General features: G+C 55.7%; 42 protein-coding genes, 1 tRNA gene and 2 pseudogenes. 21 read left to right on the forward strand and 24 right to left on the reverse strand.

Annotation, left to right across the window (positions count from 1 at the left end):
• The 3 genes and pseudogenes from NP590_RS20670 to NP590_RS13235 all read right to left on the reverse strand — a co-directional run.
• Positions 1 to 2,154: pseudogene (locus tag NP590_RS20670) on the reverse strand (hypothetical protein); the annotation flags it as partial.
• A 318-nt stretch (positions 2,155 to 2,472) separates the two neighbouring features.
• Positions 2,473 to 3,591 (reverse strand): annotated as a pseudogene (locus tag NP590_RS20675) (DUF6531 domain-containing protein); the annotation flags it as partial.
• A 17-nt stretch (positions 3,592 to 3,608) separates the two neighbouring features.
• Positions 3,609 to 3,854 carry a hypothetical protein gene (locus NP590_RS13235; RefSeq protein ID WP_256602956.1) on the reverse strand — a complete coding sequence of 82 codons (246 nt, stop codon included), beginning with the start codon at positions 3,852 to 3,854 and terminating at the stop codon, positions 3,609 to 3,611.
• Between the two features lie 266 nt (positions 3,855 to 4,120).
• Between NP590_RS13235 and pilM the strand changes: the two genes are divergently transcribed.
• The 13 genes from pilM to NP590_RS13300 all read left to right on the forward strand — a co-directional run bounded on the left by pilM (position 4,121) and on the right by NP590_RS13300 (position 16,356).
• Complete coding sequence (gene pilM, locus NP590_RS13240) at positions 4,121 to 5,086, forward strand: pilus assembly protein PilM (RefSeq protein WP_256602957.1); 966 nt, start codon at positions 4,121 to 4,123, stop codon at positions 5,084 to 5,086.
• Positions 5,083 to 5,703 carry a PilN domain-containing protein gene (locus tag NP590_RS13245; protein ID WP_256602958.1) on the forward strand — a complete coding sequence of 207 codons (621 nt, stop codon included), beginning with the start codon at positions 5,083 to 5,085 and terminating at the stop codon, positions 5,701 to 5,703. Before pilM ends, NP590_RS13245 begins: the two co-directional genes overlap by 4 nt.
• Positions 5,693 to 6,334: a type II secretion system protein M gene (locus NP590_RS13250; RefSeq protein ID WP_256602959.1), complete on the forward strand. Its 642-nt coding sequence runs from the start codon at positions 5,693 to 5,695 to the stop codon at positions 6,332 to 6,334. Before NP590_RS13245 ends, NP590_RS13250 begins: the two co-directional genes overlap by 11 nt.
• Positions 6,327 to 6,653 carry a hypothetical protein gene (locus tag NP590_RS13255; protein ID WP_256602960.1) on the forward strand — a complete coding sequence of 109 codons (327 nt, stop codon included), beginning with the start codon at positions 6,327 to 6,329 and terminating at the stop codon, positions 6,651 to 6,653. The genes NP590_RS13250 and NP590_RS13255 overlap by 8 nt, the downstream gene beginning before the upstream one ends.
• The gene (gene mshL, locus NP590_RS13260; RefSeq protein ID WP_256602961.1) at positions 6,650 to 8,353 is read left to right on the forward strand and encodes a pilus (MSHA type) biogenesis protein MshL; all 1,704 of its coding nucleotides are present in this window, start codon (positions 6,650 to 6,652) and stop codon (positions 8,351 to 8,353) included. The genes NP590_RS13255 and mshL overlap by 4 nt, the downstream gene beginning before the upstream one ends.
• Before the next feature lie 267 nt (positions 8,354 to 8,620).
• Positions 8,621 to 9,529 carry an ExeA family protein gene (locus tag NP590_RS13265; RefSeq protein ID WP_256602962.1) on the forward strand — a complete coding sequence of 303 codons (909 nt, stop codon included), beginning with the start codon at positions 8,621 to 8,623 and terminating at the stop codon, positions 9,527 to 9,529.
• The gene (locus NP590_RS13270) at positions 9,526 to 10,605 is read left to right on the forward strand and encodes a tetratricopeptide repeat protein (protein WP_256602963.1); all 1,080 of its coding nucleotides are present in this window, start codon (positions 9,526 to 9,528) and stop codon (positions 10,603 to 10,605) included. Before NP590_RS13265 ends, NP590_RS13270 begins: the two co-directional genes overlap by 4 nt.
• A gap of 5 nt (positions 10,606 to 10,610) precedes the next feature.
• Positions 10,611 to 12,305: a GspE/PulE family protein gene (locus tag NP590_RS13275; protein ID WP_256602965.1), complete on the forward strand. Its 1,695-nt coding sequence runs from the start codon at positions 10,611 to 10,613 to the stop codon at positions 12,303 to 12,305.
• A 1-nt stretch (position 12,306) separates the two neighbouring features.
• The gene (locus NP590_RS13280) at positions 12,307 to 13,530 is read left to right on the forward strand and encodes a type II secretion system F family protein (RefSeq protein ID WP_256602967.1); all 1,224 of its coding nucleotides are present in this window, start codon (positions 12,307 to 12,309) and stop codon (positions 13,528 to 13,530) included.
• A 544-nt stretch (positions 13,531 to 14,074) separates the two neighbouring features.
• Positions 14,075 to 15,388: a tyrosine-type recombinase/integrase gene (locus tag NP590_RS13285; RefSeq protein ID WP_256602968.1), complete on the forward strand. Its 1,314-nt coding sequence runs from the start codon at positions 14,075 to 14,077 to the stop codon at positions 15,386 to 15,388.
• Positions 15,389 to 15,434: 46 nt separating this feature from the next.
• The gene (locus tag NP590_RS13290; protein WP_256602969.1) at positions 15,435 to 15,734 is read left to right on the forward strand and encodes a type II toxin-antitoxin system RelE/ParE family toxin; all 300 of its coding nucleotides are present in this window, start codon (positions 15,435 to 15,437) and stop codon (positions 15,732 to 15,734) included.
• Positions 15,735 to 15,739: 5 nt separating this feature from the next.
• Complete coding sequence (locus tag NP590_RS13295) at positions 15,740 to 16,021, forward strand: addiction module antidote protein (RefSeq protein ID WP_256602970.1); 282 nt, start codon at positions 15,740 to 15,742, stop codon at positions 16,019 to 16,021.
• Positions 16,021 to 16,356, forward strand: coding sequence for a HigA family addiction module antitoxin (locus tag NP590_RS13300; RefSeq protein WP_256602971.1), 336 nt, complete (start codon positions 16,021 to 16,023; stop codon positions 16,354 to 16,356). Before NP590_RS13295 ends, NP590_RS13300 begins: the two co-directional genes overlap by 1 nt.
• A gap of 79 nt (positions 16,357 to 16,435) precedes the next feature.
• Here the strand turns inward: NP590_RS13300 and NP590_RS13305 are convergent.
• Both NP590_RS13305 and NP590_RS13310 read right to left on the reverse strand, forming a co-directional pair.
• Positions 16,436 to 16,512, reverse strand: a tRNA-Met gene (locus NP590_RS13305).
• Between the two features lie 104 nt (positions 16,513 to 16,616).
• Positions 16,617 to 17,789, reverse strand: coding sequence for a phosphoglycerate kinase (locus NP590_RS13310; protein ID WP_256602972.1), 1,173 nt, complete (start codon positions 17,787 to 17,789; stop codon positions 16,617 to 16,619).
• Between the two features lie 258 nt (positions 17,790 to 18,047).
• Between NP590_RS13310 and NP590_RS13315 the strand changes: the two genes are divergently transcribed.
• A complete protein-coding gene (locus tag NP590_RS13315; RefSeq protein WP_256602973.1) occupies positions 18,048 to 19,298 on the forward strand; it encodes a cyclic di-GMP phosphodiesterase in 1,251 nt (416 codons plus the stop codon).
• A 26-nt stretch (positions 19,299 to 19,324) separates the two neighbouring features.
• Here the strand turns inward: NP590_RS13315 and NP590_RS13320 are convergent, their stop codons facing one another.
• From NP590_RS13320 to NP590_RS13335, 4 genes are all read right to left on the reverse strand, one after another.
• Positions 19,325 to 21,217 carry an ATP-binding cassette domain-containing protein gene (locus NP590_RS13320; RefSeq protein ID WP_256602974.1) on the reverse strand — a complete coding sequence of 631 codons (1,893 nt, stop codon included), beginning with the start codon at positions 21,215 to 21,217 and terminating at the stop codon, positions 19,325 to 19,327.
• Positions 21,208 to 22,437 (reverse strand): competence/damage-inducible protein A, encoded by a 1,230-nt coding sequence (locus NP590_RS13325; RefSeq protein WP_256602975.1) that lies wholly within the window; start codon positions 22,435 to 22,437, stop codon positions 21,208 to 21,210. Before NP590_RS13325 ends, NP590_RS13320 begins: the two co-directional genes overlap by 10 nt.
• Positions 22,434 to 23,348: an AEC family transporter gene (locus NP590_RS13330; RefSeq protein ID WP_256602976.1), complete on the reverse strand. Its 915-nt coding sequence runs from the start codon at positions 23,346 to 23,348 to the stop codon at positions 22,434 to 22,436. The genes NP590_RS13325 and NP590_RS13330 overlap by 4 nt, the downstream gene beginning before the upstream one ends.
• Positions 23,349 to 23,467: 119 nt before the next feature.
• On the reverse strand, positions 23,468 to 24,328 hold the full coding sequence (locus NP590_RS13335; RefSeq protein WP_256602977.1) for a GGDEF domain-containing protein: 861 nt from the start codon (positions 24,326 to 24,328) through the stop codon (positions 23,468 to 23,470).
• Between the two features lie 771 nt (positions 24,329 to 25,099).
• Between NP590_RS13335 and NP590_RS13340 the strand changes: the two genes are divergently transcribed.
• Positions 25,100 to 25,762 (forward strand): DUF2490 domain-containing protein, encoded by a 663-nt coding sequence (locus tag NP590_RS13340; RefSeq protein ID WP_256602978.1) that lies wholly within the window; start codon positions 25,100 to 25,102, stop codon positions 25,760 to 25,762.
• Positions 25,763 to 25,813: 51 nt separating this feature from the next.
• Here NP590_RS13340 and NP590_RS13345 read toward each other — a convergent pair whose 3' ends face one another.
• From NP590_RS13345 to NP590_RS13380, 8 genes are all read right to left on the reverse strand, one after another.
• Complete coding sequence (locus NP590_RS13345) at positions 25,814 to 26,701, reverse strand: PP2C family protein-serine/threonine phosphatase (protein ID WP_256603011.1); 888 nt, start codon at positions 26,699 to 26,701, stop codon at positions 25,814 to 25,816.
• A gap of 2 nt (positions 26,702 to 26,703) precedes the next feature.
• Complete coding sequence (locus NP590_RS13350; protein ID WP_256602979.1) at positions 26,704 to 28,107, reverse strand: FHA domain-containing protein; 1,404 nt, start codon at positions 28,105 to 28,107, stop codon at positions 26,704 to 26,706.
• Between the two features lie 3 nt (positions 28,108 to 28,110).
• A complete protein-coding gene (locus NP590_RS13355) occupies positions 28,111 to 28,668 on the reverse strand; it encodes an FHA domain-containing protein (RefSeq protein WP_256602980.1) in 558 nt (185 codons plus the stop codon).
• Positions 28,669 to 28,709: 41 nt separating this feature from the next.
• Positions 28,710 to 30,155: a serine/threonine protein kinase gene (locus NP590_RS13360; RefSeq protein WP_256602981.1), complete on the reverse strand. Its 1,446-nt coding sequence runs from the start codon at positions 30,153 to 30,155 to the stop codon at positions 28,710 to 28,712.
• Positions 30,156 to 30,229: 74 nt separating this feature from the next.
• Positions 30,230 to 31,153 carry an HDOD domain-containing protein gene (locus tag NP590_RS13365; protein WP_256602982.1) on the reverse strand — a complete coding sequence of 308 codons (924 nt, stop codon included), beginning with the start codon at positions 31,151 to 31,153 and terminating at the stop codon, positions 30,230 to 30,232.
• An 8-nt stretch (positions 31,154 to 31,161) separates the two neighbouring features.
• Complete coding sequence (locus NP590_RS13370) at positions 31,162 to 32,475, reverse strand: sigma-54 interaction domain-containing protein (RefSeq protein WP_256602983.1); 1,314 nt, start codon at positions 32,473 to 32,475, stop codon at positions 31,162 to 31,164.
• A gap of 186 nt (positions 32,476 to 32,661) precedes the next feature.
• Entirely contained in the window at positions 32,662 to 35,145 is a 2,484-nt protein-coding gene (locus NP590_RS13375; RefSeq protein ID WP_256602984.1) for an ABC transporter permease, read from the reverse strand.
• Positions 35,142 to 35,831, reverse strand: coding sequence for an ABC transporter ATP-binding protein (locus NP590_RS13380; protein ID WP_256602985.1), 690 nt, complete (start codon positions 35,829 to 35,831; stop codon positions 35,142 to 35,144). Before NP590_RS13380 ends, NP590_RS13375 begins: the two co-directional genes overlap by 4 nt.
• A 1-nt stretch (position 35,832) precedes the next feature.
• Here NP590_RS13380 and NP590_RS13385 point away from each other — a divergent pair, with 1 nt between their 5' ends.
• The 6 genes from NP590_RS13385 to NP590_RS13410 all read left to right on the forward strand — a co-directional run bounded on the left by NP590_RS13385 (position 35,833) and on the right by NP590_RS13410 (position 46,776).
• The gene (locus tag NP590_RS13385; RefSeq protein ID WP_256603012.1) at positions 35,833 to 36,435 is read left to right on the forward strand and encodes an arylesterase; all 603 of its coding nucleotides are present in this window, start codon (positions 35,833 to 35,835) and stop codon (positions 36,433 to 36,435) included.
• Between the two features lie 841 nt (positions 36,436 to 37,276).
• Positions 37,277 to 38,440: a methyl-accepting chemotaxis protein gene (locus tag NP590_RS13390; protein WP_256602986.1), complete on the forward strand. Its 1,164-nt coding sequence runs from the start codon at positions 37,277 to 37,279 to the stop codon at positions 38,438 to 38,440.
• 18 nt (positions 38,441 to 38,458) lie between these two features.
• On the forward strand, positions 38,459 to 39,430 hold the full coding sequence (locus tag NP590_RS13395; protein ID WP_256602987.1) for a nitrate- and nitrite sensing domain-containing protein: 972 nt from the start codon (positions 38,459 to 38,461) through the stop codon (positions 39,428 to 39,430).
• 238 nt (positions 39,431 to 39,668) lie between these two features.
• Positions 39,669 to 45,743, forward strand: a complete 6,075-nt coding sequence (locus NP590_RS13400; protein ID WP_256602988.1) for a PAS domain S-box protein — start codon at positions 39,669 to 39,671, stop codon at positions 45,741 to 45,743.
• 3 nt (positions 45,744 to 45,746) lie between these two features.
• Positions 45,747 to 46,343 (forward strand): response regulator, encoded by a 597-nt coding sequence (locus tag NP590_RS13405; RefSeq protein WP_256602989.1) that lies wholly within the window; start codon positions 45,747 to 45,749, stop codon positions 46,341 to 46,343.
• Positions 46,237 to 46,776, forward strand: a complete 540-nt coding sequence (locus NP590_RS13410) for an HD-GYP domain-containing protein (RefSeq protein WP_256603015.1) — start codon at positions 46,237 to 46,239, stop codon at positions 46,774 to 46,776. Before NP590_RS13405 ends, NP590_RS13410 begins: the two co-directional genes overlap by 107 nt.
• 382 nt (positions 46,777 to 47,158) lie before the next feature.
• On the opposite strand, the gene NP590_RS13415 is transcribed toward NP590_RS13410, so the two are convergent.
• From NP590_RS13415 to NP590_RS13445, 7 genes are all read right to left on the reverse strand, one after another.
• Entirely contained in the window at positions 47,159 to 49,873 is a 2,715-nt protein-coding gene (locus NP590_RS13415; protein WP_256602990.1) for a nitrate reductase, read from the reverse strand.
• 10 nt (positions 49,874 to 49,883) lie between these two features.
• Positions 49,884 to 51,104 carry an NAD(P)/FAD-dependent oxidoreductase gene (locus NP590_RS13420; protein ID WP_371927307.1) on the reverse strand — a complete coding sequence of 407 codons (1,221 nt, stop codon included), beginning with the start codon at positions 51,102 to 51,104 and terminating at the stop codon, positions 49,884 to 49,886.
• Between the two features lie 127 nt (positions 51,105 to 51,231).
• A complete protein-coding gene (cynS, locus tag NP590_RS13425; RefSeq protein WP_256602991.1) occupies positions 51,232 to 51,672 on the reverse strand; it encodes a cyanase in 441 nt (146 codons plus the stop codon).
• A gap of 66 nt (positions 51,673 to 51,738) precedes the next feature.
• The gene (locus NP590_RS13430; RefSeq protein WP_256602992.1) at positions 51,739 to 53,016 is read right to left on the reverse strand and encodes an alginate export family protein; all 1,278 of its coding nucleotides are present in this window, start codon (positions 53,014 to 53,016) and stop codon (positions 51,739 to 51,741) included.
• Between the two features lie 60 nt (positions 53,017 to 53,076).
• Positions 53,077 to 54,837, reverse strand: coding sequence for an ABC transporter ATP-binding protein (locus NP590_RS13435; RefSeq protein WP_256602993.1), 1,761 nt, complete (start codon positions 54,835 to 54,837; stop codon positions 53,077 to 53,079).
• A 9-nt stretch (positions 54,838 to 54,846) separates the two neighbouring features.
• Entirely contained in the window at positions 54,847 to 55,860 is a 1,014-nt protein-coding gene (locus NP590_RS13440) for an ABC transporter permease (protein WP_256602994.1), read from the reverse strand.
• Positions 55,861 to 56,004: 144 nt separating this feature from the next.
• Complete coding sequence (locus NP590_RS13445; protein ID WP_256602995.1) at positions 56,005 to 57,405, reverse strand: CmpA/NrtA family ABC transporter substrate-binding protein; 1,401 nt, start codon at positions 57,403 to 57,405, stop codon at positions 56,005 to 56,007.
• Positions 57,406 to 57,671: the final 266 nt, after the last annotated feature.

The following is a 57,671-nucleotide window of genomic DNA, read 5'->3' on the forward strand; positions in this document are numbered from 1 at the left end:
GACATCGTAGGCGTAGGCCAGATTGAGTTGGTTGCCGACGCTTTGGCCGGCCAAGCGGTAGTCTTGGTCGTAGTTACGATTCAGGGTCAGGCCGTTGCCGTAGGTCAGACCGGTGACAGGGCCGAACGGCTGGCGGACAATATTATCCGCCAGGATGCGGGTGACATCGTAACCGCGGCGGGAAAAGTCGCCGTCGTCCCAGTCGTGTACCGATATACGGTCGACTTGGCCGGTTTGATCGTAGTGGTAGCGATGCTGGCGGTACCAATTAAATTGGACTTTGGTGACTTGATCGTCGGCGTTGTAAAGGTAATTGATCCTGTCGATACTGGTATCGTACCAAGGATGGGCCAATGCGGTTGCCGTTGTGTTGACCACATTGCCGCGCTTATCGTAATAAAAATAGAGCGGCGCGGCATTGCCTCGTCGGCTGGAGGTTAAACGGCCCTTATTGCCTACCAGCCAATCGTAACCGTAGCTAATATCAGCTTCGGTGCCGGGATAGTCGATACCAAGTAAACGATTGAGGGCATCGTATTGGTAAGTGGCGGTGACGCCGCCGGCAGCGATTTTTTGCGCCAGGTTGCCGGCATTGTCGTAGCTGTATTGGCTGATGCCGGTGTTGGGGCTGTCCAGTTGCGTGAGGTCGCCGAGGCCGTTGTAGCTGTAAACGGTGCCGTGGTTGTTGGCGTCGGTGACTTGTACCAGCCTGTCCAGGGCGTCGTAGTCGTAGTCGGTCTGGCCGTTGAGCGCGTCGGTGCCGCGGATCAGGCGGTTCAGACTATCGTATTGCTGTTGGGTGCTGTGGCCGTTGGGGTCAGTGATTTGGGTCAGGTTGCCGTTGGGATCGTATTGGTATTGGGTGGTCTGGTTGTAGGCGCCGATGTCCTGGGCCAAGCGGTTTAAGGCGTCGTAGACCCGGCTATGGGTTTTGACGACATGGCCTTCGGCATCTTTGATGTCTTCCCGGATACGGTTGCCCATGTTATCCAGGGTGTAATGAATGTTGCCGCCCAAGGCATCGGTGATGTCGGTCAGGCGGTGGGCGGCGTCGTAGCTGAAGCGGTAAAACACGCCGCTGGGCCGGGTGACCTTGATCAGGTTGCCGACATTGTCGTAGTCGTAGGTCGTGGCATGGCCGTCGACGGTTTTGCGGGTCAGGCGGCCGCGCGGGTCGTAGGCAAAGCTGACAACCAGGCCGTTGGGATCGACTAGCCTGAGCAGGCGGCCGTTGGCGTCGTAGTCGGTAAAGGTGGTGGTGTGGCCGAGGGCGTTGCTGACGGTATGCAGGTCGCCGGGATGGTGGTTGGCCGTGGTATCGGCGTAGTAGGTGTAGCTGGTGAGGTCGTTGACATCAGTGCGCGGGCCGTCGGCGGTTAATACTTGGCCGAGGGCGTTGTAAGTGTAAGCCCAGGTACGGCTTTGCTGGCTTGCGGTGTCGGTGAGGGTTTTGCTCAGCAGGTTGCCGTTGGCGTCGTAGCCGAAGGTGCTGCGTTGGTTGGCTTGGTCGATTTGGCTGGGCAGCCGGTAGCTGGCATGCCACTGGGTCGCGACTTTGCGCTGGCTGCCGCTCGGCGTGTAGACGGCCAAATCCGCCGGACAGGTCGAACCGGCCGGCAAGCCTTCGACGCGGACGCTTTCCAGGTTGCGGCTCAGGTCGTAGGCGTAGCAGCTGAGGTTGCCGTTGAAGTCGGTGCGGCTGGCGAGGTTGCCGTTGGCGTCGTAGCTGAGGTTGCTGGCGGAGGCCGCGCAGCCGGCGCCGCCGGGTTGGTCAACTCCTGCGCTTTTCTGAACTCCAAGTACAGTTTGAAAGCGATATTTTCGAGTACTGTTGAGAGGATCGGTGATACTAGTGGTCCCATCTGCATTGTAAATCAACGAGGTTTTTTCTACGCCGCCGGCATGTTCTGACGAAATTGCTTTGCCGGATGCGCTGTAGAACCAAGTCGCAAAGCGTTGATTGTTTTCGTCAATGATACCGGTCAATGCATTTGGTTGACTGACGTTCGCAGTGTTGGCCAGTTCGCCGTAAATGTATATCTTGTTGGGATTGTCAGTTGTCAGCGCCGGTGTTTCGTCGGGATAGGTTACGGAAATCAGATTATTCGCCGAGTTGTAGGCATACAAATAGGGATTGCCCGCAGGATCGACCATCTTTGTGATTCGCCCGCGGATGTCATAGGTAAAATCCAAGGAACGTCCAAAATTGCTTTGAACCCGTATCAGTAGGTTGGGCGAAGGGGCAATCGCAACCGCTGTGGCCGAAGTACTGTATGACAATGCTTCCTCCACACCATCCGGGTATTTGACTGACAATAATTTACCCGCGGCATCATAGTGTTCCGTTACGTTCTCTTGGGTGTATTGCCAGCCCGTGACTTGACCGTTACTGTCCGTAATACGGGTCAGAATTCCATTGATATCTGCATCCCCGATGAATTTCCCGTCGGCACCGAGATTGAAATAGTAACGATCTCCGTTGTCTCTAACTACACTCGCGGTACTCAGAACGCTCTCGACAAAAACAATTTTTCGAGCATAGTTATGGCGCCACTGTGCCCCAAGCCCTTCCAACTCGACACTGTTTGCACTGGAGTAATAGCGACTAAAGCGAAGCCTATCCGGAAAACTGGCCGAATAATCATTCTCTTGTTGGAGTTTGATGCCAAGCGCTGAATGAATCGGGTTGGAACCATTGGCTCCCGCTTTGCATATGTCATTGTTCTTGGCCGGGTCCACGCCGCTTAATCGACATACACCATTCGATAATTTCGAGTAACCCTGGGGACATACCACCGACCTGGAGCGTCTTGCCGTGGTCTGACCGATTGAGCCATTCTGCGTCACAACCTTGATTTCCATTACATTGGATGTTTCGATGCCGTTGCTATAAGTAGGCGGCCCTTGCCAACACCCGTTATATGCTGTTTTTTGACCGGGCCCCAACCAGCCATTCGACGAGGCAGCCACACCGCCATAAAAAGCAATCGATTTTGGAATCAAAAGTGATTCGGAATCCCAAGGCATCGGGAGTTTCATCTTAATGCAGCCGGTATTTATATCTACCCATTGCCCTTCCGTCCAGATTTCGCATTCTTTTTTCATGGCAACGACCAGCAGAGAAGGCTCGCATAGTGCATATTTATATGGAGCCGGTTGCGGTGCAATGTCTTTCGCGAGGACGACGCTGAATGCACCGCATAAAAGCAGTATCGAAAAGTGGATGAAGCGCATGGGGTTTAGAAAATAAACAACATCGCGTATATGCATCGCGAAAACTTCAACGTTCAAAGGTTGATACGGTTCGTTGTACACGCTATTGAACGCTCTGATCGTATTCACTGTTCCTTCCTTTATTTTTTGATATCGGACCATATCACTGAGAAGGTCATCTTTCCTTTGCCGGGATGACTCAGTCGTTTCATGATCGTTACTGTGAAAGCCGCGTAGCGTATGTACCGCATACCCTTTTCGATAATTTCCGCCGGACCCAATACCGGTCGCAAACAGCCTTTGTTCAGGCTCATGGCCGGATTGCAAAATACTCCTCGAACGCCGACAAAGCGGCTGGCGGCAAAACAGACGCGCCATTTTATCGAGGGTGAATTCTATAACCAGCGTAACAAGCGTTGCTGATCGACCACTACCGGCTTGACCGCGGTCGCGCGATTGGACGCCTTCATCAAGGCAATCCTCAAAACCCCGCTCAGACTGGCGCTCAAACCCAGGCGCATTGCCAAGGCCGGCACCAAAATCATCGAGGTCAACGCCAAACCCGCCCCCAACAACAAGGCGCCGGTATTAATTTGTTCAGCGGTTGCCGCGTAATTTGCAGTCATTAATTCTTGGGCCATTTATTTACCTCGGGGGCGAATTTTATACACTCAGAATTAAGATCAGAATGGATGCCAAAAACCAATACATTGAAATCATTGAATTATTCCCCCGCCTTCCTTCAATAACCGACAAAAAAAGCGGCATATCACAGCAATACACCAGGTAAATAACATAGTTTAATTATGGCGGGTAAAACCCTGCGCCTCAATCGAATCCAGCCGCGAAATGTGCCGCCGTAATTTTGATATACACTTAACGTTTTATTTTTCGAGAACCTGCTTTCGTGCGCTTACTGCAAAAACTACTGCGTAAACCAAGCGTTGCCCCCGGCATCGTTGCCTTGAGTTTTTTTCCGCACGGTTTTGCGCTTGCGGTGACCCGTTACCCGGATACGAATCGACCGCGTTTGCTGCATTGCGAATTTGTGCCCGTTGCCGAGCAGCAGCGCCAAAGCAAACTGCAAGCGTTGATACGGGACCATCAGCTGGAAGACTACGATTGCCATATACTGCTCTCGCCCGACCAGTACCGCTCGATCAGCCTGGAGGCACCCGTCGTGCCGGCGGAAGAACTCAGGCAGGCTATAAAATGGCGTATTGCCGACATGCTGGAATACCCGGCCGACCAAGCCGGTATCGATTACTATCCGCTGCCCAAATCCAATCGCGCCAACGCACCCGCCATGCTGGAAGCAGTAGCCTGCCGCGCGGAGATGAGCGAATCCCTGATCCTGTTATGCAAGGAAGCCGGCTTGAACGTCAAGGTAATCGATATTCAGGAAACGGCGCTGCGCAATTTAGCCAGCCTGCTGCCGGAAAACCCGCAAGGCGTCGCCGTGCTGCATCTGCACCAAAACAGCGGAATTATCATCATTCAAAAAAACGGCTCGATTTACCTTTCACGTAAATTCGATTACGGCTATAGCCGCTTGACCGAAGGCTTGCTGGTTGACAACCGGGAGCAACTGCAACTGGAACAAAATAATCTGGCGCTGGAGATTCAACGATCACTGGATTACGCGGAACATTTTTACGACATGCCGCCCATCAACAGTCTGGCGGTGGTATTAATGCCCAACGACTCTTACGGCATTATCAATTTTCTCAACATCAACTACGGCATCACCACCCGCGCCATGGATCTTTCCGCCATAATCGAAGGCGACATCCTGCTGAACGACACCACGCAAAACCTCTGCGCGCCCTGCATAGGCGCCAGCTTGCGTCGTTACCTGGAATTACCGAAATGATCCAGCAAGTCAATCTGCTCCGCAAGGACGGCCGGACCGATAAAACATTACTCACAAACCCTTATCTACTGGTCAGCGTATCGGTCTGCGCGATAATGCTGGGGATTTCCGCCTACGATACCTACCAGCTGCAACTGCAAAAACAACAGCACGAACAGTTGGAACAGCAACTTCTGGCGGCAACGACACGCTTAACGGAGCTGCAAGCCCGCTTTCCGCGCCGGACTATCGACAACACGCTGTTGCAAGCCTTGCAGCAAGCCACGCAGCGCCAGCAAAACCTTTCGCAAATTCTGGAGTTATTGACGGACGACCAATCCGATCAGGCGCTGGGTTTTTCCCGCTACCTGAGCGCGCTGGCCGAGCAGGCGCAACCCGACGTCTGGCTGAGCCGCATTCGCTTGGATAGCACCCGCAACAGCCTGGAGTTGGAAGGCGGCAGCTTCAAGCCGGAGCAAATCCCCGCCCTGCTGCAAGGCTTGCAAAAAAGCCCAGCCTTCAACGGCCGCCACTTCGCTCGTCTGCTTATGCAACAAAACCCGGAAAATAGCCCGCAAACCGACTTTAGCGTCAGCTCCAGCCTCAAACCGGAGCAGGAACAAGATCATGTTAAATAACAGCGATAAATTCAGCCAACGTTTCGACTCATTGACACCGAGGGAACAGCGCCTGACAGTCGGCACCTTTTTGCTAGTACTGTGGGCGGGCTGGGACAGTTTTGTTTATCAACCCCAGCAACGGGAAAGCCAGCGTTTGGCGGTGGAAATCCAGCGAATCCAGCAGTTATTGCTCGGCCAGGAAGCCTTGGCCGGCGAAGTGGAAACGGCGGGCAAGCTGGATCCCAACAGTCAAAACCGCGAGAATCTGGCCGCGCTGCAGCAATCCATTGCCCATTTGACCCAACAACTGGATGCCGGTGACAAACGTTTCGTACCCTCGCGGCTGATGGCAACCGCGCTGCGAGACATGTTGAAACAGCACGGTAATTTGCAATTGCTCGAGCTGAAAACCCAGCCGCCCAAGATATTCGGCAACGACGAACAACAAGCCTGGGTTTTTCGGCATACCATGAACCTGACCCTGCAAGGCGATTACTTCAGCACCCTGAACTACCTGAAGGCTCTGGAAAATCTGCCCTGGCGCATTCATTGGGACAGTATCGATTACAGAGTCACGGATTATCCCAGGGCGGAAACCCGCATTCAGGTGTATACCCTTAGTTTTGAAAAGGATTGGCTCGGTGTATAAACTAATTTTACTGCTATCCGGCTTGCTGGCGGCGCTTGCCGTCCGGGCGGAATGGCGCGACCCAACCACCCCAGGCAATTTGCCGGCCGCCGCCCCGCCGGCCAATCCCGCCGGCCCGGCGGCATTTCGGTTATCCGCCATACTGATCACCGATAACGGTAAGCGCGCCATCATCAACGGCCTGACGCTGAAAACCGGCGCCTACCTGGATGACGATACCCAACTGTTAAAAATACTGCCCGGCCATGTACTCATTCGCCAACATGACGCGGTCAAAAAACTCACACTTGTTCCTTCCGTAAAAAAGCCGCTGAAATGACACACACCTACCCACTCTCGGTTTTTCTGACTGCCGGCCTTATGCTGTTATCCGCCTGCGGCACTGCCACATCCCAGCGCACACCGATTACCGATAAAACCTATCCGCCCGCGCCCATGCTGGAAACAGACCCCAATTCCGCCCCACCCGCGGCGGTCACCGATGCACTGATTCCCGCGTTCGATCCTTCGCAATTGAGCGAGGCCCCGGCACCCGCCAGCGGCTTCAATATTTCAGTGCACGAGGTGGAAGCACGGGAGTTCTTCATGAGCCTGGTATTCGACAGCCAGGAAAACATGGTGGTACACCCGGATGTTACGGGACGCATTTCCCTGGAGTTAAAAAACGTCACCGTTCCGCAAGTACTCAGCGCGGTACAAAAAGTCTACGGTTACGATTACAGCAAAACCGACATAGGCTACATCGTTTACCCGGCCAGCCTGCAAACCAAAATCTTTAAGATCGACCGCATCGATTTGTTGCGCGAAGGCGTCTCCAGCACCCGGGTGTCGTCCGGGCAAATCAATACCGGCAACCGGCGTTTAGGTAACTTGAATCAGATGAATACCGGCGCCAATCCGGCTGTTCCGGGCGGTGGAAATTATGCCAATCAAAACAACAACACCTCGGGCAGCTGGATCAATACCACCTCCAAGACCGACTTCTGGGACGAGCTGCAACAATCCCTCGGTGCCATCGTCGATGTAATGCCGACGGCTAACAACAGCGACGAAATGCAAAACCCGCAAACCGGCGGCAAGGTGGTTCTAAACAAGCAAACCGGTATCGTGGTGGTCAGAGCCAATCCCGGCCAAATGCGGGAAGTGGAAAAACTAGTGGCCAGCACCCAGGACCAGTTGGGCCGGCAGGTGGTGATAGAAGCCAAAATACTGGAAATCGAACTGAACGACGAGCATCAAGACGGCGTCAACTGGGCCAGCATGGTGCGCGACGGCACCAATGCCTTTTTGATGGCCAGCAACCCAATCCCCGCCATGGCCGCCAATGCCATTTCCAGCTCGACGCAGGTGTTTACCGTCAGCGGCAACATCGGCGATTTTTACGCTTTCATTTCGCTGATGGAGCGCCAGGGTAAAACCAACATACTGTCCAGCCCGCGCATATCGACCTTGAACAACCAAAAAGCCGTCATCAAAGTGGGTCAGGACGAGTATTTCATCACCGACGTCTCCTCCAACAACATTCTGACCGGCGGCAGCGCCACCAACACCGTCACTCAGGACATCACCTGGACACCGTTCTTCTCCGGCATCGCGCTGGACGTGACGCCGCAGATCGCCGACAACAACAAAGTCACGCTGCACATTCACCCTTCCATCACCAGGGTCAGGGGCGAAGACAAGACATTCACCATCAATGGCCAGGACGGCAGCATTCCGATGGCTTTGAATACCGTCCGCGAATCGGACAGCATCGTGCATGCTGAAAACGGCCAGATCATCGTCATCGGCGGACTGATGCAGGAAGACAGGGAAGAAAACAAAAGCGGCGTGGCGTTTTTCTCCCGCATTCCCTATCTGGGCAACCTGTTCCGCGAAAACAAGGGCAACGGCAGAAAATCCGAATTGGTCATTCTGCTGAAACCCACCATCATCGGTAACAGTCAGGATTGGAACGCGCCGATGGAAGATAGCCGGCAGCGCATGGAGAGCCTGGAGAAAAAACAGCTATGGCGGTAATACAAGGCGCATGATAATTATTCAATCAAAACAGCGTAAAACAAACGTAGGCCGGATAAGCGAAGCGCATCCGGCAATCATGGTGGATGCGCGCGGCTTATCCACCCTAGCCTTCACAATCGCTGAATATTACGGCTCATGAAAGCTTGGCAATCGCCCCCGCAAATGACAGGCAGTCTCGCGGGAACCATGCATGATCGCGACGACGGCATTGCCAATCGCGAGCATGGGTTCGCTTCCGATGTGACTTTCTGAGTATTTTTCACTATGTATCTGCAACATTTCGGCCTCAGTCAGCCGCCATTCAATCTGACCCCGGACACCGAATTTTTTTGCGATTTGCCCAGTCACCGGGAAGCCTTGAACGTACTGCTGATCGCCCTGCAAAGTGGGGAAGGCTTCATCAAAATCACCGGGCCGGTCGGCGCCGGCAAAACCCTGTTGTGCCGCAAACTGCTGAACGAATTGCCGCCACCCTTTGTGACGGCATACCTCCCCAATCCACAGCTCAGCCCGGCCGGTTTGCATCGGGCGATTGCCGACGAACTGGGCATCGGCTATCCGCCGGACTGCGAACAAAGCCACACCTTGGCATTGCTCACTCGCCACTTACTGGAAGCGGCCAACCAGGGCCGGAAAATCGTCCTGATCATAGACGAAGCCCAGGCCATGCCGCTGGAGACTCTGGAAAACCTGCGCCTGCTGACCAATCTGGAAACCGAAAAACAAAAGCTGTTGCAAATCGTGCTGTTCGGCCAGGCCGAACTGGACCAACTGCTAGGGCAAAAATCCATCCGCCAATTGCGCCAGCGCATCACCTTCAGCTACCCCCTCAAGCCGCTCAACCGGCTCCAGGTACGGGATTACGTACTGCACAGGCTGCGCATAGCCGGCAACACCCACACCGATCTGATCTCCGTCCCCGGTATTTTTGCCTTGCATTTTTACAGCCAGGGCATTCCGCGCCTGTTGAACATTTTGACCCATAAAGCCCTGCTGGCCGCTTACGGCAAGGGCCTTAGCCGCATCGGCTGGCCGCAGGTCCGGCTGGCCGCGCGGGATACCGATGCCACCCAGGAACAGACACCCAAGCGACTTTTCAACTACCTGTTGCTCTGCCTGCTGTTGTTGGGCGGCGGTGTTTATTGGTATTTTTCTCCCTCGCTTCCGCTATGAGCTTGATCAATCAAATGTTGCGCGACCTGGAGCAGCGCAAGCATGCCGACCCGGCACATTCGCCGTCGCCGCAAACACTGGAAGTAAAACCCATCCGGCAAGCGCGGCGTAGTAGCTATCGCCCCATGCTCTGGGCGGCGGTTATTTTATCGACCGGCTTCATCTGGTGGCATTGGCGGCCTCAAGCCGTTCCGGCCGACGAACCCGCCGCATCGACCGAGCCAGCACCAACCCGGCCGGCTACGGCCGCCGAACCGGCGCCCTTACCCACCGCACCGCAAGGCGAAACCGCCGTTGCCGAGGCCGGCGATGCGGAAACAACACCCACGCCCGCCGAACCCGTCAGCACCTCGGCTGTTTTAGCTTCCGCGCGGCCGGAACCGGTCGCCCAACAGCTACCCGTGCCAAGCACGACTCAATCGCCCCATGCCACCCAAGCAAATCGGGCCGCCAAACCCAGGCAAACCGCTGCCGTCCCGCCGGTAAAACCCGGTCGTGGCCAGCCCGAACAGCCGTCCCGGCGCGCCGAAAGCTTGTTTCGTCAGGCCGAAAACAGCGCCTCGAATTTGATGCGGATGGAATATTTGCGGGAGGTTTTGCAACTGGAACCGAGGCATTTGGCGGCACGGCAACAGTTGTTGAGCCTGTTGGCGCGGGAAGGCGATACGCCGGCCTTGGAACAATTTCTGCGCGAAAGCCTGACCTTGTTCCCGGACCAGTTGATTTTCATTACCGCACTGGCGCATTTTCAAGTGCGGCAAAAGGATTTTGCCGCCGCCGTCAATACCCTGGAACGCATCGATCATCACAACAGCCACGATACCCGCTATCTTGGCTTGCTGGCTGCCGCGTATCAACAACAGCAACGCTGCGCCCAGGCGCTACCGATTTACCAAAAGCTCAGCCTTTTGCAAGCCGAAAAAGCCGAAAACTGGCTGGGTCTGGGTATTTGCGCCGAGCAACAGCAGCAGCCCGGTGAAGCGATGCGTGCTTATCAACAAGCTCTGAGCAAAAACAGTCTCGGCCCGCGGGTTGTCGACTATATTAAGCAAAGACTCAATGCTCTGACCCGTTGAACCCCATGGAACCGCAAAAGAAAATCCGCATCGGCGACCTGCTGGTACAAAACCGCATCATCAGCCACGAGCAGTTGATGAACGCATTGGCCGAGCAGAAAAAAACCGGCCGCAAGCTGGGTCGCACACTGATCGATCTGAACTACATCAGCGAAACCGATCTGCTGAATTTCCTCTCCCGCCAGTTGCAAATCCCGTTTCTGGACATAGCCCAGTACAAGCGCAAACCCGAGGTTTGCAAGGAACTGCCGGAAAACCTGGCCCGCCGGTTCCGGGTCATGCTGCTGGAAAGCAATCCGCACGATATCTTGCTGGCCATGGCCGACCCCACCGATTTGATGGGTCTGGACGAAATCAGCCGAGTACTGAAAAAACGCATCCGCCAAGCCGTGGTGCGGGAATCCGACTTGATCAGCGCTATCGACCAGGCTTATCGGCGTACCGAAGAAATCAGCAATCTGGCCGAGCAACTGAGCGACGAGTTGTCGGAAAACAACTTCGACTTCAACAATCTGCTGTCCAAGGTGGAAGTCAGCGACGCTCCGGTGGTCAAGTTGCTGCAATCGATATTGGAAGACGCGGTACAAACCAACGCTTCGGACATTCATATCGAACCGGACGAGAAAGTGTTGCGCATCCGCCAGCGTATCGACGGCGTGCTGAACGAGCATGTACTTGACAATATCAACATCGCCCCGGCCCTGGTGGTGCGCTTGAAGCTGATGTGCGGTCTGAACATTTCCGAGAAGCGGCTGCCGCAGGACGGACGCTTTTCGATCCGGGTGAAAAACAAAAATCTGGATATCCGTTTATCCACCCTGCCGATACAGAACGGCGAATCGGTGGTGATGCGTATACTCGATTCCTCCAAGGGTCTGCTGGATCTGGATTTGCTGGGCATGCCGGCGGAATTGTCGACGCGCTTCAAAGCACATATCCGTAATCCGCACGGTCTGATTCTGGTCACCGGGCCGACCGGCAGCGGTAAAACCACTACCCTCTACGCCGCCCTGTCGGCGGTGAACTTTCCGCAAACCAAAATCATCACCGCCGAAGACCCGGTGGAATACAGCCTGCCGCGCATCAATCAGGCCCAGATCAACGAAAAAATCGGCCTCAGCTTTGCCAGCGTGTTGCGCTCGGCCTTGCGGCAAGACCCGGATGTGATTTTGGTCGGCGAGATCCGTGACCGGGAAACCGCCGAAATCGCCGTGCGCGCCTCCATCACCGGCCACCTGGTCTTCTCCACCCTGCACACCAATGGCGCGGTGGAAACCGCCACCCGTCTGCTGGACATGGGCATAGAGGGCTACATTCTGGCCAGTGCTCTGAAAGTGATTGTGGCGCAACGTCTGGTACGTAAAATCTGCGACCGTTGCGCCGAAAGCGTCGCCATCAAGGAAGACCAAATCATCTGGCTAGAACAGAGTTTCGGCTTGAGCGCATCCGAAATTGATTTTAAAAAAGGTATCGGTTGCCAGCATTGCAATCACCTCGGCTATCGCGGCCGCATAGGCGTCTACGAATTACTGGAAATGCGCCATGAAACCCTGGATGCCTTGCGGCGCAACGACTCCGCGAGCTTCATTTCCGCCGCCCGCGCCACCCCCGGCTTCAAAACCTTTACCGAACAAGCCTTGGAACTGGTCAAACAAGGCACGACCACGCTGCACGAAATAATGCGCATCTCGGAAGTCTAAAATGCCCCTGTTCACCTACAAAGCCCGCAACGCCGACGGCAAACTGATCGGCGGGTCGCTGGAAGCGGAAACTACTAAAATGGTGGCGCAAAATTTGATCGGCCGCGGCTTGACGCCCATCAGCATAGCGGCCGCGACGCGCCAGGACGGCAGTCTGCAACAGTTTCTGCACTGGCGCGCGGTCCAACAGTTGGGCATCAACGATCTGATCCTGTTCAGCCGGCAAATGTACAGCCTGACCAAGGCCGGCGTACCGATGGCGCGGGCCATCAACAGTCTGGCGGAAAGTTGCCGAAACATTGCCATGAAGCAAGCTCTGTTCGGCATTAGCCGCAAACTCGAGTCCGGCCAACAACTGTCTCAGGCCATGAGTCAATACCGGGAGATTTTCCCGGTTCTACTGATCAGCATCGTCAATGTCGGGGAAACCACCGGCGGCCTGGAGCAGGCTTTTCAACAAATCAGCCACTATCTGGAACGGGAAAAGGAAACCCAATCCCGCATCAAGTCGGCGCTACGTTACCCTAGCATGGTACTCGTCGCCATCAGCGTCGCCATGGTCATTGTCAACATTTACGTGATTCCGGCCTTCAAGGGCGTATTCGATAAAATGGGCGCCCAACTGCCCTGGCAAACCCGCTTGCTGATGTCGATATCCGATTTCAGCGTTTCCTATTGGCCGACTATGCTGGGCGGCCTGCTGGTTTTGGCCCTGTTGATAGGGAAATATCTGGAAACCGCCGACGGACGCCGGCAGTGGCATAAAGCCCTGTTAAAAATACCCGTGGTGGGCAGCATCCTGGAACGCGCCACCATGGAACGCTTCTCGCGTTCCTTTGCCATGATACTCGATGCCGGAGTACCGCTGATTCAAGGCATTTCCATCGTCGCCCAGGCCGTCGGCAACGACTTCATCGGTTCTCGCTTGCACAAAATGCAGGTAGGCATAGAAAGAGGCGACAGCATCAGCCGCATGGCCCGCAGCATAGGCCTGTTCCCGCCGCTGGTGATTCAAATGATTTTGGTGGGCGAGGAGTCCGGCAACATCGCCGAAATGTTGCGGGAAGTGGCGGATTTTTACGAAGGCGAGATCGATGTGGAATTGAAAAACCTCTCCAGCGCCATCGAGCCCTTTCTGATCGTCGTCATCGGCATCATGGTACTGGGCTTGGCCCTGGGGATTTTTCTGCCCATGTGGGATTTATCGACCAATATGCAGCGTTAAAACAGATTGCCAACCCAATACGTGCAGACGGCAGTGCTGTTTTATCGGGGCTTGGGCGCTGCACAATAAACGAAACTTACGGCAATCCGGATGGATGACCGTTAAATCCCCTCGGTTATCCGCACCGAGCGAAAACAAGTTTCCGGCTTGGCATGAACCGGTGCTTGAAAGCCGAATAAATACCGGCAAAGTGCCTACACAAAACCCACTGGCAACAAAAAAGGCCTAGGTCGTTAAACCTAAGCCTTTGATTTGTCAGGTAGCGGGAGCAGGATTTGAACCTAGGACCTTCGGGTTACTAGCCCGAACAAAATTGCATTTATCGGCGTTGATTTGGATTTACGAAATCCTGTAAATAATTGCTTTTTCAGTGGTTATTTTGTAACAGTCAATTATTAGTGTTGATTGATGTTTACTGATATACCTATAACCTGCTTACTATTGGCTTACTGGCTTTTTTTGATAAGCACCTTCGGGCGTTTATTTTTAAACAAGAGAGTCAAGGCAAAATTTTTGCTTACTGATCAGCAAGTGGATGCGATAAATGCGCATTAAATTTACATTAGGCCGTATCGAGTCTTTTAAATGTGGCGAGGGAAAGCAATCTGATTTCATGTGGGACACTGAAATGCCGGGGCTTGGTGTTAAAGCTTCTGCTGGTGGATCGAAGCAATATGTTTTGCAAAGCCGTCTTGCTGACGGGAAACCGCTACGCTTAACAATTGGCAAGTGCTCGGCTTGGAGAATTGATGATGCCAGAGCCGAGGCACGACGATTGCAAGGGCTGATAGACCAAGGGCTTGATCCGAGGCAGCAAAAGGCAAATACGGCCGCCACGGAAGCGGCGGAGCGGGAGAAAGCCAAAACCGAAGCCATGCGCAACAGCATCACCGTCCAATCGGTTTGGAATGAATACCTAGCCCACAATCAAGGCTACTGGGGTGATCGTCATTACCGCGACCATTTGAACCTGTCACAAGCCGGCGGTCTGCAAAAAATACGGGGCAAAGGCTTAACTGTGCAAGGTGTTCTCTTTCCCTTGTTGCAAATGCGCATGGTAGACATAAGCGCCAGCGTGTTGGCCGACTGGCAAAAGCAGGAAGCCGCCACCCGTGCCAACAACGCCCGTCAAGGTTATGAGCTGTTCCGCGCGTTCTGGCGCTGGTGCGGTCAGCATAATGAATACAAAGCTCTGATCGATATTGCCATCGTCGAGAACCAAGACCTTAGAAAAAAAGTACCGACTCGCAAAGCCAAAAAGCTTGACGTGTTACAACGTAGCCAGATAGCCGACTGGTTTAAGAGGGTGCAAGGCTTGAGCAATCCCGTTATTGCCGCTTACCTGCAAGGCTTGCTATTGACTGGCGCGCGGCGTGAAGAGCTGGCCGAACTGAAATGGTCGGACATTGATTTCAAACTGGGCGCCATGTGGATTAAGGATAAAGTCGATGCCGAAGGCCGGATGATTCCATTGACACCCTATCTAACCAGCCTAATCAAGGCATTGCCGCGCCGGAATGAATGGGTTTTCAGTAGCCCCACGGCAGCCGATGGCAAGCTGGCAGAGCCGCGCATTGCCCATAACCGGGCATTGGATGCCGTCGGGCTCGATCATGTCACTCTGCACGGTTTACGGCGCACATTCGCATCATTGGCCGAATGGGTAGAAATGCCGGTCGGTGTTGTCGCTCAAATTATGGGCCACGCACCGAACGCCACAGCAGAGAAGCATTACAAATCCCGCCCGTTAGAGCTTTTGGCTATCTGGCACGGTAAATATGAGGCCTGGATATTGGAACAGGCCGGTATCGAATTTGCGCAATCTGAGCAAGCGCAAGGCTTGCGCGTCGTCAAATAGTTACCATAACCACTTGACAAGTGTTTCCTTTGGGATACAGTAAAGCATGAAATACGCATTGCAAAGCACCCAAACCTTTACGCGCTGGCTGTCCAGCCTGAAAGACCCAACGACCCGAAACAAGGTACTGAGCAGGCTCGACCGGGTAAGCAATGGCAATTTTGGCGACTGCAAAGCGATTGATGCCGGGCTGTTTGAATTGCGATTCGTATTCGGCGCCGGACTGCGTATTTACTACACGCTCAGAACCGGGCAAGTTGTTTTGCTACTGGCTGGCGGCGACAAGTCCAGCCAACAGCGCGACATTGAAACCGCGCGTGCCATTTTGAAAAACTTGGGAGACTAAACACAATGCAAACCGAAACCATCGCACCTTTCGACGTGGCCGAATACCTGGAAACAGGTGAAGACATTAAGCTGTTTCTGAAAGAAGCCGCCGAAACCGGAAACACCAAGGATTTTATCCACGCACTCAATACGGCAGCCAGAGCCAAGGGTATGACCGAAATAGCCAAGCAGATCGGCGTCACCCGCGCCAGCTTGTACAAGTCACTGGCCGACGACGGCAATCCACGCTTTGAAACTATCGCCAAGATTGTTGATGCCCTTGGTTGCAAGCTGATTGTATCCTGATGGCTATGCTTGCCCCGCTGCATCCTGGCGGTATTTTGAAAAATGACGTATTACCCGACTTGGGATTAGGTGTTACAGAGGCTGCTGCTCAATTGGGTGTATCTCGGGAAACGTTGTCGCGCGTTCTCAACGGACGGAGGGCGATCAGCGCCGATATGGCCATTCGTCTTGAAACTTGGATTGACGGCCCGACAGCAGAAACTTGGTTGCGATTGCAGGCGAAATATGACATCTGGGTTAAAAGAAAAGAATTCAAACTGTCGAACCGCAATTGCAGTATGGCGGGTTTGGGTTGGAGGCTTTGTGGGGCTTTCTGTTTTAGTGGCGTTGATTAGTATTGCTTTAATTTGCTTACCGGAAACCCACTGGCAACAAAAAAGGCCTAGGTCGTTAAACCTAAGCCTTTGATTTGTCTGGTAGCGGGGGCAGGATTTGAACCTACGACCTTCGGGTTATGAGCCCGACGAGCTACCAAGCTGCTCCACCCCGCGATTGATTTGGTTATTATACATCTATAATTTATTATGTCAAATCATTAGTTTAAAGATAGCGTTTTTTCCGCCGCAAGGCATTCCCCGGCTGGACGGATTGGGTATCAGGCCCGCGCGGTCAATACCGCCACCGCCGGCAGTTCCTTGCCTTCCAAAAACTCTAGGAAGGCACCGCCGCCAGTCGAAGTGTAAGACACTTTGTCGGCAATGCCGTACTTGTCGATGGCCGCCAAGGTATCGCCGCCGCCGGCAATCGAAAACGCCGGACTTTCGGCAATCGCCAACGACAAGGTTTTGGTACCCTCGCCGAATTGATCGATTTCAAACACGCCGACAGGACCGTTCCAAACAATAGTGCCGGCCTTGGCGACAATTTCCGCATATTGTTTGGCGGTTTCGGGCCCGATATCCAAAATCAGGTCGTCTTCGGCTACGTCAGCCACGTTTTTGACTGTTGCCTCGGCGGTATCTGAAAACTCCTTAGCGCATACCACGTCGACGGGGACCGGAATTTCGGCGCCACGCTGCTTGGCGGCGGCCATCAAGCGCTTGGCTTCGTCGATCAAATCCGCTTCATACAGCGATTTTCCCACCCCATAACCGGCAGCGGCAATAAAGGTGTTGGCAATACCGCCGCCCACAATCAATTGATCGACTTTTGTGGATAAGGACTCCAACACGGTCAGTTTGGTGGACACTTTCGAACCGCCGACGATGGCTACCAAAGGCTTTTGCGGAGTTTCCAAGGCCTTGCCCAGGGCATCCAGTTCCGCCGCCAACAATGGCCCCGCGCAAGCCACGGCCGCGTGTTCGGCAACCGCATGGGTGGAAGCCTCCGCTCTATGCGCCGTGCCGAAAGCGTCCATGACGAAAATATCGCATAGCGCCGCCATTTTTTGCCCCAGTTCGGCGCTGTTTTTCTTTTCGCCCTTGTTAAAGCGCACGTTTTCGCACAACACCACTTCACCGCGCTTTACGTCCACACCTTCCAGCCAATCCTTGACCAGACGCACGGGTTGACCCAGCAATTTGGAAAATCGCTCCGCCACGGGTTGCAAACTGGACGCTTCGTCATACTCGCCTTCCGTCGGGCGGCCCAGATGCGACATCAAAATGACAGCCGCACCGCCCGCCAATGCCGCTTCAACGGTAGGCACACTGGCTTGAATGCGTAAATCGCTGGTCACTTTACCGTCCTTTACCGGCACGTTTAAATCCTGCCGGATCAATACCCGTTTGCCGGCCAAATCCAGATCCACCATTCTTTTTATGGTCATACATACTCCCGATTGTGAAATAAACCCGTATTATAAAGCCTAATCTTTAGACCAAGCTTATTAAAGAAGCTGACGAAAGGCCACACACCCTTCGTAAAGGTTTCTATACTATGACAGCCGCCGGCATTGTCCCCGACAGTCGATATTTTCCGAAACCCGAGATAAACCACTCCATCAAACATAAAAAATGTTGTTAAAAAACGTTGACCCTTCGGAAAAAAGAAAAACAAGCGGGACAGCGACGTAATCCAATACAGCGTGCCGGAACGGGTTTATACGCCGGTCAACATGCGGGCCGTCGGCATGTATGTGATTGAACTGGACCGCCCCTGGCTGGACAGCCCATTTTTATTCCAAGGCTTTGAAATCAAAAACCAGGACGACATTGCGCAACTAAAGGACTGCTGCGATTACGTTTACATAGACACCACCAAAGACCGCAAGCGCCGCCCGCACAAAATAGATAAAAACCCTCCGCCCATTATCGATACCAATATCGATTTCGGCGCCCCGCCGCCCAAACTGAGCCAGTTCGAGAAGGAGATTGCCCACGCCGAGACCATACACAAACAGGTCGGCGAACTGGTATCCGACTTCATGGAACGCATCGCCAGGGGAGAAGGGGTAGACACCCAGGCCGCCAAGGCCGCGGTGGCGGAATGCGTGAACAGTATTCTGCATTCGCCAGATGCGTTTTTATGGCTCAACCAGCTGAAAAACAAGGACGAATATACCGCCCAACACAGTTTGAACGTCTGCGTGCTGTCCATCGTGTTGGGCAGGCATATCAATTTTTCCATGGCCAATCTGAATAACGTCGGCTTGTGCGGCATGATGCACGATATGGGCAAAATGCTGGTGCCGCTGAATATTCTGAACAAACCCGGCAAACTGGAACCGGACGAAATGGAAATCATGCGCTCGCACACCAGCCTTGGATACGAGCTATTGAAGTCCAGCCGCGACATGTATCCCGGCGCCATCGATTCCGCGCATGCGCATCACGAGACCTTGGACGGCAAGGGTTACCCGAACAAAATCAACCACAGAAAACTTTCCCTGTTTACCCGCATCGTCACGATAGCCGACATGTATGACGCCATGACCAGCGACCGGGTTTACCAAAAAGGCCGAACCCACCTGGAAGCCACCAGCATCATGTCCGATCTGTGCGGCAGTCAGCTGGACGGCAAGTTGGTGGTCAAGTTCATAGAAGCCCTGGGCGTTTACCCGCCCGGTTGCGTGGTAGCAATGACCAACGGTTCCATTGCCATCGTGGTCGAGGTCAACGAATTCGTTAGGCTGCGACCTAAAATCATTCTCCTGCTGGATGCGGATCTACAACCCATGGAAGAAAAAGTCATCAATCTGGCTGACATGGAACTGGATGACAGAGCCAATCTGTTGACGATTAAGGGTATTGTTAAAGCCCAGGATTACAACATCGATATCGGCGCGTATTACCAACGCGGCATCCTGCAAAAAGGTTTTGCACACGGCAAATCCTAGCGCCTCAGCCACTATCTTCCTAGCCGTCAACCTTGCAAGGCATCCAATTCATCCCAGCGGGCGTAGGCTTGCGCCAACTCCGCTTCCGCCATTTTCAATTGCTCCAGCGTGGCCGACACCACCTCCGGGCTCTGTTTATAAAACTCGCCGCCGCCGATTTTAGCGGCCAATTCGGCTTGCAGGGCTTCCAGTTGCTCTATCCGCTCCGGCAATTGTTCCAGTTCGCGCTGATCCTTGAAGCTGAGTTTTTTGCCGGCGGCGGGTTTTGGCTTGTCTTTTTTGACGACTTGTTCGGCGGCCTTGGCTGCTTCGGCTTCGGTCTTTTTTGCGCGCTCGGACAACGCAAACCAATCGGCATAGCCGCCTATATATTCGCCCACCTGGCCCTCGCCCTCGAACACCAACACGCTGGTAACCACGTTATCCAGAAACTCCCGGTCATGGCTGACCAGCAATAAGGTACCCTGGTACTCCACCAACTTTTCTTCCAGGATTTCCAGGGTTTCCAGATCCAGGTCGTTAGTCGGTTCGTCCATCACGATCAGATTGGCCGGCTTGGTAAACAAACGCGCCAGCAACAAGCGGTTTTTCTCGCCGCCGGACAAACTTCTGACCGGCGAACGGGCGCGGGCCGGCGCAAATAAAAAGTCCGCCAGATAACTCATCACGTGGCGTTTGCCGCCCGGTAAATCGATGAACTCGCCGCCGTCCAGCACGCTATCGGCCACCGACATTTCGGGATCGAGCTGTTCCCGCAACTGGTCGAAATAGGCGATTTGCAGATTGGTTCCCAACTCTACCGTGCCGTTGGTCGGCTGCAATTGCCCCAGCAACAGTTTCAGCAAGGTGGATTTGCCGGCCCCGTTGTTGCCGAGCAGGCCTATTTTGTCGCCGCGTTCGATACGGATAGAGAAGTCCCGAATGATGGGTTTGTCGCCATAATTGAAATTTACATCGACCGCTTCCACCACTTTTTTGCCGGAGGTCTCGCCCTTGTTCAGATTCAATTTGGTGGTACCCTGGGTATTGCGGCGCTCGGCGCGCTCCGAGCGCAATTTTTTCAAGGCCCTGACCCGGCCTTCGTTGCGGGTACGCCTAGCCTTGATGCCCTGCCGTATCCAGACTTCTTCCTTGGCCAGTTTTTTGTCGAATTCGGCATTTTGATTGGCTTCGTCTTCCAGCGCGGCAGCCTTGCGTTGCAGGTAATCCTGATAATTGCCGGCCCAGGACGTCAACTGCCCTCGGTCCAGATCGATGATGCGGGTAGCCAGTTTTTGCAGAAAGGCCCGGTCATGGGTGACGAACAGCACCGCGCCCTGAAACGCCATTAATTGTTCTTCCAGCCAGGCGATGCTTTCAAAATCCAGATGGTTGGTCGGTTCGTCCAGCAACAGCACTTCCGGATCGATCACCAAGGCCCGCGCCAAGGCCACCCGTCGCTTCCAGCCGCCGGACAGGCTGCCGACCTTGACGTCGGCCGGCAACTGCAGCTTGCTCAATACCGCTTCCACCCGGCTTTGAAATTCCCAGCCGTTGTCGGCTTCCAGTTTGTGCTGCACGTCGCCCAAGGCCTGCAGGGACTGCTCGCTGCCGTCCATGTGGGTTAGCAGTTCGTGATAACGGGCGATCAAGCGGCCCAATTCGCCCAAGCCGCCGGCCACGGCTTCGTAAATGGTGTGGTCCGCATCCAAATTGGGCTGTTGTTCCAGCCAGGCCAGCCGTAGTTCGGGCTGGCGCCAGATTTCGCCGTGATCGGCGTGAATATCGCCGGCGATGATTTTCATCAGGGTGGATTTGCCCTCGCCGTTGCGGCCCAGCAGACCGACCCGCTCGCCCGCATCGAGTTGAAAAGCGGCATTGTCGAGCAGTGCGTGGGTGCCGAAGGCGATGGAAACGTTGGTTAAGCGAATTAAAGGCATGGGTTTTGTAAAGTGCGTCGAAGTAAGTCCAGGCTCAAAAGCGCCGCCTGATTTTGTTTGATTTGCGCGCCGCCGCTGACGGTATGTTGACGGTGAAACACACCGGCGCGGCTTAGCAGGCAATTATAAAGGCTTATGCTCTTGTCCTTGTGCCGATAATCGTCTTGCGTCCCCTGAAACAGCTGAACCAGGGCAAAATCGGCGCTATGCAACTCTAATAAGCGCTTGGCGAGACGTTCGGCGGCTTTGGCCAAATCGCCCTCGCTATCCGGTTCAACAGCCAGTTGCCTGAACGCGCCGGCGGTATCCCTGGCGATAAACGCAGCCGCCAGCCAATCTCGCCCGTGGCATTTGGCCGCCAGCAAACCGCCGCTGGCGCTTTCCAATTCCGCCAGCCGATAATTCTTATTGCGCATGCCGCGCTCAATCACCGTCAGCAAATCGCCGCCCCGCCCGTCGTCCAGGCCATCGATGGCGAACACATAATCGCCGATCAGGCTTGCCGCCGTTTGCACGCAGTCGCGCATTTCGGACCGCGGGAAGTCGGCCGGAAACAACAACTTGGTCTGCACTTCATCCGGCGCGGCGCGAAATCCCAGTTGCACGCCGCCGGGCAAAGATAATGTTGCCAGGGCTTGCTGGATGGCCGACTCGCCGATACCGATGCTGCGCAAGCTTACCAAGCGGGCGGGCCGCAGGGTAAAGCGGGATAGCAACTGTTCGCGCACTGCGGAATACATGGCTTTCATCTCCGAAGGCACGCCGGGCAGGAACACGAACCAGCAGCGTTGAATCCGCAGGGCAAACCCTGGCGCGGTCCCGACGGGATTATCTATCCGCAGCGCCCGCGCGGGGAAATAAGCTTGTTTGCGGTTGATATCCGGCATCGGCCGCCGCCGGTTTGAAAAATAGGCCTCTATCTGCCGCAGGGCAATCCCGTCGAGTTGCAGGGCCTGACCGCTGGCGATGGCGACAGCCTCGCTGGTCAGGTCGTCGCAGGTAGGGCCCAAACCGCCGGTGCAAATGCAACAGTCGGCCCGTCCGGCAATTTCCCCGATCAGTTCCACCAAATCGTCCAGCCGGTCACCCACCGCCGTATGCCGCTTGACGGTAAATCCCAGTTCATTCAACTGTTGCGACAACCAGGCGGCATTGCTGTCCACGGTTTGACCGCTGACCACTTCCTCGCCCTGGGAGAAAATTTCGGCAAGCGGATTCATAACACCCCAAACCAGAACGGCAGACTCAGCAGACTCAGTAGCGTGGTGATGGTGACCGCCGTGGCATACAAGGCGCTGTCCAATCCATAGCGATCGCAAAACACCACCCCCAACACCATGCTGGGCATGGCCAAATCCAGCACGGCGGCCGACTTAAAAGGCGCCTGCAGTTGCACCGCATCGGCGATATGCCAAGCCATCCAGGGCAATAGCGCCAATCTCAAACCAACCACGGGCAAGATGTAAGGCAAATTGCGCCAATGTATGGCCCTCCAGCTCAAGGCCAAGCCCAACGAAAAGATCATCAAGGGCGCCACGGCCGCCGACATTTTTTGCAACAAACCCATCAACCAATCGGGAGCCACCAGTTGGTTGAGATTCAACACCACCGCCAACAAGGCGGCCCAGAATGGCGGTGTATTGAAAAAACCCAGCAAGGAACCGGTTTTGTCCTCCCGGGCGTCGCCGTAGTGGCGGGCCACCGCAATACCCAACGTAAACACCAGCGGCGCGGTGGCAAACAAATCGATCTGTATCACCACCGAACGCGACCAACTGCCGTAAGCCTGTTCCAACACCGGCAAGCCCAGATAGGTGACATTGGGAAACGCCGTCGCCAAAATCACGGCCCCGGTTTGCGGCCGTTTAAACTTGAGCAGCCGGGCAATCGACCAACTCAACACCAGGCCCGCAACAATGGTGGCACAACCCAAGGCGCTGAATTGGATGGACTGCCAGCCGATATCGGCCCGCCACAGTACGTCCAATATCATGGCGGGCAAAAAGACGTAATACACCACGCTGGTCAAGGCCAGCCGGGTTTGATCCGCCGACAGGCCCCGCAACGAAAACAAGCGCCATCCAGCTCCGCACAACATCATTAGGGTCATTTGTATCAGGGTGTCGTTCATGCGGGCGCTAAAGATGATTATATTTCGGCAATTATACGTGTTGCTCCGCGTTGCGGAGGCAACGGAGCGGGGAATATTCCCGGAGACTTGAACCAAGGCTGTCCGCTCAAGCGCGCCTGTCAGGCCACAACATAGCGGATGGCGTTTTTAGTGGATCTTTTCACCGCGTACATGGCGCTGTCCGCCAAGGCGACCAATTCGGCGATAGTGACCGGCTTGTCCGCCAGATAGGTCACCACGCCGATGCTAAAGGTGACTCGGGTTTCAAAACGACCAATTGCGGCCAATAAATTTTCCCGCATGCGCCGCGTAATGGTTTTGGCTTCCTCCCGCGACGTTTGCGCCAGCAAAATGGCAAACTCGTCACCGCCCAGACGGCCGAAAATATCGCCCTGGCGTAAGTTGGCTTTTATGGTGTCGGCAACCGCCACCAGCAATTGATCGCCGAGTTGGTGGCCTTGGTTGTCGTTAACTTCCTTGAAATTATCCAGATCGATAAAAACCAGGCAAAGCGGGGATTTGGAGCGAAAAGACCTGGCCAATTCGGCCGTGCCGAATTCATAAAAAAACCGCCCCCGCGCGGCAGCCGTCAACGAGTCTTGACTGGCCAGGCGATCCAGTTCGTTCAACAATTGCCGCAATTTCACCCCCAGCCAGGCGAAAACCAGATAGACGATCATTCTGGAGAAAAACTCCATCACAATCGGCGGCGTGAACGATGTCACGAACAATTGCGAGAGAACCGGGATGACGGCGAGCGCTGACAGCATGGCAAAAAAGTAAGCCCAGAAACTCCGCAGAAAAAATGCGGCCAACCCAATCGGCAACAGGAAAAAAAACTCGAAAGGCATGAGCGGACCGGTTAGGTAATCCGCCCAGGCAATCAAACATTCCAGGCAAAAAACCAATCCCAGCAATATCCTGGAATCGACCCCGTCCAGCCATTTCAGAACTTTATAACCCGTGAATTTAATTTGCATGGGGTAAGTACCGGCACCACCGGAAAAGAATCATTTGCTGAAAATGCCGGGCCAAGCACCGATAATCGAACTGCATGACAGTCATCCGGCAAAACCACCCATCGCCCCTCCCTCCAATACCCTTACCGTTTCGATACAAATCCGGCATTTAGTGCTGTAAACCCTGGAAACGCTAAAAACGGCTGCATGCCCGACTAACACCGCGTAGGGTTCAGCGGCAATACGCTAGGCGATCAGCGCATGATACCACTAGAGCTATCGCGGACATGACTCCTCGCACCGGCTCCAAATGCCAGCAATGCCAGGGCCGCCATCGGCGAGTTCTATCTCAAACTTCAGCCGCAACCACATCAGGCAGCCAAGGCAAATCATTGGGTAAATAAACCAATTGCGGTGGTGCATAAACCCCTTAGTCCCAAAACAACGCTCGGCCCAAGCTAGCCGAAACATCGCCGAGTTGTAGCCTATATCCATTGACTGAAAATTCCAAAACGCGCCGCGCCCCGAACGAAACCAGTGCGAAAGGGACTTGAAATGCCCAAGCCGCCTGACACGGATTAGCTAAATTCAAGCGGTAAGCATACCAGAACACTATTGGCGCAAAATCATGGCGCGTTTTTAGCTAATCCACGGAAACCGAGTCGTCGGTGGTTTGCCGCCGTCCGCAAATCAGGCAAGTTTGGCCTGCCCCCCCTATCCGTTTGAGCTTATGTTATGCAATATCCGCGCTCACAAAAATATTTAGCCAAGACATCAGCCATTATCTTGGCCATGTCGGTCTCTCGAGCGGTTCACGCCGGCGAATTGGCCGAAGACAGCGGCGCCTGGGTTCAAGCCATAGCCGAGAGCAGTTTAAAATTCATCGACCCATCGCTGGAAAAGGGCCGCATCTGGCTGGAAGGTCAAAGCCGTTTCGATAATGACTTAGGGCATTGGAATCAAGGCATGGCGCGCACGGCGGTCGGCTATTCGCTTAGCGACCGCGCCAGCATTTGGGCCGGTTATACCTGGCTGCCGACACAAAACATCGATAAACCTTATGTTTCGCAACAGGATGTCTGGCCGGGATTTCGCTATATCTTGCCGACCGAGATAGGCACGTTCACTTTCAGAACCCTGTGGGAAAGCAACTTTGTCTCCGGCGACCAAGTCAGGGAAAGGCCGCGGCGAATGATCAGATTCATGCACCCGTTCGATTTTGAACCCCAATTGAGCTTCATAGCTTGGGATGAAGCCTTCTATCGGATCAACTCCACGCGTTGGGGCGGCAAATCCGGCTTCGACCAAAACCGCGCATTTGCCGGTATCGGTTGGTCGTTCAATAAAAACATCAGGACCGAACTCGGTTACATGAACCAATATCTGGACGACGCAAATCACCTGAATGCCACCATGCGCCACTTGGGCATGGCTTCGGTCTTCGTTAATTTTTAGCCGTGCGTATTGCGGAATTTTTGCTCGAACTCAGAACACCGCGACCCGGCTTTAAAGGCCTGGAGCGGCAAGCAAAGACCAGCACTGGTGAATAGCCAACATCAGCCAGCCGGCGTGGCTGAAAATGATCCAGCGGTTTTTCAGCCTGCCGACCAATGACCGGCTTGCATCGACTTCGTTAAGCCGATATCCCAGCACCACCGCCGTCAGGTTGTCTTGACCAAACTGTTGTTTTTTTAACACGGCATCACACAGGCACTGGGCGGCCCGCATCGGCATATTGTCCAGGCAGGCCGCGATTTCAGCGGCCGACAACACGCCGTCTATGCCGTCGGAACACAGCAGGATTCTGTCGTTGTCCCGCAAGGCCAAGGGATTCAGGTTTCGCTCGACCTCGGGCAAATAGGGCAAACCGAGATAATATTCCAGCGCCCGCCGATGCGGGTGCCTGTCGGCCAAATCCTGGCTGATCAAGCCCTCGTTGACCTGGGCCTGCAGTTGTCTGGCGTAATTATGATCCGCGTTCAACTGACTCAAGCGCCCGTCCCGGCACAAGTATACGTGGCTATCGCCCACCGCCCGCCAGTAAAGGTGACCCTGATAAATCACCGCGGCCACCAGGGTAGTTCCCATGTCCCGAAAACTGTCGTACCAATGTCCCGCGTCCAGAACCGCCTGGTTTGCCATGTCCAGGGCCTGATCCAGGGCATGATCCACCGACTGAACGCTGGATTTGTTCAGATAGCGGGTTACCATTTCGGTAACCGCGATATTGGCGGCCTGCGCTCCATTCGACAGGCCGCCAATACCGTCGGCCAGCACGGCCAAATAACCGCCGTGGGCGACAAACTCTTCATCGTTAAAATCCGACAACGCAAAAGCATCCTGCTGTTGCGAGCGTTGTCCGATATGGCTGGCGTTACCGGGAATGATATCCATCGTCAAAATTCTATCCTTAGTTCGGTACGCCCCAACAACAACAAATCACCGCTACGCAAGGGATAATCGTTGTGTATCGGCACCCCATTGATCAGCGTTCCGTTGGTGGAATTTAAATCGCGGCTGATCAACTTGCCGTTTTTCATTTGCAACAAGGTGTGCTGGTTTGAAATTTCCACGTCGTCATTCAGGCATAAATCGCAATTGTCCGCCCTTCCCAGCGTGACTTGCTCGGCAATGTTCAATTGATACATTCGGCCTTTCCAGGCGCCCGCCACCACGGTCAATTTAACGGCCAAGCCCGCTACCGGCCTTGCCATGGGCACGACGGCGGCTGGCGGCGGAATTTCCGTTGCGGGCTTAAGCCCGGGTTGGGCCAGTCGCTGACGATAAACCAGTATCAGACCCAGCAAAAACGCCAATACGGCCAGCGCCAACAGTAAAACCGGCCATCTTCCCGCCGCAGGCGCCGGACCCGGCGCTTGCGGCGCGGCAAACTGCGCCGCCGGCAGCAGGCGCATATCCAGACTGTCGCTTAATGTTCTGCGTCCGTCGCTCCAGGTCAAATTGATATGCTGCAACTGTCCGTCGGCCACGCATTGCGGGCAGTCGGCACTCAAGCGATAGGCCCGGGCGATCAATTGCTGTTGTTTTTCGTAGGCGAGCTCGAGTTGCGCCGGGTCGGCCTGCACAAAATAGCCGCCCGATTGTCGGGACAACATGCCCAGCACCTTCAGTCCGTCACGTTTTTGTTCATTGAGGGGCGGTACGGCAAAACCGATGCTATATATCGGCACCCGGTATTCCCGACTCTGTTTGAACACTTCATCCACCGATACGCCCGCCAGACTGTCGTCCATGCCGTCGCTTAACACCACGATGGCCCGGCGCCCTGGTAAACCGGCCGATGGATTGCGCCCTAAACCGATCGCCTCCAGCAAGCCTCCGTACAAAGCGGTTTCCATATCCGTGGCGGCCAGTCCCTCAATGGCCTTGCCGAGACTGAAACGGTCGGCGGTAAAGTCGCTGACGCGGACAACCTGACGACCAAAGCTGATCAATGCCGCCCGATCTTCCGGCCCCATGCCTTCCAGCCAATGCAGCAGGGAGCGCTTGATTTGCTGAAATTCCCGACTGTGCAGGGATTTGGAGATATCCACCAGGAATATATAAGCCACCCCCTCGCCAGTATTTCGAAACGGCTCCACGGCCTTGACACCGGCCGCTTGCGGACCCACGCTAAGCGTGAATTGCTCGGGCTTTAATTCCGTATCGGCCGGCAAATTCAGCCAGACCCACAGCGATGGCATAGCCGCCCGAGCCTGGATCAGGCGCAATTCACCCGCATCCTGGGCCCTTGCAAGTCCGCAGATCATCCCCAGCAACAACACGGCAACATAACGCATGCCTTACTCCTCCCCGTTTTCCCAACCGAATCTTTCGCCGCACAGCGGAACGAACAGCAGATGAGTTTGCCCCAATTCGATTCGGTCATAGGCCTGCAAGGGCATGGGCACATCCACTTCCTCGCCGTTTAAATAAGTCATGCCGCGCCCGTCGCCGGGCGCAATTCTAAAACTGCCCTTGCGCGGATTGAAACTGATGTAGGCATGGTTTTCGCGGGAAATGGCCTCGTCGCCATTGATGCAAATCGCCATGTCGGCGCCGCGGCCGATAGCGTTACGCTCGCTGCGTACCCGGTAGTCGCGGCCTTTTTCCGGCCCCCGCACGCAAACCAGCCAGCCGACCACCGGATCGATACCGATTTTCTTGCGCACCATGGCTACCGTCACGCCCACATCGGCCACCGGTCCGGCCTGACCGCGCACTTGCGTCACCATGGCCTCCGCCGGAGCGGCGGAACCCTGCGCGGCGGCAACGTCCAGCCCCGCCACGCCGCAGGACGGACAACTGCTGTGTTGCCTGACATCGTAATAATGGCCGCGCTCACAACGTATCAGTTTCATAACGGTAGCCCTTTTCCGTAAATAAATTCACAGTCCATGCCTCATGGGCTGTTCCCAGGTTCCTGGCAGCCCATTGTAGCGCCCCATTCGGCACACAGGCTACGCATATGCTCGGCTGCGGATTCGGTTTGTTTGTCTGACTGTGCCGCCTGTTCCAGCCGCCGCCGTTCTTCAAAACGCTTCAGAGCCGCCTCCTGCTGTTGTTTCAACTGTTCGGCCTCCTGCCTTTCCCGTATTCGCCGCAAGGCCGATTGTTGTTCTTCCGCTGGCCCGTTTACCTCGGACCGCTCCTGCCCGGCTGGCGAGACGATCTCTTGAGATATCGCTTCTATCGGGCTGGAAGCGGGCATTCGTTCTCCCCTGCCGCGCAGGATTAAACTCAATAATAGAACGATACCCGCAACCAGCAACCAACGCCACCACTGAAATTGCTTTGGCCTGTCAATATCGGCGGACGCTAGAGCTTGACGATTTGATGGGGGCGTGTGCGCGATTGCGGTTTTCGCTGGCGCGGGCAACTCGGCTTGCGTGGCGAGAAATCGCTGTTGTAGCGCTTCCATGCTTTGCGGCCGTTGCGACGCGTCTACCGCCAATGCCGCCAGCAGGTTTCGTTCCGCCGCCGGCGGAAGCGCCGCTCCCAAATCCGCCAGGGGTTTGAGCGTATCCTGTTTCACTCTGTCCAGGGCATCCGGCGGCGCGATTCCGGTCAGACAATAATACATGCTGGCCGCTAGGCTGTAGACATCTGACCAGGGGCCCTGCCGGCCATCGTCGCGATATTGTTCTTCCGGCGCAAAACCGGGTTTCACCAGCACGGTTTGCGTATCGCCAGCCTGAAGGTTGCCGCCCAAGCGGGCCCGGGCCGCGCCAAAATCCAATAATTTCACCCGTCCGTCGCCGCACAGGTAGATGTTGTCCGGCGCGACGTCCCTATGCAGCAGGCCCGTACTATGCACGGCCCGCAGGGCGTCCATGATCTGCATGAAAATATCCAGCGTCCTGGCCCAATCCAGTCGTCCGCGTTGATCCAAATAGGCTTTCAAGGTGCGGCCTTCCACATATTCCATCACCATATAGCCGGTGCCGAAGGCGGGAAAAAAAGCCAGAACCGAAACAATGCCGGGATGTTGCTGAAATTTGGCCAGATTGCGGGCTTCATCGAGAAAGCAGTTCAAGCCGGCGGAAAATTCCGCCTCGGCCGAGGCATGCGCCAAAACCCTGCCGCTCAATGGATCGCGGCGGGCAAAGTCGCGCGGCATGTATTCCTTGATGGCCACCTTGATTTGCAGATTGGCATCCCAGCCCAGATAGGTAATACCGAAACCGCCATGCCCCAACACGCGGGCCACCCGATAGGGCGGATTGACCACCGTGCCGACCGGCAGATATTGCGCGTCCTGTTGCATTCCCCGGTACCAACCGCACTGGGAGCAAAACGACTGACCGGACAAGGGAGACAGGCAGGCGGGGCAAGACGGTTGGCTCATCGGGACATCTTCGGGGTTGCTCGCCGCGAATAAAGGGTACCTGTCCACTAGCCGGGTGTTCAACTACCCCGGACTTAAAGCGTCAGCATATCCGCCATGTCGGTGATGGCTATTAGTTCGTCCTGTAGACTATCGACGATTCTCAGGCCGGTAGCCGGTTCCAGGGCCAAAACGCTCCAAACCTCTTCCGGGCAGTTTTGATTGGCCGCGTCGCCGATACCGATCTGGCCCAGCAGATAGTCGTTCAGAAAGGTCAACAGGGTCAAGAGATGATGTTCGCCACGGTAGAAGGGGTTGTGGTGGTGGTAGACGATATCGGTTACCACGCTCGGCAGCGACCACGCACTCATCAGCCAGGCGCCGATCTGGGTATGGTTGACGCCAAACGCGAAGGTCTCCAGGTTATAAATCGACAAGCCGGGGTTGGCATTGATCAATTTGTTCAAGTACTCGAATTCGCCGGGAAACTGATGCCCGAGCAGCGGGAAACCGATATTGTGCAGCAAGGCCGCCAGAAAAACTTCGTTCGGGCTCACGCCGGATTCGGCCGGCATTTCCAGCGCCAGTTTTTTCATCAGCGAGGCACTGGCCAGTGCATGAATCCAGAACATCCTGATACCGATCACGCCTTCCTTGGGCGCGCGCAACGGCGCCAACACCGACAGCCCCAAAGCCAAATCCAGCACAAAATTAAAGCCCAACACCCGCACGATGGCATCCCGCACGCTGCAAATTTTGCCGCGATAACCGTACAGCGACGAGGTGGACCAACGAATGATTTGCGCCGTCAACAACGGATCCAGTTCTATGATTTCGGCCAACTTGTCGACGTCGGCCTTGGGATCGGAAATCAGATTGACTATCCGTACCGCACTGCCCGGCAATGGCGGCAACGCTTTGATACTGGAAATCGCCTCGCGCATGTCCATGGGCGGAGTGAACCCATTGTTTTGCGGATTGATCGCGTTGAGCGTCCAGTTAAATAACGATGACTGCATGAAAGTGCCTAGTTCAAATTGAGCCGGTTAAGCTTCCGGTATAAAGTTCTTTCGCTGATATTCATTTCGGCGGCGATTAATTTACGGTTTCCCTGATATTTTTTGATCAAGCTGCCGATAAAACTGGCTTCATATTGCTCCAGTGTAGACATATTTCCGCCATTGCCGGCCGGTGCCTGCTGCAAATCAACGTCTTCCATGGCTAACGACCCGGTCTGTTCCCCTATCATACGCATGAAATGAATATCCTGGGGCTGAATGATAGCCCCCGCGCACAAGCCGGTCGCCAAATGCAGGCAATTTTTCAATTCACGGATATTACCGGGCCAGCCATGTTGTATCAATTTGATCAGGCCCTCGCGACCGATTGTTAAATGTTGGCCTTTCAAGGGGCCAAACTGTTTTAAAAAATGTTCCACCAAAATCGGTATATCCTGTTTACGTTCGCGCAACGGCGGAATTTCGATCGGAAAAACCGACAAGCGGTAAAACAAATCTTCCCGAAAGCGGCCTTGCCTGACCATATCCGCCAGATTCCTATGGGTCGCGCACAACACCCTGACATTGGCCTTCAGCGTAACGGTGCCGCCCACCCGCCGAAACTGACCGCTTTCCAACGCTCGCAATAATTTGGCTTGTTGAGAAACCGGCAACTCGCCGATTTCATCCAAAAACAGCGTGCCGTTATCCGCCAATTCGAACAAGCCCTTCTTGCCGGATGCCGCTCCCGTAAAAGCACCTTTCTCATGTCCGAACAATTCGCTTTCAAACAAATCCTCGCCGAACACGGTGCAATCGGCAATGACGAATTCGCCCTGCGCATGTTGCGAATGGCGATGAATAAATTCCGCAGCAAGTTCCTTGCCAGTACCTGTCTCACCCAACAACAAAACAGGGGCCTGTATCGCCGCGGCCTGTTGCAACTGGGTTTTCAAGCGCAGGAAGGGCTCGCTTTTACCCACCATCCCGCTCTGGTGAACTTCGTCGCCCCTTTTATGCAGCAGACTTTGCGACTCGCCCAAATACAGGCGCCCGTCGGCATCCAGCAAGGGATAACCTCGCACATTCAACAGTTTTTTGTCCTTGCGCCCGTCAACTTCGAAAATTCCTCCATAGGGCTCAAGAGTTTGGAACAAGCGCTGATGCCGACATGCGCCCTGTTGCTCGCAACAGGGTCTGCCGACTTGAACTTCCCGCGCGATGCCAAACGCCGTTTCCCAGGCCTGATTGACCGCCAACACATGTAAATCGGCACCGATAACCATAAACGGTTGTTCATGGGTTTCCAGCAACGATTCAAGTTTAAAAACACTTTGCGGCATAATCCTTACATTCAATAGTTACGGCATTCTTGGGTTTTCATGACGTCACGTCGCCTCTGTCAGTCAGAACTGACAGTTTTGGCAGCCATGGGCCGTACATTTTAGCCACAATGCCGAATTTCCCAAGATTTAATTAAATTCCCGTCGGCTTAATTACCGATAGACGCGCTTTAAGCCATGGAATCCTCATAAGCGGCGCAAAACCCGCATCGGCGATCGATTCAGCACCTCGCGCACGCCCCAATAACCCGCCAACCCCACCGAGACCACGCCTATCGCCAACAGCGCCGCCCCCGACAACCAGGAAAGCCGATACGGAATATGCATGACCCGGCTGTAGAACACGTACAAAATCACTTGCTGCAGAATCGCCGCCATTGTGCCGGCCAGGGCGCCGAGAAAACCGAACTCGACCAAATGAGTGCTTGCCAGCCAGCCGCGCTTGGCACCCAGGGTGCGCATCAAGGCCGCTTGGCGGATCCTGTCGTCCAGAGTGGCATATACCGCCGCGAACAGCACCGCAAAACCGGCCGCCAAGGCAAAATAAAGCAACAGATCAATGGCTTGAGTCAATTGCATCAGTATAGTTTTGAACTGTTTCAAAACCTGATCCACATCCAGCACGGTAATGGCCGGATAGGTTTTCAGCAGTTGATTCAGCAGATCTTTACCGGCATCCGGCAAATAAAAACTGGTCAGATAAGTGAACGGAAAACCGTCCAGCGTGCCGGGCGAGAAAATCATGTAGAAATTGGGCTTCATGGTATCCCACTCCAGACTGCGGAGATTGGCCACCCTGGCACTAACCTGCTCGCTGCCGATGGTGAATTGCAATTCATCCCCAACCTTTATATTCAAATTGTCGGCCAGCTTCCGCTCCACCGACACCCAACCGGCTTCATTTTGCGGCCAAATCTCGCCGGCGGTCAGCGTATTATCGGCCGGAATCGCCGCCGCCCAGGTCAGGCTCAAATCGCGTTGGGTGGCGGCTTCGCCCTGACTGTCCTTGCTGACCCTTTTTTGCACCGGCTCGGCATTGATAGCCACCAAGCGTCCCCTGACCACCGGATAAAACGCACTACCCTCCATGCCCGCACCGCTCAGATCCAGCGCAAAAGCCGGCTGCTGGGCGGGAATGATATTGAGGGCAAAATAATTGGGCGCCCGCTCCGGCAATTGTTGTTGCCACTGATCGATCAAATCGTTACGCACCGTAAAGCTCAAACTCATGGCCGCCAAGGTGATACTGAAAGCCAGAATCTGACTGACGCTGGCCCGCCGGTTACGCAACAGACCTTGAACGCCAAAGCGCCAAATCACCCCCAGCCGAGGCAGCAGCGGACGCAACAAGCTAAGCGCGCAGGCAATCAGCAAACCGAGCACCAGCAAGCTCAGCAAGCCGGTACCGATGACACTGGCGGTCATTTGCCAATCGTTACTGTAACGCCCTATCAGCGCGGACATCACCGCAATCGCCAAGCCGTAAACCAGCCAGGCTTTGGCCGGCAAGGGCTCCAACTCCCGCCGCAACACCCGTAGCGGCGACACTTCCCGCAAGCGCAACAGTGGCGGCAAGGCGAAGCCCAGCAAAATTGCCATGCCGGTGACAAAACCGAACACCACCGCCAACAGGCCCGGGTCGGCCGGTTGTTGCGGCAACAAGGGCTTCAATACGTAAAACAAGCCCAGTTGCCCCAGCCAACCCAACAAACAGCCGGCCGCGCTGGCCAAGGCCCCCAGCAGTAAAAATTGCAGCGTATATAACCAGAGGATTTCGCCTTGCCGACAACCCAGGCAACGGAACAAGGCCGCGGCATTGAAGTGGCGCTCGGTATAACGTCCGGCGGCCATGGCAATCGCCACCCCGGCAATCAAAACCACCACGATGCTGGACAGCCCCAGATAGCGTTCCGCCCGTTGCAAGGCCGAACCCAGCTCCGGCCTGTCCTCATGAATATCCAGGATGCGTTGGGACGGATTGAGTTGTGGTTTCAGCCACTGTTTGAATGCCTTCAATTGCGGTTCGGCGCCGATGAACTGATAAAAGTAATGCACATGACTGCCCGGCTGAATTACTCCGGTAGCCTGAAGATCGGCCTGATGGATGACGACTCGCGGCGAAAAGCTGTAAAAATCGCCGCGCTTATCCGGTTCGTAAGTCAGGATGCGAGTAACCCTCAGCGGCTTTTCGCCCACTGTCAACAGATCGCCCAAGCCCAACTGCAAGGCTGACAGGATACGTTTTTCCACCCAGGCCGTGCCGGGTTCCGGGCCTTGACGGACGGTAACTTCCTCTCCCTCCTCGACTTCCAGGGTTTTTAAAATCCCCCGTAGTGGATAGGACTGACCGACGGCCTTGATCGCAGCCAACAACATCTGGCCGTTTTCCAGCAGCACGCTGCTGAATTCGGTGGTTTGCGACTGCGTCAAGCCCAAATCCGCCGCCCGAGCGCGCCAGCTGTCGTCTATCGCTTGAGAACCGGCCAAAACCAGGTCGCCGGCCAGAAACTCGGCCACCTGTACGGACAAGGTACGCTGCAATCTATCGGCGAACAGGGAAATCGTACTGGTGCCGGCGACAGCAATCAGCAGCGCCAGCACCAGCAAGGTCAATTCGCCGGAACGCCCATCCCGCCGCAACAGGCGTAACGCCAAATTGAAACGCTTCATACCATGCTCCCGGCATCCAGCCTGATCATGCGCCCGCAACGCGCCGCCAGGGATGCGTCATGGGTCACCAATACCAAGGTAGTATGGCGTTCCTGATTCAGTTCGAATAACAAATCGATGACATGGGCACCGGTCTTGCTATCCAGATTACCGGTCGGCTCGTCGGCGAACAATATCGCCGGACCGGCGACAAAAGCCCGCGCCAAGGCCACCCGCTGTTGCTCGCCTCCCGACAATTGCCTGGGCGTGTGCGAGAGCCGGCGACCCAGGCCCACCCGTTCCAGCAAAACCCTGGCGGCGGCCTCGGCCTCGGGGTCGCCGATCAATTCCAAGGGCAGCATCACGTTCTCCAGCGCGGTCAAGGCCGGCAATAATTGAAACGATTGAAACACAAAGCCGACCAATTCGCCGCGCAACGCCGCCCTGCCGTCTTCGCTCATCCGTGTAATATCGCGGCCCTTGATGACGACCGATCCACGGCTGGGCGTATCCAGGCCCGCCAGCAGACTCAACAAGGTGGTTTTGCCCGAACCGGACTCGCCGACTATGGCAATGCTTTCGCCCGACTTGATGATCAGGTCCACCGATGACAAGATATGCAGCTCGCCTTCCAAAGTCTGCACCGATTTGGCCAGATTCCGGGTTTCAATGATAGGAGTATTGCCTTGTTCACTATGAGTTCGCATGATGTATAGCCTTGTCCTTGCCGTAATTCTGGGGTTAGTGCCGATGGCCGCGACGGCCAAGTCGATTGTGGTATTGGGTGACAGCATCAGCGCCGGCTACGGTATCGATGTATCCCGGGGTTGGGTGAATCTGCTGCAACAAAAGTTCAACGACCAATCCAACGGCTATGTTATCAGCAATGAAAGCATCAGCGGCGATACCTCCGCCGGCGGGCTGGCGCGCATCGATCAAGTCCTGGCCCGCCACAAACCGGCCATATTGATATTGGAGTTGGGCGCCAACGACGGCTTGCGCGGTCTGACACCCTTGGCCATGAAAAGCAATTTGACCGAAATGATCCGGCGCTCGCAACAGGCCGGCGCCAAGGTGCTGCTGCTGGGCATGAAAATTCCGCCCAATTACGGCAAACGTTTCATCGAAATGTTTTACGACGTTTATCCGCAACTATCGAACGAACTCAACGTGCCGCTGGTACCGTTTATTCTGGAAGACGTGGCTCTAAAGCCCGAATTGATGCAAATCGACGGCCTGCACCCGAACGAACAGGCACAAGCCCTGATCGCCGAAAAAATCTGGCCGTATTTACAAGCCTTGCTGGACTAAGCATATCGTCTTGAACAACTTGCCGGAATTCGGCTTGTTGCCAAGCGCATGCTGATTATCCCCCGTTACTCTGAAAGTCACGCGGCAACTGCCCAAAATACTAACGACATAACGCCGTTGACTTTCATATGTCGGGGTGATGCCTAGCCTTCATGAACGTTACTCTGAAAGTAAAAAATCGAGCGGGTACGGTTGCTTGTTGGACAGGCGTCGGCAGCAAGGATGCTGCCGTCGAGCCTACACGGACGTATTTACGGCGTCCTGTCCGGCGAGGAACCGTGCCCAGCTGCACTACTTTCATTTGCCGGGGCGATGCCTAGCCTTCATGAACGTTACTTTTAGTTTGTCGGATTCCAGGTAGTTCGCGTCATTTCGGCGGGGATTGTCGAAATTCAAATTCCACGGACGGCTCGAAGCTTGTTATCCATGGCACTGGATGCCAACTCTTGTGCCCTTTGGGTATCCCTGCGGGCATCCCGGCGTCGTTTAAATATCAATTACCCAAAGGGGAAAATTGTTTGCCCCGCTCATCCCTGTTTTGGTGCGGCCGCTTGCGCGCCTGCCCCCAGCAGGCTTGTCGGGCAGGCAAGCGCGGCCAAGCGGTCTTATCTCGACGGGTAAAGACCCGATCGAGCTTGGGCAGCCGGGCAATATCCGGGCTTTTTCCAACGTCGGACGCATGCATGCGAATCAACTTGGTGCGCCGATCGATATTTAGTGCGGGCAATTCCCCGAATTGGTGCGCAAAATCAGGCGGCATCGGCCGGCGAATCAGGCCTGATCCAGATGGTAAGAATATTGCAAGCATTCAGCTCGATGATTCTTGGTCAACGAGATTAAAATGTTCGCTTCTTTGTTGTTTGGCTTCCTCGACAATTTTCGCCTGCGGCGGAAATTTGCCTTGCTGTTCGGCGCGCTGATGCTGCCGGCGGCGGCATTCCTGTACCACACCGGCCTCGGCCTGTCCGCCAACCAATGGTTGGTCCTCGCGGCCTGCCAGCTGCCCTGGCTGATACTATTCCACGGTTGCTATTTCAGCCAACGGGACGGTCTGGACAAGTTGCTGAGCGCGCACCGGCAACTGGCCGCCGGCGACTTCGATACCCGCCTGCACTTTTCGGGCCGGGACGAAATGTCGCAACTGTTCACGGCGTTTAACGACACGGCAAGGGAGCTGGGCCGCCGCATGAGCGAGGTACGTGCCTCAATTCAGGAAGTAAGCTACGCCGCCGACCAGTTGAATCAGGGCGCCGGATTGGTGGCCGAACAACTGGACAGGCAGCGACAAAGCACCACAACCATGGCCGCCGCCATCGAACAAATGTCCGCCAGCATATCGGACGTGGCCGGGCAATGCCGGGAAACCGAAAAAATCTCATCGACCACCCAACAACTGTCCCGGCAGGGGCAAGAATCCATCGACAGCTTCATCGCCGACATCAAGCAATTGTTTGAGGAAATCCAGGAATTGGCGGATTTGATGCGCAATCTGGAACAGCATTCCAGGCAGGTTTCCCAAATATCGGAAACCATCAAATCCATCTCGGAACAAACCAATCTGCTGGCCCTGAATGCCGCAATCGAGGCGGCCCGGGCCGGCGAATACGGTCGCGGCTTTGCCGTGGTGGCCGACGAGGTGCGTACCTTGGCGCAACGGGTTCGCCAGTCCGCCGAGGAAATTACCGGCACCACCGAAACCGTGCGGGAAAAAATCGCTCAAGCCGTGCATTCGATCACCAATACCCAGCAGCAAACCGAGCTGGGTATCGGCAAGGCTTACAGCGTGGAGAAAGTCTTGTCCGGCATCCGCGAATATGCCGACCATGCCCTGGACAACGTCTCCACCATTGCCCTCGGCACCGAACAGCAAAGCCAGGCAAGCCAGGAAATCGGCCGCAATGTCGAAACTATCGCGCTGCATGTCGAAGAAAACAGCAAAGCCGCCCAGGAATCGGCCGCGATAGCCCTGCATCTGACCAAACTGGCGCAAGTCGTCGCCCACTAACCCGTCCAGAGATTTGCGATGCCCCAAGCCCTAACCTTGTTACTACTGACCGCCGGACTGATAGGCGCGGCATGCACCGGCATGCTGTACTGCCGGCAGCGGGCCCGTCTCGGACAGATCAACTCGCAGCTGCTGCACATCACCATCAATCAGGAACTTAAGGAGTTCCTTGGCAATATCCAGCGGCACCGCGGCATGGTCAACGGCTATCTCAACGGCGACGCCAGCTTCAAATACAAAATTTCAGTCCTGCAAGCCGAAATCAACCGGCAGGCCGGGCAAATCGCCCGGCATCTGCAAACCTCCGAATGCCATCGGGCCGATTTCGAGACCATTCGAAATCACTGGCAAGAACTGTATCCCCGCGTGTTAAGCGGCAGCCGGGCGCAGAGCTTCGAGGACCATTGCCGATTGATTTCGACGGTACTGCACCTGATCAGGGATATTGCCGAACGCAGCCAGTTGCACCGCGACAGCGGCTGCCCGTTCAGCTTCGTGGAAATTGTCTGGCATTTGCTGCCCGATACGGCCGAGGCCATCGGCCAAAGCCGCGCCATCGGCACCGGCATCGCGGCCGCCGGCCGCGGCCTCGGCACCGAGCGGATCAAACTCGGCTTTCTGGTGACGCGTATTCGCGAAACCGTGGCCCGCCTCGAACAAGGCCTGACCAGAACCCCCGCCGACATGACCGGCGAAAAACTGCAACAGGTTCACGGCGAGGTAAGGAGCCGGATTAACAAACTGGTGACCGAGATCGAACGGGAGCTGCTGTCGGCGGATAGACCCAACATCAATCCGGGCGGCTTCTTCGAACACGCCAGCCGCACCCTCGACAGCGTGTTCGAATTCTACGACCAGGGCACGGCCATCGCCCGCCTGACATTGGAAACCCAACTGTCCGATACCCGCCGCGGCCGCAACCGCTCACTGACCACTGTAATCTCATCCCTAGCGTTAGCCACGATGGCGGCAACCCAGCTGAATCTTTAACCCAAAGAACCAGCTCATCATGGACTCCATTCTTCGCAGTCCGACGCAATTACGACCGACTTTGGCAAAGGCAAAGCTCCAAGCAGAAGTCAAAATGATCGATCCATGCCCACTTATGCCTCAACCATAAGATCAGACCTACAATAATGGCCCGCGACACTCGCTTTCAATGCGGTATAGTTTTATGTAATTCACCAAACTGAAGCTCTTGTAAAATCGGAACGAGCGAATAGAAAAAATGAATGATTCCATCCCAACACATGACAATTTGGATTTCCGCTTACTGTTCGAATCGTCCCCCGACCTCTATCTGGTTTTAAATGCGAATCTGGAAATCGTCGCGGTCAGTGATGCTTACACCCGCGCCACGTTGACCCGCCGGGAAGACATATTGGGAAAAACGATGTTTCAAATATTCCCCGATAATCCCGCCGACCCGACCGCCGAAGGCCAACGAAACTTGCGGGCTTCGCTGCAGCGGGTATTGCTGTCCGGCAAGCCCGACACGATGCCGGTGCAAAAATACGATATTCCCAGACCCGATAGCGAGGGTTTCGAGGAGCGATATTGGAGCCCGATCAATATTCCGATTCTCGACAAGGACGGCGGCATTGCCTACGTACTGCATCGGGCCGAAGATTTAACCGAGTTCATCCGCGTCAAACAGCTTGGCGTTGAACAAAGCCAACTCAACGACACCTTACGCGCCCAAGCCGTCAAAATGGAAGTCGAACTGTTCGCCCGCAGTAAAGAGGTTGCCTCCGCCAGCGCGGAGTTGAAGGCGGCCAACCAAGAATTGTCGCGCCTGTATGCCAAAACCTTGGAACTGGATGAGCTGAAGACCCGGTTTTTTGCCAACGTCAGCCACGAGTTTCGCACACCGTTAACCTTGATGCTGGGTCCACTGGAAGAGTTATTGGCCCGCTTTGCCCCGCAAAGCCAGCAGCCAGCCGCAACCGAATACGAGCAGCTTAGCCTGGTACATCGAAACAGCTTGCGTCTGCTGAAATTAGTCAATTCGCTGCTCGACTTTTCCCGCATCGAAGCCGGGCGGATGGAAGCGGCCTATGAAGCGACCGATCTGGCCGCCTATACCGCCGAACTGGCCAGCCTATTCCGTTCCGCCACCGACAATGCGGGTCTGCGGCTTGCCATATCCTGCCCGACTTTACCGGAACCGGTGTATGTGGATCGGCAAATGTGGGAAAAGATTGTCCTCAACCTGCTCAGCAACGCCTACAAACACACCTTTGCCGGCGAAATCGAGGTGGCGTTGCACTGGCGAGAAAAATCGGTCGAACTGGCCGTGCGCGACACCGGCGTGGGAATTGCGCCGGATCAACTTGAACATATATTCGACCGCTTCCACCGGGTGCCAAACGTGCGTGCGCGTAGTCATGAGGGTAGCGGTATCGGTCTGGCTCTTGTACAGGAGCTGGCCCGCTTGCATGGCGGCGAAATCAGTGTAACGAGTACTCCGGGTGTCGGCAGCACATTTACCGTGACTATCCTCGCAGGCACCGCACATCTGCCGGCGGAGCGCATTCGTCTGTCCCAGGCGGTGAATACCGCTCCGAGTGGCGCCAATTTTTTCGCCGAAGAGGCAATACGTTGGGAGCTAGGGACGGAACATGATTACGACTCGGGCCAGCAAACTGGAGCGGACAAATCGATAGCGCAAAATTCCGGAGCGAGTGCACACATCGTGGTTGCCGACGATAACGCCGACATGCGCGGCTATGTCGCCCGGCTTTTACGAAAACAGGGCTACGACGTGGCAGCGGTACGCGACGGCGAAGCGGCGCTGGCAGCGGTGCGCCAACGCCGGCCCGATCTGGTGCTGACCGACATCATGATGCCGGGCCTGGACGGCATCGGCTTGCTGAGCGCCCTACGGGAGGATCGAAAAACCAGCACGATTCCGGTCATTTTGCTGTCGGCGCGTGCCGGGGAAGAAGAACGCATCCAAGGCTTGAAACACAAGGCCGATGGCTACTTGACCAAGCCGTTTAGTGCGCGCGAATTATTGGCTCATGTTGGGTCATGTCTTGAAATTTCACGGTTGCGCAAAGAGGCTGAAACCCAGTTACGCATACAGGAAAACGAGCGCGAATTTCGCGCCTTTTTCGATCTGGCCGCCGTGGGCATTGCGCAAGTAAGTCCCGAAGGACGGTGGATGAGAGTCAACCAAAAACTGTGCGATATTGTCGGCTATTCTCACGAAGAACTGGCAACCAAGACATTTCAGGACATCACTCACCCTGATGATCTCCACACCGATCTCGGATACATGCAGCAGATGCTGAGCGGAGAGATCGATACCTATTCCTTGGAGAAGCGTTACCTGCATAAGGATGGCTCCGTCGTCTGGATCAATCTGACCGTAGCCCTGGTTCGTGGCGATACCGGGCAGCCGAGGTACTTCATCTCTGTCGTAGAAGACATCTCCGGACGTAAACAGCTTGAGATTGAGCGGCAGAAGTTCTTCCTGCTGGCTGAAAGTAGCAGCGAATTCATTGGCATGTGCGACCTGGATATGAATTTCCTTTACGTTAATCCCGAGGGGCGGCGCATGGTCGGTCTACCGGATGTGGCCGCCGCCTGCCGGGTCAAGGTACAGGACTATTTCTTTCCGGAAGATCGGCGTTTCATCGCCGAGGAGTTCTTCCCGCGCGTGCAACGGGAGGGGCACGGCGACGTGGAGATCCGCTTGCGGCACTTTCAGACCGGCGAGCCGATTTGGATGAACTACTATCTGTTCAGTGTCGATGACGCCGCCGGCATGCCGGTCGGCTGGGCAACGGTCAGCCGCAATATAACCGAACGCAGACAAGCAGAGGCGGCGCTACGCGAGAGCGAGTCGCGGCTGCGGTCTGTTACTGACAACATATCAGTCGGTATTGTCACGCTTGATCGCAATCGGCAATACAGGTTCGTTAACCCTGCCTATGTCCGTATTCTTGGACTTTCTCAGTCAGCCGACGAGCTGATTGGAAGTTCGCCGTCCGAGGTGCTGGCATCCAGCTATGCGACGCAGATTTCACCACACCTCGATCGAGCCTTCGCCGGTGAAAAGGTGATATATGAATTGATGCTGCCACTAGCCTCTGAGGCCGCGCCAAGACGATATTCAGTTATCTATGAGCCGATACTTAACGGCGACGAGATTGATGGAGTCATTGTCATCATACATGACATTACCCTGCTCAAGCAGACTGAGGATGCCTTGCGTGAGAGCGAGCGCGAATTTCGGGGACTAACCGAGGCCATGCCGCAAATTGTCTGGGTGACACGGCCTGACGGTTGGAATATTTACTTCAATCATCAATGGGTCGAATACACCGGGCTTACGCTTGAAGAAAGTTACGGTCACGGTTGGAATATTCCTTTCCATCCGGATGATAAGCAACGCGCATGGGATGCATGGCAACGCGCCACACAGCACAGGGAAAGCTATTCATTGGAATGCCGCTTGCGGCGAGCGGACGGCGTTTACCGCTGGTGGCTGGTCCGGGGCGTGCCGCTGCTGAACGAGCAAGGCCGGATACAAAAATGGTGCGGCACCTGTACCGACATTCAAGAATTGAAAGAAGCGGAAACCGCTATCCGTGAAAATGAAACAAGGCTGCATTTTGCTTTGGAGATGTCGAATACCGGCGCCTGGGAAGTCGACTTGGAAACGCACACGGCTTATCGTTCGATCGAACACGCCCGTATTTTTGGCTATTCCGACACAGCGTCGGCATGGTCCGTCGACAAATTCCTGGAGCATGTGCTGGCGGCAGACCAGGCCAGGGTCGTGGCCGTGCTGCAAGAGGCGTTTGCCAGCGGCGGCGAAGGCAAATTCGAATGCCGGATTCGGCGTACCGATGGCGAAATCCGCTGGATCATGGTCGCAGGCCGCTATCGCATCAACCGAACGGACGGCAAGAGCCAGGTTGCCGTGGGCGTTATCCAGGACATTACCGACAGCAAGCGTGCCCAGGAAGAGCTCAAGCAACACCGCGACCAGTTGGAAATGTTGGTCGCCAGCCGAACCGCCGAACTGGAAAAAGCCATGGCATTGGCGGACTCCGCCAACCATGCCAAGAGCGCCTTCCTGGCCAATATGAGCCATGAAATCCGCACGCCGATGAACGCCGTTTTGGGTTTCTGCTATCTTTTGGAACAGCGCCATCTGGACGGCGAATCGCTGGCCTTGGTGCGCAAAGTCCACAATGCCGGGCATACCCTGCTATCCCTGATCAACGATATCCTCGACTTTTCCAAAATAGAGGCCGGCCGAATCGAAATCGAACGAGCGCCGTTCAGACTGACGGAACTGCTGGACAATCTCGCATCTATTATGGCGACTGCGGCTCATAATAAAGACTTGGAATTGGTCATCACTCCACCCGCCGAAATCGACGCATTGGTTGGCGATGCCTTACGCCTCCAGCAAGTATTAATCAACTTGCTCAGTAACGCGATCAAATTTACCGAACGCGGCGAAGTCGAATTACGCATTAGTGTCGAATCCGCAGACAAGCCGCAATGTAAGTTGCGTTTTGGGGTGCGCGATACCGGCATCGGCATCTCCAGCGATCAACAGATGCAGATTTTCTCGGCTTTCGGCCAAGCCGATAACAGCATCAGCCGCCGATTCGGCGGTACCGGCTTGGGCTTGAGCATCAGCTTGCAACTGGTGGAACTGATGGGCGGTAATCTGCAAGTTATCAGTGAAGTTGGCCAAGGCAGCGAATTCTGGTTCGTGTTGCCGTTGCAGCTCGACCAGCGCGTGGAACGCCGGCCCGTCGAGCTAACCCGACTCGAACTACTGATCGCGGATGACCGCGCCAGCGTGCGCGAGGCGCTGGCCGCTGTGACAAAATCCATGGGCTGGCGGGCCGATACCGCCGATTCCGGCGAAGCCGCCCTGATGCAAGCGCTGGCCAGAATAGACGGCAAGCGTTATTACGATGCCATCGTGTTGGATTGGAAAATGCCGGGACTGGACGGACTGAATGCCGCTCGGGCCATACGGCAAGCGCTTCAGGACAAATACCGGGACCTGGACCCGCCGATACTGCTGATGGTCGCCGCTCATTTGCGCGAAGATTTATTAGCCCAGCCGGGTATAGAGGGAGTGGCCAAAGTGCTCAGCAAACCGGTCACCGCCTCGACGCTCTACTCTGCCGTCGCCGACTCGCTGAATCAACGCCGGCAAGGACATTTGCAACCAACCCCGGCGCCGGCCGCCACCGCGGGCAATCGCCGTATTGCCGGCGTGCGCGTGCTGGTGGTGGACGATAGCGATATTAACCGGGAAGTGGCAAAAGGTATCCTGGAGGCCGATGGCGCGATCGTCGATACCGCTTGCGACGGCCAGGACGCGCTGGAATGGCTGCAAGCCCATCCGGATGCGGCGGACATCGTGTTGATGGACTTGCAGATGCCGCGCCTGGACGGTTATGCCGCCACCCGCTTTATCCGCGAGGACGAACGCTGGCGGGAGCTACCCATCGTCGCGCTGACCGCCGGCGCCTTCCAAGAATTACGCGATGCGGCGCAGCTATCCGGCATGAGCGATTTTATCGCCAAGCCGTTCAACGTGGCGCAAATGATGGAAACCATTCAACGCTGGACCGGATGCTTAGCCGGAAAGGCCACCTCGGGCGCTAGCGGCGCAGCCGTCGACGCGGCAAGCGTATCGCCGCCGCTGCCGGCGACCGGCGCCGGAGAACCCGACTTGCCAGTTATCGATATGCCGGCAGTGCGTAGCCAGTGGGGCCAACTCGACGTCTACCGCACTTATCTTGAGAAATTTGTTGCTGCTTACGCTCAACACGGGACATCTATCGCAGCCGCCTGCGGCGAAGGTAACCTGAAAGCGGCGGCGGCTCTGGCGCATAAACTGTATGGCGTGGCGGGAACCCTGCGGCTACCTCAAATTGCGGAGTTGGCCGGCAAACTGGAAACACGCTTGAAAGGGGGCGAGGCAGCATTTAGACTAGCGACAGAACTGCAAGCTGCTATAGACCGGGTATGTGCGACAGTCGACGCTTGGACGGAATCCGATAAACCAACTGCCACGGTGAAACCAAGTTTAGACCCGCGCGAGGACGACGTTATTGCCTTGTTCGAGGGCATGTTGAAAGCGCTCGACCGTAACGATCCCGATGATTCCGAAGTCTGGTTGGGCCGGCTGCGGCAGCACCCGACCCCTATCCAACTGGCCGAGTTGGACGCGCTACTGGCCGACTTCGATTTCCGCGGGGCTGAAGCCGCTGTACGTAGTCTGTTGCAGAGCCTGAATTTATCGATACCGGAGTAAATCATGCCTTACGGTCCCGTCCTGATCGTTGATGATGAACCAGCCAATTTGGCCATCCTGCACCAAATACTTAAAGACGAGCACAGGCTGATGCTGGCTCGAAACGGCGCGGAAGCGCTCGAACTGGCGGGCAAGCACCATCCCTGCCTGATCCTGCTCGATATCCAAATGCCTGAAATGGACGGCTATGCAGTCTGCCGCGCCCTAAAAGCCAATCCGACGACCGAGGCCATCCCGGTGATTTTCGTCACCACACTGTCAGAATTGGAAAATGAGGAAGCCGGCTTCCACGCAGGCTGCGTCGATTATTTGATTAAACCGGTTTATCCACGGATCGTGCGGGCTAAGGGTGCGGACCCATCTATCGTTGGTTCAAGCCAAGCGGTTGGAGAGAACGTACGGCGAGGCCATCGCCATGCTCGGCAAAGCCGGCCATTACAACGACAGCGATACCGGCCTGCATATCTGGCGCATCGCGGCTTACGCCCGGCAACTGGCCGAGACCGTCGGCTGGCCCAAGCAGGATTGCGAAATGCTGGAGCAAGCCGCTCCGATGCACGACACAGGAAAAATCGGCATTCCCGATTCGGTGTTGCGTAAACCCGGCCAACTGGATGCCGATGAGTGGGCCATTATGCGCAGCCACTGCCGAATAGGCTACGAAATTCTGTCCAGCAGCGACGCGCCGGTATTCGTGTTGGCCGCCGAGATCGCGCTGCACCATCACGAAAAGTGGGACGGCAGCGGCTACCCGGGCGGCCTGGCTGGTGAAGCGATTCCGCAATCGGCGCGCATCGTCGCCTTAGTCGACGTGTTCGACGCATTGACCATGAAGCGTCCATACAAGGATGCTTGGCCGGTGGAAAAGGCCCTGGAAGCCTTGCGCGAGGGCGCGGGAGACCATTTCGACCCCGCGCTGGTTGACGCATTCGAATCCTGCCTATCGCGCATTTTGGAAATCAAAGCCGCTTTTGACAGTTCCGATGTACAGGAGGCTACCCAATTTAGCGGCGCAACTGCGCTAACTCTATAACAGCCGATACAAAAATCAGATAGCGGACACACGGCGACACCGACTTTCGCAACCACGACACCCCTTCTGCCGGTACTACGTCTGTTTGATATTTATACCTGGGAAATAGAAACCAAGCATTCCGCCGGAAACACCTATCGGCTTACTCCGGCCTACGGCTCTGAAAGTAAAAAATCGGGCGGGTACGGTTGCTTGTTGGACAGGCGTCGGCGGCAAGGATGCTGCCGTCGAGCCTACACGGACGAATTTACGGCGTCCTGTCCGGCGAGGAACCGTGCTCAGCTGCACTACTTTCATTTGCCGGGGCGATGCGCCGGTTTCATGAGCGCTAGGGAGGAACAATTTCGCCGTTTCAACAAACTCAGCGCATCCGCAAGCCACATCAGCCGGACTTGGGAGTCGAGCACTGCTCGAGCGCCGCCTTACCGGCATCCGCCAGCAACGTTTTCAATTCCGGCAGGCAGGAGCCGCAGCCGGTGCCGGCGCTCAGGCAGGCGCCTATGCCGGCCACGCTGTCGAGCTTATGCTCGGCTATGGTTTGCAAAATGGTTTTTTCGCCGACGTTGAAACACGAGCAGACCGTGCGCCCCACATCCTGTTCGCCGCGCGGCGGCAAGCCGCTGAGCAGGCTCAGGCGTTCCTTGCGGCTCAATTCGGTTTTGCCGAACAGGCCGCACAACCAGCCCGGCTCCGGCAACTCGGCTTGGGCGGTAACGAACAGGCAGGCGGACAGTTGCCCCGCCTCGACTCGCGCCAGCCGGTAATCGCCGGCGGCGGCATCGCTGTATTCCAGACATTCCGCCATTTCCGCCGAGCCGATATTTAAGCGCGCGCGGCACCAGCCGGGTAAATCGTCGAGGGCATCCCGGCCGGCCAAATGGTAACGCCAATACCCATCGCCCTTGACCTTGACCTGATATTCCACACCCTCGATCCGCGCCGGCTGCCTGGACAGCAGCAAGGCTTGCCAACGCGGCTGCCAGGCTTCGACGCGTACCGGGGTCTGCTTGCTTTCCGGCTGGCCGGACAATGGATCCACCACCGGATTCACCAAGGCGCCTACCCTGCCCCGGCTGCTGAGTTGTTCGGTCCAATGCATGGGAACGAACACGCTGCCGGGTTGTTGCGAGACGGTAATGTCCACCCGCGCCAGCATGCTGCCCCAACGCGAAGTCAATCTGGCCAAGCCCTGCTGCCTGAAACCCAGTTGCAAGGCGTCGGCGGGATGAATCTCCACGGTCGGTTCCGGCTTGTGGCTGTTCAATTTGGCCGCCAGCGCCGTGCGGGTCATGGTATGCCATTGGTCGCGCAGCCGGCCGGTATTCAAGGTGAACTGATATGCGGCGTCGGCGGCATGAACCGGCCCCCTCGGTACGATGGGAACAAAACTGGCCCTACCGTGGGGAGTATAAAATCCGCCGTCGCCGAACAGCCGGGCGGTTCCTTGAGTGGCCTTGGCGGTCACCGGCCATTGCACGGGTTGCAGCGCATCGAAGCGGACCTGATCGATATCGGCGAATGCGGAAATGTCGAACGCTCTGACGCCGTGCATGCTGTCGTTTTCAAACCCGGATAGCGCGGCGTGTTCCCTGAATATATCGGCGCTGGCTTGATAGTCGAAACCTGCAAAACCCATGCGCCGGGCAACCTGGCTGATAATCCACCAGTCCGGCCGGGCTTGGCCGGAAGGAGGGAACAGCGGCCGTTGCCGGGAGATGCGCCGTTCCAGATTGGTAACCGTGCCGTCCTTTTCGCTCCAGCCGGTGGCCGGCAACTTCACGTGCGCCAGCGCCATGGTATCGGTATTGGCGATGCAGTCCGACACCACCACCAATTCGCATTGTTGCAAGGCGCGCTTGACCTTGTCGGCGTCCGGCATGGATACCACCGGATTGGTGGCCATGATCCATACCGCCTTGACCCGGCCCTCGGCAACGGCATCGAACAATTCCACGGCTTTCAGGCCCTGGCGGTTGGCGACCTTGTCGCTGCCCCAGAAACGGCCGACCCTGTCGACATGCCGCGGATTTTCCAAATCCATGTGGGCCGCCAGCATATTGGCCAGCCCGCCCACTTCCCGTCCGCCCATGGCATTGGGTTGGCCGGTCAACGAAAACGGCCCACAGCCCGGTTTGCCTATTTTGCCGCTGGCCAAATGGCAGTTGATGATGGCGTTGCATTTATCCGAACCGGAACCGGATTGGTTGATGCCCTGCGAATACACCGTCACGACTTTTTTATGATTGGCAAACCAGGCAAACAATTGCGCCACGTCATGAGCTGTCACCCCGCAGCCGGCCGCCACTTCGTCGAGATCGAACGCGCTGGCTCTGGCCGCAAGCAAGGTAGGTACGAAGTCCTGGCAATGCCGGTCTATGAAATCCCTGTCCAGCGATTCGGTCTCGGCCAGATAGGTCAGCAAACCGTTGAACAGCAGGGCGTCCATGCCGGGCCGGATGGACAAATGCAGATCGGCGATATCGCAGGTACTGGTGGCGCGCGGGTCTATCACAACGATCTTCAGGGCCGGGTTGCTTTCCTTGGCGCGGCGGATGCGTTGAAAGGCGACGGGATGGCACCAAGCCGTATTGGAACCCACCAGCACGATCAGCTCGGCCTGCTCCAAGTCTTCGTAATTGCAGGGCACCGCGTCGGCGCCGAAGGCGCGTTTGTAGCCCACCACCGCCGACGACATGCAGAGACGGGAATTGGTGTCGATATTGGCCGAGCCGATAAAGCCCTTCATCAGCTTGTTGGCCACATAGTAATCTTCGGTCAACAACTGGCCCGAGACGTAAAAGGCCACCGCATCCGGTCCGTGTTCGGCGACGATGGCGGAAAAACGCCGCGCCACATGCGTCAAGGCGCTGTCCCAATCGACGGTTTGGCCGTCGATTTCCGGTTGCAACAGGCGATTTTCCAGACTGACGGTATCGCCCAGGGTAGCTCCCTTGGAACACAGGCGGCCGAAATTGGCCGGATGTTGCGCATCGCCCTTGATGTCGACAATATGGTTTTCCGGATCGATCAGTGTGGCTTCAATGCCGCAACCGACGCCGCAATAGGGGCAAGTGGTTTTGATACTGGTCGGACTCATGCTTTGATCCTCAAGCAGCCAATTCGACCGGACTGAAGATTAGTCGATCGCGGATGGCGGCGATGTTGGTGCGGTTTTTAATCAAATTCAAATACCAGCCGCTGTCGCTAGTATCGCCGTACATAATCATACCGGTGATGATATTGTCTTTTATGACGATTTTACGGTATACGCCCTCGGCATGATCCACCAGCAACTGTTGCTGGCAATCGGCACCGCCCTCAAAATCGCCCACCGAAAACAAATCGATACCGGTCACCTTCAACATGGTGGCCGACAGCAGACTTCTATAACCGCCGGACGCGCGGCCGGCCAGTTGTCGAGCGCACACCTTGGCCTGTTCGTAGACCGGCGCCACCAAGCCGAACAGTTCGCCGCGATGCTGCACGCACTCGCCCACCGCGTAGACCCTGTCGTCGCTGGTTTGCAGATGGTCGTCGACGATGATGCCCCGTTCGCAGGTCAAGCCCATGGCTTGGCTCAAGCCTATATTGGGCTGAATGCCGGTGGCCATCACCAAAATATCGGCCGGCAGCAAACTGTTGTCGCTGAGCCTGACCTTGCCGATGTGCCCATCCCGTCCCAGGACTTCGGCAACCGTCACCCCCAGCCGAAACTCAATGCCCTTGTCTTCCAGCTGCCGTTGCAAAAAACCCGCCGCCTGTCCGTCCAACTGCCGGTTCAGCAAATGCCCGGCCCGGTTCACCACCGTCACCTGCATGCCGCGCTGCATCAAGCCGTTGGCGGCTTCCAGCCCCAGCAAACCGCCACCCAGGATGACCGCGTGCTGCTTGGTTTGGGATTTTTCTATCATGGCTTGCACATCGGCAATGTCGCGAAACCCCATCACGCCTTCCATGTCACGACCCGGAATGTCCAGCATCAAGGGCAGCGAACCGGTAGCAATCAACAGGCGATCGTAATCCGCGCTGGTACCATCCCGGGCCGTCACACGCCGCTTGATCCGGTCAACCGACACCACGGACTTTTCCTCGCCGCAATGCAGGGTTATCCGGTTGCGCCGGTACCAGGCAAAGTCGTGGATCATGATGTCGTCTATGCTTTTGGCACCGAACAGCAGCGGTGTCAGCATGATGCGATTGTAATTGCCGTGCGGCTCGGCGCCGAACACGGTAATTTCGTAGCGTTCGGGCGCCAGTTGCATCAATTCGTCTACCGTGCGCATGCCGGCCATGCCGTTGCCGATGACGACGAGTTTTTCTTTCATCATGCTGATCGGAGATAAAACTGAATTTGTCCGCTGGGGATGCCGTCCCTAATAACCGGCCTATCTATACCCCCCACCCTCTCCAGCGGAGAGAGCAAACGGAATGCGGAAATTATTGCGGGCGGAATCCTTACCATTTTTTGTAAGGCAGAAATTTACCGGACATGCTGATGTGTACCCGATCCCCCTTGGGGTCGGATTGTTTTTCCACATCCATCGAAAAATCGATCGCGCTCATGATGCCGTCGCCGAATTTCTCCTGAATGATGGCTTTCAGCGGCATGCCATACACCTGCAGGATTTCGTAGAAACGGTAAATCAAGGGATCGGTCGGCACCATGGGCCCCAGCCCCTTGAGCGGATAGTCCTGTAGGGCACCGACCGCGCCGGCGTCTAAATCCAGCGCCCGCCCCAGAATTTCGGCCTCCTCCGCCGAAGCACTGGCCTGGCCGTAAAACAAGGCGGCTATCCATACTTCGTCCCGCCCCAACTGGGTTTCAAGATCCGCAAAACGCAGACCTTTTTGTTTTTTGGCGGCGAACAGTGTCTCCGTCAGCTGCTGTTGCGTCATACGACACCTCGAGAAAAAACCATAAAATAAAAATACGCGCGTCGGCCCGGGCCGACGCGTCAGACCTTAAAAATTGACGTTGGCCTGCAGCCAGATTCTTTGGGTGTCGGTGTACGCCGCGTTATCTGTGTTGAAATTGGCGTATTTGGCCAACAGGGAGTAATGCTTGCCGAATTTTTTCAGCACCGAGAAATCCCATTCCTTACCGTACTGAATCGAACCGGTGTCATCCTTGAAATCGTGATAAACGCCGGTGATGATCAGACTGTCGTTCATCATTTTGTAGCTGGCGGTAGCAAACACGTCGCGGATACCGTCCTTGGGCGTGACCAGGAACAAATCCGCCCAGCCCTGGAAGGCGTGGTTGGTGCCCAGCGGAGTCTGGAAGGCTTTGGTGGTTTTACCCGCGCCGCTTCCCAAACCGTTCAATTGTTCCACGGCGGCCGACAAGGTCAGGTTGTAAGCACTGGCGCCGGCCATCAAATTGATCCGGTCAACCTGATAACTGTTGGGGTTGTCGCCGTAATCGGCCTGGGTACTCCATTCGGCGGTATACACGGCATTGACCCGGTCGAAAAACTGCGGCGATTTGCCGTCGAAACGCAGGCCGTAGGTTTGCGAGGATTTGCCGAAGTTTTCCGGCTCGCGGTAGTCCAGCCAATAACCGTAACCGATCAGATTGCCCCAGTCGCCGACCTTGTAATTCAGGTTCAGAATCGGCGAGTTCATCGACTCCTTGGTACTGAAAATGGTCCGGGCGCTATCGATATAACCGGCGTTGACGGTCAAGCCGAAGATAGTTTGGTTTTTATGGGTGAACAGAACGGAATCGTAGGTCATCTCCATTTGCCGCCAGCCGACGTTACCGATGAAACGGTCATCGTCGAATTTGATGCGTTGACGGCCGACCGTGACCACGGTGTCCGGTATGCCTTTATAAGCCAGCCAGAACTGGTTCAATTCGCTCATGTCCGGATCGGCGATGACGGAATATCCGGTGCGGCCGTTGCGAGTACTGTTGTAATCCTCCTGCAAGGCGTAATTGCCCTCGTATTCGGCAAAGGCTTGAAAGTTGTAAAAAGTCGGCGACAGTAAACCCAGACGCAGGCGCGCGGTATTGGCGTTGGCGGTTTTGGGATTGCCCGCGCCCCTGTCCTGGTCGGCATTTTCCCAGCGATAGTTCAAATCCATTTTGACCGCGCCGTTGTTGCCGTAGTGGTAAAAATTCAAGGCATCTTCCACCTCCTTGGTGAAATCGGCCTGTACCGGCATGCCCGCCAAGGACATGGATAGCAAGGCGCCGGGCGCCAGGCTCGCGGAGAGTCGGGTGGTTTGCTTCGGCATAAAGCCCCCTTTACTGGATGAAAAAAAACGGTTGCTTGACATGGCTGGACTCTAATCGGGTTAATGGGTGTGGTCACATTCGGACAGGAAGGTCAATAGACTTTCCCGGTATTTGTAGTAATCGGGGTGTTCCAACAGCGCCTTGCGGCTGCGCGGCCTGGGCAGGTCGATTTCCTGAATTTTGCCTATCTTGGCGTGCGGGCCGTTGGTCATCATCACCACCCGATCCGCCAGCAAAATGGCCTCGTCGACATCGTGAGTCACCACAATCGCCGTCACGTGGGTGCGTTCCCAGACTTCCATCAGCACTTCCTGCAGCTCCCAACGGGTCAGGGAATCAAGCATGCCGAAAGGTTCGTCCAGCAATAATAATTTGGGCGACAAGGCAAAGGCGCGAGCGATGCCCACCCGCTGGCGCATGCCGTTGGACAGGTCGGCGGCTTTTTTGTACAGCGAGTCGGCCAGACCTACCCGGGTCAGATAATATTCGACGATGTCCTCGCGTTCGCTCTTGGAGGCGTGCGGATAGACCTTGTCCACCCCCAACATGACGTTGTCGAAGGCGCTCAGCCACGGAAACAAACTAGGGGCCTGAAACACCACGCCCCGGTCCGGACCGGCGCTATCGATTTCGCGGTTGTCCAGAATGATGCCGCCCTCGGAAATATCGTTGAGACCGGCTGTCATCGACAATACGGTGGATTTACCGCAACCGGAATGGCCTATGATGGAAATGAACTCGCCTTTTTTCATTTTCATGTCGAAGCCGTCCACCACCTTGACCGTGCTGTTGCCGTCCGGCGTGGGATAGATTTTCGACAATTGGCTGAATTCCAGATAGCGCGGCCGGCCCAGATCCGACTGGCTGGGTTTCAAGGCCGAGCTATCCAGCTTCCAGTCGTTGCTGGTGTTGGGGCGTACATCGGGCAGTTTGATTTTGTCGCCCTCCTCGGCCTCGGCTTTTTGCATGCCGATATTCATCAAATAGCGGGTGATTTCGGCCCGCAGACGCTTGAATTCCTCGTTATGGTTCAGCGCGGTGCGGTCGCGCGGCCGTTCCAGGTTGACATGAAAATCCGGACCGAAAGTGGCATCCGGCCCCGGATTGAGCGGAATTACCCGGTCGGCCATGTAGATGGCTTCGTCGACGTCGTTGGTGATCAGGATTACGGTTTTCTTGTCTTGCTCCCAGATTTGCAGAATTTCGTCCTGCAGATTGCCGCGGGTCAAGGCATCCAGGGCGCTGAGCGGTTCGTCCAGCAACAGAATATCCGGATTGGCGGCCAGCGCGCGGGCCACGTTGACCCGTTGCCGCATGCCGCCGGACAATTCGGCCGGCTTTTTATCCATGGCCCGGCCCAGATTGACCATATTGACGTATTTTTGGGCGTGGGCGCGGCGTTGTTCAGGCGTCCAGTCCTTGAAAATCGCATCCACCGCCAGCGCCACGTTTTCATAAACGGTCAGCCAAGGCATCAGGGAATAGTTTTGAAACACCACCCCGCGATCGGGGCCCGGTTCGCTGATGGGCTGGCCGTTTTTCAACAATTCGCCGCTGTCGGCCTGAATCAAACCGGCAATCAAGGAAACCAGCGTGGTCTTGCCGCTGCCGGAAAAACCGACGATGGCAATGAATTCGCCTTCCCGGATATTCAGGTTGATGTCCTTCAGAATCGAGGCCCTGTCCCTGCCCTCGCCGTAGGATTTGCAAACCTTGTGCAAACTCAGCAGGGCGGGTTGTTTGATATCGGCCAGTTTAAGCACGGCGCTTTCCTGTTTATGCACGGCGAGATCGATGATTTTTGCTGCGGCTACAGTCATGGTCATGCCTCAAATTTTGCTGAAGGAAAACACGGTTTGCAGCGATTGCATGATGCGATCGAGGATGAAACCGATGATGCCTATGGTAAACACCGCCACCATGATGCGGCCCAGCGAATTGGAGCTGCCGTTTTGGAATTCGTCCCAGACGAACTTGCCTAGGCCGGGGTTTTGCGCCAGCATTTCGGCGGCGATCAACACCATCCAGCCCACCCCCAGCGACAAACGCATGCCGGTAAAAATGTAAGGCAGCGCGGACGGTAGAATGATACGTTTGATTTGGGTCGGCCAATCCAGCCGCAACACTTTGCCGACGTTGGCCAAGTCCCGGTCTATGGATGAAACGCCCACCGCGGTGTTGATCAGGGTCGGCCACAACGAACACAGCGTCACGGTGACGGCCGATGTAATGAAGGATTTGGCGAACCAGGAGTCATCGGTGGTGACATACACGGCACTGACCACCAGTGTCACAATCGGCAGCCAGGCCAGCGGCGATACCGGCTTGAAAATCTGAATCAACGGGTTAATCGCAGTATTGATTATAGAACTCATACCGCACAAAATTCCCAAAGGTACGGCGATAAGGCTGGCAATTAGAAAGCCGGCAAACACCGTATATAAGCTGGTGATAATTTGATCCAGATAGGTGGATTTACCGGTATAGGGGCGCAACTTGATCTCGGCGGCGGGGTCTTCGGCAAGTTTCTCCCGGTTGCGCGCCTCCTGGCGTTTATAGAACTCGGCCATTTTGACTTTTTCAGCAAAGTGTTCGTCAATCAAGCCTTCCGCTTCGCCCCATACCGCCACGGGGCCGGGGATAGTGCCCAGGCTGGTGTTGATACGGGAGGCGGTCATGCTCCAAAGCCCCAAAAACAGCACAAAGGCTACGATGGGGACACCCATGATCAGCCACAGTTGGCGCAGTTGCTGGCCGGGATTTTCCCCGGCCGCGATTTTGACCAAGGGCACAAACCAGGTCAGACCTGTGATATTGAAAAATTTGATTAATTTATTGGGCATTGTCTTCACCTAGTTTTTCATCGGTCAGCGTTTCGATAGCCACTGTGTCGGGTTGCGGCTGACGCCTAACCCAACCAACATTTTTTAAAAAAGATGCGTCCCTGCATCAAGTGCCTTCCCTGTCGGAGCACTTACCAGAGACTGTTAATCGACCACTTTGCCACCGGCTACGGTTTGCTTGGCTTTTAAGCCGATGGCAAATTTGCTTAGGTAATCGTTCGGCTTACTGGCGTCGTAAACGATGCCGTCGATAAAACCGGATTGCGGCGGTTTGATGCCGGATTCGCTATCAGCCGGAAAATCGCCGGCTTTGGCCTTGCCTTCGGCAACCAATTCCTTGGCGGCGGCCATGTAGATGTCGGGACGGTAGACTTTTTTGGCGGTTTCAAGATACCAGTTGTCCGGTTTGAATTCGTTGATTTGCCCCCAGCGGCGCATTTGAGTCAGATACCAAATGGCGTCGCTGTAATACGGGTAAGTGGCGTTGTTACGGAAGAAGGTGTTGAAATCCGGCATGGGGCGTTTGTCGCCTTTTTCGTACTCGAAGGTGCCGGTCATGCTATTGGCCAAAACCTCGGCATCGGCGCCGACATACTGGGTTTGCGCCAGCATTTCCACGGCTTCCCTGCGGTTTTTATTGTTTTCCGCATCCAGCCACATCGCCGCCCGAATCAAGGCTTTTACGACGGCCTTGTGGGTGTTTGGATACTTATCCGACCAAGCTTGCGTTACGCCGAATACTTTTTCAGGGTTGTCTTTCCAAATTTCATAGTCGGTCACCACCGGCACGCCTATGCCTTTGAATACTGCTTGCTGGTTCCACGGCTCGCCGACGCAATAGCCGTAGATAGTGCCGGCTTCCAGGGTGGCCGGCATTTGCGGCGGCGGCGTCACCGACAACAAGGCATCCGCGTTGATTTGACCGGTGGTTTCCTGCGGCGGCGCGTAGTAGCCGGGTTTAATCCCGCCGGCGGCCAGCCAGTAACGCAATTCGTAGTTATGTGTCGATACCGGGAACACCATGCCCATATTGAACGGCTTGCCGGCGGCCTTAAATTGGTCGACCACGGGCTTAAGCGAATCGGCCTTGATCGGATGCGCCGGCTTGCCGCCTTCCATCGGCACATGCGGCTTCATTTGATTCCAAATCTCGTTGGAAACAGTGATGGCGTTACCGTTCAAGTCCATGCTGAAAGCCGTGATAACGTCGGCCTTGGTGCCGAAGCCGATTGCCGCGCCTAACGGTTGCCCGGCCAACATATGCGCGCCGTCCAGTTCGCCGTTGATCACTCTGTCCAGCAATACCTTCCAATTGGCTTGCGCTTCCAATTGCACAAACAAACCTTCCTCTTCGAAAAAGCCTTTTTCCGCCGCCACCGCCAACGGCGCCATGTCGGTCAATTTGATGAATCCGAACTTCAAATCCTCTTTTTCCAGCTTGCCGGCCGCCTGCCCGCCCGGAGCAAAGCCAAGGCCAGTGACAAGCAAACCGGCCGACAGGGCCAGCAGTAATTTCTTGGAAGTATGGCGAGTAATGTTTTTCATAACGAGTCCCAAACAAAAACGACAGATAAAAAAAAGGCGTCGCCGTAATACGGGTAAAACCCATACACGACAGACGCCTTTGTCCGGTTTGCTCTACTGTGAGCTTATGATGCGGCTCCTACATTGGAGCATTGTTTACAACAATGCAATAGCGATGCCAATCCGCAAAAACTCTTATAATTTTATATATTATCCATTAAAATCAATATTTTATAAACATGACCTCTTCGTAATTTCAATGCACCCGCACCTATACGATGTAGTAA

It is taken from the genome of Methylomonas subterranea (assembly GCF_024505185.1).
GTDB lineage: Bacteria > Pseudomonadota > Gammaproteobacteria > Methylococcales > Methylomonadaceae > Methylomonas > Methylomonas subterranea.

Coding starts and splice junctions, on each gene's coding strand:
- NP590_RS13310 (WP_256602972.1), bottom strand. CDS start 17,789: ATGACCATAAAAAGAATGGTGGATCTGGATTTGGCCGGCAAACGGGTA.
- mshL (WP_256602961.1), top strand. CDS start 6,650: ATGACACACACCTACCCACTCTCGGTTTTTCTGACTGCCGGCCTTATG.
- NP590_RS13250 (WP_256602959.1), top strand. CDS start 5,693: ATGTTAAATAACAGCGATAAATTCAGCCAACGTTTCGACTCATTGACA.
- cynS (WP_256602991.1), bottom strand. CDS start 51,672: ATGACGCAACAGCAGCTGACGGAGACACTGTTCGCCGCCAAAAAACAA.
- NP590_RS13270 (WP_256602963.1), top strand. CDS start 9,526: ATGAGCTTGATCAATCAAATGTTGCGCGACCTGGAGCAGCGCAAGCAT.
- NP590_RS13440 (WP_256602994.1), bottom strand. CDS start 55,860: ATGCCCAATAAATTAATCAAATTTTTCAATATCACAGGTCTGACCTGG.
- NP590_RS13380 (WP_256602985.1), bottom strand. CDS start 35,831: ATGCGAACTCATAGTGAACAAGGCAATACTCCTATCATTGAAACCCGG.
- NP590_RS13390 (WP_256602986.1), top strand. CDS start 37,277: ATGTTCGCTTCTTTGTTGTTTGGCTTCCTCGACAATTTTCGCCTGCGG.
- NP590_RS13420 (WP_371927307.1), bottom strand. CDS start 51,104: ATGATGAAAGAAAAACTCGTCGTCATCGGCAACGGCATGGCCGGCATG.
- NP590_RS13320 (WP_256602974.1), bottom strand. CDS start 21,217: ATGCCTTTAATTCGCTTAACCAACGTTTCCATCGCCTTCGGCACCCAC.
- NP590_RS13295 (WP_256602970.1), top strand. CDS start 15,740: ATGCAAACCGAAACCATCGCACCTTTCGACGTGGCCGAATACCTGGAA.
- NP590_RS13430 (WP_256602992.1), bottom strand. CDS start 53,016: ATGCCGAAGCAAACCACCCGACTCTCCGCGAGCCTGGCGCCCGGCGCC.
- NP590_RS13345 (WP_256603011.1), bottom strand. CDS start 26,701: ATGGATATCATTCCCGGTAACGCCAGCCATATCGGACAACGCTCGCAA.
- NP590_RS13400 (WP_256602988.1), top strand. CDS start 39,669: ATGAATGATTCCATCCCAACACATGACAATTTGGATTTCCGCTTACTG.
- NP590_RS13285 (WP_256602968.1), top strand. CDS start 14,075: ATGCGCATTAAATTTACATTAGGCCGTATCGAGTCTTTTAAATGTGGC.
- NP590_RS13280 (WP_256602967.1), top strand. CDS start 12,307: ATGCCCCTGTTCACCTACAAAGCCCGCAACGCCGACGGCAAACTGATC.
- NP590_RS13445 (WP_256602995.1), bottom strand. CDS start 57,405: ATGAAAAACATTACTCGCCATACTTCCAAGAAATTACTGCTGGCCCTG.
- NP590_RS13370 (WP_256602983.1), bottom strand. CDS start 32,475: ATGCCGCAAAGTGTTTTTAAACTTGAATCGTTGCTGGAAACCCATGAA.
- NP590_RS13245 (WP_256602958.1), top strand. CDS start 5,083: ATGATCCAGCAAGTCAATCTGCTCCGCAAGGACGGCCGGACCGATAAA.
- NP590_RS13375 (WP_256602984.1), bottom strand. CDS start 35,145: ATGAAGCGTTTCAATTTGGCGTTACGCCTGTTGCGGCGGGATGGGCGT.
- NP590_RS13330 (WP_256602976.1), bottom strand. CDS start 23,348: ATGAACGACACCCTGATACAAATGACCCTAATGATGTTGTGCGGAGCT.
- NP590_RS13395 (WP_256602987.1), top strand. CDS start 38,459: ATGCCCCAAGCCCTAACCTTGTTACTACTGACCGCCGGACTGATAGGC.
- NP590_RS13235 (WP_256602956.1), bottom strand. CDS start 3,854: ATGGCCCAAGAATTAATGACTGCAAATTACGCGGCAACCGCTGAACAA.
- NP590_RS13415 (WP_256602990.1), bottom strand. CDS start 49,873: ATGAGTCCGACCAGTATCAAAACCACTTGCCCCTATTGCGGCGTCGGT.
- NP590_RS13360 (WP_256602981.1), bottom strand. CDS start 30,155: ATGAGCCAACCGTCTTGCCCCGCCTGCCTGTCTCCCTTGTCCGGTCAG.
- NP590_RS13265 (WP_256602962.1), top strand. CDS start 8,621: ATGTATCTGCAACATTTCGGCCTCAGTCAGCCGCCATTCAATCTGACC.
- NP590_RS13325 (WP_256602975.1), bottom strand. CDS start 22,437: ATGAATCCGCTTGCCGAAATTTTCTCCCAGGGCGAGGAAGTGGTCAGC.
- NP590_RS13405 (WP_256602989.1), top strand. CDS start 45,747: ATGCCTTACGGTCCCGTCCTGATCGTTGATGATGAACCAGCCAATTTG.
- NP590_RS13275 (WP_256602965.1), top strand. CDS start 10,611: ATGGAACCGCAAAAGAAAATCCGCATCGGCGACCTGCTGGTACAAAAC.
- NP590_RS13300 (WP_256602971.1), top strand. CDS start 16,021: ATGGCTATGCTTGCCCCGCTGCATCCTGGCGGTATTTTGAAAAATGAC.
- NP590_RS13385 (WP_256603012.1), top strand. CDS start 35,833: ATGTATAGCCTTGTCCTTGCCGTAATTCTGGGGTTAGTGCCGATGGCC.
- NP590_RS13355 (WP_256602980.1), bottom strand. CDS start 28,668: ATGAAACTGATACGTTGTGAGCGCGGCCATTATTACGATGTCAGGCAA.
- NP590_RS13335 (WP_256602977.1), bottom strand. CDS start 24,328: ATGCAAATTAAATTCACGGGTTATAAAGTTCTGAAATGGCTGGACGGG.
- NP590_RS13340 (WP_256602978.1), top strand. CDS start 25,100: ATGTCGGTCTCTCGAGCGGTTCACGCCGGCGAATTGGCCGAAGACAGC.
- NP590_RS13350 (WP_256602979.1), bottom strand. CDS start 28,107: ATGCGTTATGTTGCCGTGTTGTTGCTGGGGATGATCTGCGGACTTGCA.
- NP590_RS13365 (WP_256602982.1), bottom strand. CDS start 31,153: ATGCAGTCATCGTTATTTAACTGGACGCTCAACGCGATCAATCCGCAA.
- NP590_RS13290 (WP_256602969.1), top strand. CDS start 15,435: ATGAAATACGCATTGCAAAGCACCCAAACCTTTACGCGCTGGCTGTCC.
- NP590_RS13435 (WP_256602993.1), bottom strand. CDS start 54,837: ATGACTGTAGCCGCAGCAAAAATCATCGATCTCGCCGTGCATAAACAG.